The following is a 57671-nucleotide window of genomic DNA, read 5'->3' as shown; positions in this document are numbered from 1 at the left end:
CCGATAATATCAACTACCTCAACCCGCAGGATATCGAGTCTATGGAAATCCTCAAAGACCCTTCGTCTCTCGCAATCTTCGGGGTTCGTGGTGCCAATGGGGTGATTATCATTACCACCAAGAAAGCTAAAAAAGGACAAACAGTCGTAAATATCAATTCTTCCGTAGGGTTAAAAGTTATCAACGACCGTATTGCAATGACTGATGCCGAAGGCTTTAAAACTCTCTACAACGAGGATATGGCCAATAAAGGTGCTACACCGTTTGATTATACGCACTATCAAGCCAATACCGATTGGCAAGACCAAATCTTCCAGCGTGCTTGGGTGTACAACCATAATGTGAGTGTCGCCACTTCTGGTGAAAAAGGACGCTTCTATATGGGCGCTGGCTATACCGATGAAGAGGGCTCTATCAAGCACGAAAAGCTCTCCAAACTCACCCTCAACCTCAGTAGCGATTACAACGTAACCGATTATCTGCGCTTTGGCTTCCAAGCCAATGGTTCTCGCACCCTCCCTATCGATGCCAAAGGGGTAGCAAGTGCCCTAAAAGCAGCTCCTATTGTAGCCCCTTACGACACTCAATCGGGTTTGCTAAATATAATGCCTAACTTCCAGCGTGCCCAAGTGTGGAATCCTCTTATCGATGTCGAAACACGTGCCAATCACAACAAAGGTTTGAATCACCGTTTGGCGGGCAATGTATATGGTGAACTCGATTTCCTTAAAAACTTCACCTTTAAGGCTACCCTTTCTATGGATTACCGCATAGGCGAAAACCGTGAATATTCCCCTATCATCTGGGTTTATAACCCCGATACCCAAAAGAAAGAAAACCTCAACGAACGCGAAACGATTAATCAGAGTAAATCTACCACCATTGCCACCCAGCAGGATTATATCCTTACCTACAAAAAACAAGTGGCAAAACACAACCTTACCTTTATGGGAGGGCTTACCACCAATTACACCGAACACAGTTCGCTATCAGGCTCTCGCTATCAAAATATCAAAGATATAGTGTTTGGCATTCCCGAAAATACCGATAAGTGGTGGTTGTCATCAATTGGGGGTAGCAATATGAGCAATGGTTCTGGTCAGTATCGGCGTTTTACAATGTCGTATTTAGTACGTGGTTTGTACAATTACGACAACCGTTACCTCCTCAATGCTTCTTTCCGCCGCGATGGTGCCTCCGTATTTCACCGCTTAGGCAATACGTGGGATAACTTCTATTCCTTCGGGGCCGGCTGGGTGCTCAGCGAAGAAGCCTTTATGAAAAACCAAAAAGTGGTAGATTACCTCAAACTCAAAGGCTCTTGGGGCGTTTTAGGTAACCAAAACACTGGCGGACGTAACTATCCTACTTACCCTCTGCTCACCAATTCGGGCAGTGCTGTATTCGGCGACCGTATCATTACGGGCTATGCACCTGCTTATTTAGTGCAAAACTTAGGTTGGGAAAAGACCTATGCGTGGGAAGCTGGCGCTGAATTCCGATTCTTGGGCAATCGCCTCAGTGTAGAACCTGTCTACTATCACAAGAAAACCAAAGACCTTATCGTGCTACTCAGTGGCTTAGCAGGAGCAAAAAACTCTTTGGAAAACCTCGGCGAAATTGAAAATAAAGGATGGGAGATTTCAGCCTCTTGGCAAGACCAACGCAAAGAAAGTGGTTTTAGCTATGGTGTAAATGCCAATATCACCACAATTGATAACAAAGTGCTTTCACTTGGTAGAGGAGAAAAAGATGCGCTTTACGAAGGCTATCAAAACGTAGCGCGCACCTTGGAAGGCTACCCTATTGGGCACTTCTACGGCTATAAAGTGAAGGGCGTGTATCAAACTTTTGAAGATATCGACACCTCACCTACCAACAATATCGCTACCGTAAAACCTGGTGATCTCAAATTTGAAGATGTGAACGGCGATGGTGTAATCGATAGCAAAGACCGTACAATGATAGGTAACCCTACTCCCGATTTCACTTATGGATTTAGTGTAAATCTCGGCTACAAAGGCTTCGACCTCACTGCCGAATTTATGGGAGCTTATGGCAACGAAATCTACCGCGGTTGGGGCGAAGTAGGCTATGCAATTCTCAACTACCAAGCCCACCGTTTAAACCGTTGGCACGGCAAAGGCACTTCCAATTGGGAGCCTATTATAGATAACGGTCGCGCTATCAACCGTGAAAACTCCTCTTATTACATTGAAGACGGTAGCTTTTTCCGCCTCCGCAACGTGCAATTGGGCTATAGCTTGCCACAAGAAGTAGTACAACGCTTCAAAGTACAGAAATTGCGCTTCTATGCCAACGTACAAAATCTCAAAACTTGGCATAAAAACACAGGGTATACCCCCGAAATAGGTGGAGGAGCTTTGGCTTTCGGTATCGATACCGGCACCTACCCTATGCCAATGATTGTTACCTACGGGGTGAACCTTACATTTTAATTAACAATTGATAATTAACAATTATGAAAAAGAATATATATCATATCATAGCAATAGGATGGATGGCAGCGAGCCTCGCCCTCTTTACCCATTGCAATAAATTCGACCAAGAGCCACAAGGCGAATGGGTCGATGGCGACCAAGGGAATGTATCAGGCTCTTTTGAAGCCGATATATTCACCCTCTACGGAAAACTGAGAGGCTCTGATCTGGTAGCGGGTATTCCTGCTTTGGCAATCCACAGTTTCCGCAGTGAAGATGCCGAAAAAGGCTCTACTGCCAGCGATGGAGTTGATCACGCCAATATGTTCGATAATTTCAATTATGTAGCGACTAATGGTTTAATTAACGGATACTATTCCGCTAACTACGAAGTTATTCACCTCTCCAATACCGTGCTTGACAAAATCAATAAGGCTGACCAAAGTACTCTCACCGATTCCGATAAGATAAACCGCGGTGAAGCACACTTCTTCCGCGCCTTTGCCTATTTTAACTTAGTGCGCGCCTTTGGCGAAGTACCTCTTATCAATTTCCGTATCTATAAAGATGAAGATGCCAATAAACCTAAGGTAAGCGTTGATAAAATCTATGAGCTCATCGATGCCGACCTCACTGCTGCCGAAAGCGTACTCCCTCGCACATGGAGTCATATCTACATCGGTAGACTTACTTGGGGGGCTGCCCGTTCGTTGCACGCCAAAACCTATATGATGCGCTCTAATTGGCAAGCAATGTACAACGCCTCTACCGATGTGATAAATTCAGGAATTTACAACCTTAGTACACCCTACAATAAGTTGTTCCGCGAAAGTGGCGAAAACGCTCCCGAATCTATCTTAGAAGTACAGTGCACTGCCAATGCCACCTATCCTCAATCCAGCCAAGTAGGCAGTTCGTTTGCTCAAGTACAAGGCGTGCGGGGCTCTGGACAATGGGATTTAGGTTGGGGATGGAATTGCCCTACCCAGCTTTTAGCCGATGCTTTTGAACTAGGCGACCCTCGCAAAGATGAAACCTTGCTCTATTTTGCCAAAAGCGAAACCGAAGCCAATGCGATGCAACCCAATACCCCTTACGACGAAAAACCAATTGCACAAGCAGGCGTGGTAAATAAATATTACAACAAAAAAGCCTATACCGACCCTGCTTTGCGTAGGTCATACAGTCGTTTTGGTTATTGGTTCAATATTCGTCTCATTCGATATTCCGATGTACTTTTAATGGCTGCCGAAGCCGCTAACGAACTCGGCAACAGTGCCCAAGCGCTCGTCTACTTAGAGCAAGTGCGAGCAAGAGCACGAGCAGGCAATAACAGTGTTTTACCTGCCGTTACAACCACCGTTCAAAGCGATTTGCGCGACGCTATTCGTCACGAACGCCGTATAGAGCTCGCTATGGAATTCGACCGTTTCTACGATTTAGTGCGTTGGAATATTGATGTGGAAACCCTGCACAACGCGGGCAAAACAGCTTATCAAACCAAACACCGCTTATTACCTTTACCTCAAGCGCAAATCGACCGTTCCAACGGAGTACTTATCCAAAATCCTAATTATTAATTAGCTAACAGGTGTCAGGTATTAGGTGTCAGCTGTCAGGTAACATCACGTCATCTTTTACCTCTTACCTCTTATCTCTTATCTAAAAATGAAAAAATATATATTTTATATCAGTTTTATGGCAGGTCTTACAGCTTTTACTAACTGTTATCAAGATTTAGACCAAGACCCGCCTTTCGATTATCCTGAGGAGGTAATACCTCAGTACAACCCTCAAAAGCTCTTGTTTACCTTTGAGGGCAATGTGAAAAATGTGAGTACTTACAAGATTCCTACGCTCTCTAAGGGCAATGTCACCTATACAGACGGCAAAAAAGGCAAAGCCTACCAAGGGGGTGAAGGTACTTATGTTTTTATCTCCCCTCGCACAGCGCGTTTTGCAGGCGATATATCTCTGAAAGATACGATAGCTAACCTCGGTAGTTTTACAGTAGCTTTCTGGATGAACTCCCCTCAAGTAAATAAAGGTACAGGTATCTTTTCAATTCCTAATACTAAAAAGTTCTGGGGTAACCTCGATATTTTCTTAGATGGCAATAATACTGCTGGCGAAGGACGTTTTAAAATGCACCTCTTCAATGGTACTAAAGAAAATTGGGTAGAGACCAAAATCCCTGGTACTATTGGTGATTGGGTGTTTATGACCTTCCGTTACAACCACAAAACGGAAATGTTACACATTTTCAAAAATGGAGAAATTGTCTTTACGCGTGCCCTTACAGGTTGGGGACGAATTGTTTACAACGATATGGGCGATTTGGTGTTAGGTACTTATGCTTTCCAAACCGACCCTCCTCAATCGTCTACTAAAGCACAAGCTTGGGCACAGTCCTTCCCTGGCAAGTTAGACAACTTTGCCTTCTATAATCAAGCCCTTACCGATGAACAGATAAAAGCCTTGTATAATGAATAAAAAGAATGATATTTACATAAAAAATAACCCTTTTTCTCCAATCTCCTTTATGGCTTGTCCCTCTTTGGAGGTTCGGGGACTGAATACAAAACTTTTAAGGCTATGCTTATTACTTTTCTTTTTTTCGTTCCCTCTTTCTGCTCAAAATGAAGCCTTTGCTAAAAAGCGCTACATCACGGCGCAACAAGATACAATGCCTTACCGTTTCTTGCAGCCCGAGCAACTAAAAGAAGGCAAGAAATACCCTTTAGTGCTCTTCTTACACGGAGCAGGTGAAAGAGGGAACGATAATGAGAGTCAGTTGCGCAATGGGGGTACAGTGTTTACCAATCCTGCGAACCGAGATAAGTACCCTTGTTTTGTGCTCTTTCCGCAGTGCCCTGAGGGTGCCTACTGGTCACTTGAAAAACGCCCCGACCAAGGATATAAGAATACGGCTAATCCGCTGCCTAAAGAAGTGCCTATCACTAAACACTTACGCTTGGTGAAGGAACTTTTAGACGAGACTTTGGCTACATATCCTATCGACCCTAAACGAGTGTATATTATGGGCATTTCGATGGGGGCGATTGCTACTTTGGATATGGTGTATCGCTTCCCCGATACCTTTGCCAAAGCTGTCTCGATATGTGGGGCAACCAATATAGAGCGTATGCGTGAGTTCAAAGGGAAAACTCAATTCCGTTTCTATCACGGTGATATCGATGATGTGATACCGGTGACTTACTCGCGTGAAGCCTATAAAGCCCTGAAAACTAACGGCAAAAAAGCCGAATATATAGAGTTCTATGGGGCAAATCACAACGCTTGGCATCCCGCTTTCAACACCCCAGACTTCTTGCAATGGACTTTTAAAAAGAAATAATATACTTATGAACAAAAACAAATTTTTCACGATTCACTTTTCACTTTTAGCTTTCCTTCTGCTCTTCGTTTCTTGCGGTTGTAGTAAGGACAATAAAAAGGTGGTAGAAAAACCTACTCCTCAGCCGCCTACCGAAAAGAACCGTCCAATGGAATTTGCTTCCGACGATGCTTTCTTGGATTATATCCAGCGTGCGCACCTCAACTATATGTGGGAGGGAGCAGAGCCTAATTCGGGTTTAGCCCCTGAGCGCATTCATATAGATGTCCCTTCCGATGATGCTCATATCATCACTACGGGAGGTTCGGGCTTTGGCATTGCAGGGCTATTGGTAGGGGTAGAACGCGGTTTTATCCCTCGTGCACAAGCGGTAGAAAGATTTACAAAAATCGTAACTTTCTTGGAGAAAGCCGACCGTTATCACGGGGTATGGTCGCACTGGATTGACGGTCGTACGGGTAAAACCAAACCTTTCGGACAAAAAGACAATGGTGGCGACCTCGTGGAAAGTGCTTTCTTGATGCAGGGCTTGCTCTGTGTACGTCAGTATTTTAAGGATGGCAATGATGCCGAAAAAGCCTTAGCTCAGCGCATTGATAAACTGTGGCGCGAAATGGAATGGGATTGGTACTTAAACGGACAGGATGTACTCTATTGGCATTGGAGTCCCGATTATGCTTGGCAGATGAATTTCCCGCTCAAAGGTTATAACGAATGCCTGATTACCTATATTTTAGCCGCTGCTTCGCCAACCCACACCATTCCTGCTTCGGCTTATCACAACGGTTGGGCACGTGGGGGAGCTATTAAAAGCACTCAGGTAACTTATAATCTGCCATTGATTCTCAAACACAACGGCGCAGAACAATATGGAGGTCCGCTATTTTGGGCGCATTATTCGTACATAGGGTTGAACCCCAAAGGACTCAGCGATGATTATGCCAATTACTGGGATTTGAACCGCAATCACACTCTTATCAACTACAAATATTGTGTAGAAAACCCCAAAGGTTATAAAGGTTATGGAGCAAACTGCTGGGGACTTACCGCCAGCTATTCAGTGAAAGGGTATGATGCACACAGTCCTAACAAAGATTTAGGGGTGATAGCACCTACTGCCGCACTTTCCAGCTTCCCTTATACGCCCCCAGAATCTATGGCAGCCCTCAAACATTTCTATTACGATTTAGGAGATGTGATATGGGGTAAATACGGCTTTTATGATGCCTTCAGTGAGCAAGCAGTTTGGTATCCTAAACGCTATCTCGCAATCGACCAGCTCACTATTGCCCCGATGATAGAAAACCACCGCACAGGCTTCGTATGGAAACTATTTATGAGTTGCCCCGAAGTACAACAAGGACTCAAAAAACTAAACTTTAAGGTGCAATAACCACAACTTCTTACTTTCTGCCCATCGTGCTACGATCTTTGCCAAAGTTCTTAATTGCCCGTGCGGATCGTACCCTTAATTGCCTGTGCGGCTCGCACCCTTAATCGCCCGTGCGGCTCGCACTTTTGTCGCGTAAGCTAATAAATTGTATTATTTTTCTGTAAATCAGCAATTTATTCTGCTTGTGAAACTCAAGTTATATAAAATGAAATAACTATGAAGTATGTGTATTTATTAACTGTAATTGCCTTATTATCCTCTTGTAGAACAATAAAAACAAGTAATTGTAGCCCTTATAACATCATCGAGATAACTCATTGGGGGACAAATGAAACAGACAAAAAAAATTTCATTTTGTATGAATACGACACTCTTAATGTCTTTCTAAAAACAATAGATATAAATGAAATAAGGGTGTACAATAAAACAACTGACCCCAACTATTATGGTTCGATGAGAATCTTTCTGAAAACACCTTTATGCCCAGATAGGAATTATAAATTAATTATATCAAACTCTTTGCAATACAATATTCAAGAAATGGATATGATTAGTTTTTATAAAAGGGCAATGCTGGCAAAAGTTCATTATAAGGGCGTTAAATCATATAAGGTAAACCATATAAAACTTTCTCCAAAAGAAGCTCACGTTATTCATTTTAACAAAAACTTAGCTACTCCTTACAAAAAAGAATAACTTGATAAAAATAATGTTAGTTCGATATAACAAAACACTTGCCCGTACGGCTCGCACCCTTGACAAAGGCTATCAAAAAAACAAACAGCCTCTACATAAAAAACTTTTTGGATTTTAATAAATTTTCTATATCTTTGTCGCGTAAGCTAATAAATTGTATTATTTTTCTGTAAATCCGTAAATTAACGTCAGTTTTATATAACAAAACACCGTTTTACAGCTTTATATCATAATATATTCACAGAACAATTCACCGTCAGGTGAAAATTCGTGAGATAATAAAAAATAAAGACTTTTATGCATTCATAATTTCGTGAAAATTCGTGAAATTCGTGGGAGAACAAAAAACAGCGAAGCTGTTTATTTATTTGATTAGTAAATAATTAACCATATTTCCCTTACGTCAAACTCACGTTAAATTAGCAATATACCATTGCAACTCAGGCAGGTCAGCCAAGTCCGCCTTGTCCTATAACTAACGATAATCCTAAAAAGTGTCTCAATTTCGTGAAAATTCGTGAAATTCGTGGGAGTTTAAACTATTTTACTGATTGTTAAATAATTACTTACGCTGAACTCACGTTAAATATAGAAAAAGAATGAGAATGAAATATCTTATAGCAATATGCATTTTACTCTTGAGTCATCTTGTATATTCACAAAAAGATACGATTACTATAAATCAATCTGACATAGAAATTGTAAAAAAACAAGTCTATAATCATCAAGATGTCCGAGGGGGTTATGATTTGATTAAGAAATATATTTCAAAACAGACGAACCAACCACTAAATGGTTTTTATAAGGTAATTGTAGAGAAGCATTGTTTTTATACACTGTATTTTCAGCAAGGTTCAAAATCTTTGAATGAAGCCGACAATTTCAATTTTATTAGATATTACAAAAATAATAAGCTATATAAATTAGACGTTTTTCTACCGCTCTCTTTTACAAGATTGTATTACTATTCTGTAGAAAATTTTGATTGTAATTTAAAAAAGATAGATGTAAAAAAGAAATATATATACGATGATTCTTTAGTCTCTTCCATAAAAATGAAGCAGAGTAAGAAGAAAGATAAAATTAAGTGGAAGTATAAAAAACAAAAGTTTATTTTCCTTTCTAATGAATTGTGTTTGTGATTTTTGCGTAGCTAATTATGAAAAGAATATCACTTAAATTAAAGTCAGTTCAATATAACAGAACATTGATTTGCAGCTTTGTAACATAATATATTCACAGAATGATTCACCGTCAGGTGAAAATTCGTGGGAGATTAAAAATATTTTACTGATTGTTAAATAATTACTTACACCGAACTTACCTTAAGTTACATTGTAAGAGGGGCTAAAAGTCTCAAAATCGTATTTACATCTACTTTACTCGTCTTAAAAAACTCTAAGATTCTCCAAAAAAAACACCTAACAGGAAACCTTACAATAAGTTAATCAATAAATTTTTCTATCCATCAAATTTGTTAATTTGCTAATTACTTCGTATCTTTGCAAAATAAAAGCATTTTCTTATGAAAACGGAACATCAATTACATATAAAATATAATGTTTTCAATAAATTAACCGACCTACCTGAAAAAGCTCAAAACCTGATGAAACAAGCAATAACCACTCGCGAAAAGGCTTACGCCCCTTACTCTAAATTCAAAGTGGGTGCCGCTGTTTTACTTAAAAACGGACAAACTTTCGTAGGCTCCAATCAGGAAAATGCTGCCTACCCCTCAGGTCTTTGTGCCGAAAGAGTCGCTATATACCAAGCCGCTACCCAGTATCCCGATGAGGAAATCGAAATGATCGCAATCTCTGGATCTGCCCAAGACCCTACTGCCTTTCCCGTATCGCCTTGTGGAGCTTGCCGCCAGTCACTCTCCGAATACGAAACCAAACAAAAAAAACTTATCCCCGTATATTTTATGGGAGCTGAAGGCGAAATCGTTCAAACTGAATCTATTAAAGACCTCCTGCCTTTCCTTTTCGATGGTAGCCTAATGTAAACTAACAACTAAAAACTATATAACGAATGAACTCAGAAGAAATTATTACCTCTGCCAAACAAACTATTACTGAAGAAGCTCAAGCTGTTGCTAAACTAACTGATTATATCGACGACGATTTTACTAAGTCAGTACAATATATATTGCAATCCAAAGGTCGTGTAGTGATTACAGGTATAGGTAAAAGCGCTATTATTGCTAATAAAATAGTAGCTACAATGAACTCTACAGGCACCCCCGCCATCTTTATGCACGCTGCCGATGCGATCCACGGCGACTTGGGTATTATACAGCAAGATGATGTGGTAATATGTATCTCTAAAAGCGGTAACACTCCCGAAATAAAAGTGTTAGTGCCTTTGCTCAAAAGGGGTAATAATAAGCTGATAGCCATTACCTCTAATAAAAATTCTGTCTTAGCTCAACAAGCCGATAGTGTACTCTACGCTCACGTTGATAAAGAAGCTTGCCCTAATAATTTAGCCCCTACGACTAGCACCACAGCTCAATTGGTATTAGGCGATGCGTTAGCAGTTTGTCTATTGGAAATGAAACACTTTGGCAGTAGCGACTTTGCTAAATACCATCCTGGTGGTGCATTAGGAAAACGTTTATATCTAAAAGTATCCGATATCGTACCTCATAACCAAAAACCTGAGGTCTCTCCTGATACCGATATTAAAAAGGTAATTGTAGAAATATCCGAAAAAATGCTTGGAGTAACTGCCGTACTCAACAATCATCAAATAGTAGGAATAGTAACTGATGGTGATATCCGCCGAATGCTTAGTAAAACGGATAGTATCAAAGGGCTTACCGCTAAAGATATAATGAGCGCTAACCCTAAAACTATTGAGGTCGATTGTTTAGCAATTGATGCCCTACACCTAATGGAGAAAAATAAAATTACACAACTATTAGCTACTAAACAAGGTGAATATGTGGGAATTATACACCTACACAACCTTATTCAAGAAGGACTTATTTAAAATCTAAGAATATTAATTATTTAAAAATGAGAGATCTATCCAAAATGACAAACATTGAGGACTTGCGTGTCGTTTGTAAACGCAACGTCCCTAAAATGTTCTACGAGTATGTAGACACCGGCTCTTGGACTGAAGCAACCTACAAACAAAATGTTTCAGACTTCAACCCTATCAAATTCCGCCAACGTATCTTAGTGGATATGGATAACCGCACCCTCGAAAGTACACTCCTTGGCAAAAAAGTAAAATTCCCTGCAATGACGGCTCCTGTGGGCTTTATGGGAATGATGTGGGCTGACGGTGAAATTCACATGGCTAAAGCTGCCCAAAAATTCGGTATCCCTTTTACCCTATCTACTATGTCCATCTGCTCTATCGAGGATTTAGTAGAAGCTGGTGTTGAACCTTTCTGGTTTCAGCTCTATGTAATGCGCGACCGCGAGTTTATGAAAGACCTTATCCGTCGTGCTAAAGAAGCTAAATGCTCTGCCTTGATGATTACCGTCGATTTACAAGTCTTAGGTAACCGCCACCGCGATATCAAAAACGGACTTTCTACTCCTCCTAAGTTCACCATTCCTAATATGTTGAACCTTTCTACTAAAATCCCTTGGGGATTGCGCTATATCTTCGGTAATCGCCGCTGGACTTTCCGCAATATTGCTGGACACGCTAAAAACGTATCCGACCTCTCTTCGCTATCTTCTTGGACAAAAGAACAATTCGACCCTAGCCTTAGCTGGAAAGATATTGCCGAAATCAAAGAACTCTGGGGAGGCCCTATCATCTTAAAAGGAATTATGACTCCTGAAGATGCTATAGAGGCAGTAAAATACGGCGCTGATGCAATTATCGTCTCTAACCACGGTGGTCGCCAGATGGATGACACTATTTCAACTATAAAAGCCCTTCCCGATATCGTAAGTGCTGTAGGTAGCCAAACTGAAGTATGGATAGACTCTGGCTTCTATACAGGTCAAAACATGCTCAAGGCTTGGGCTTTAGGAGCTAAAGGTATTATGCTTGGTCGTGCTCCTGTATATGGGCTCGGTGCTTATGGCGAAGAAGGGGTAACCCGCGCTTTGCAGATACTCTATGACGAAATGGATACTACTATGGCTTTCGCTGGTCATCGTAACCTCCAAGATGTAGATAGCAGTATCTTAGTAGAGGGTACTTATCCTCTGCCAAGTAATCGATAATTCAAAAAAATAATGTACCTTTGCCCCCGCAATGAGTAAAAAGAAAAATATAACCATAGAAAATGTTATCGTTACCGATGCGGGGGCTAAAGGCAAAAGCATTGCTAAAGCTCCTGATGGTCGCGTTATTTTTATCAACAACGCTATCCCTGGTGATGTAGTCGATGTACAAACTACCAAAAAAAAATCGGCTTATTACGAGGGGGTCGCTACTAAATTCCACGAGTATTCTAATCGCCGTGTAACTCCCGTATGTACCCATTTTGGCTACTGTGGTGGCTGCAAATGGCAAGATATGAACTATGAAAGTCAGCTGTTCTACAAACAAAAAGAAGTCGAAAACAACTTAGTGCGTTTAGGAAAAATAACAATCCCTGAACTGATGCCTATTGTAGCTTCCGAGAATATCTATTTCTATCGAAATAAAATGGAATTCTCCTTCTCCGATATGCGCTGGCTTACCCCCGAAGAAATTCAAAATGCCAATACAATTGAACAACGCAACGGTTTAGGCTTCCATATCGCTGGCGCTTGGGATAAAATCCTCGACATCGATAAATGTTACTTACAAGAAGATCCTTCTAATGCCATACGATTGGAAATTAAGCGATTTGCTTTAGAAAATAATATACCTTTCTATAGCCCGCGTCAGCAAACAGGTGTCTTGCGTTCTATGATGATACGCATCTCTTCTACAGGCGAAATAATGTTGGTAATACAATTCTTTAGCGATAGCAAAAAAGGCTATTGGTTGTTAGACCATATCGCCCAAACGTTCCCTCAAATTACTTCTTTGCAATATTGTATCAACAGCAAAGGAAACGATGCTATCTACGACCAAGATTTAAAAGTCTATAAAGGCACCGATTGTATTTTTGAGGAAATGGAAGGTTTGCGCTTCAAAATCAATGCAAAATCTTTTTATCAAACAAACTCTAAACAAGCACACAAACTATATCAAGTAACCCGTGACTTCGCCGATTTAAAAGGAGATGAATTGGTATACGACCTCTATACTGGTACGGGTACTATCGCTCAGTTTGTAGCTAAAAAAGCTAAAAAAGTAGTAGGCGTCGAAGCTGTACCCGAAGCCATTGCCGATGCTAAAGCAAATGCTAAGGCAAACGGCATTGATAATGTGAGTTTTTATGTAGGCGATATGAAAAACATCTTTAATGATGCTTTTATCGAAGCTAATGGTACCCCCGATGTAATCATCACCGATCCTCCTCGCGATGGAATGCACAAAGACGTAGTAGCGCAAATCCTGCAAATAGCACCCTCTAAGATAGTATATGTGAGCTGTAATAGCGCTACCCAAGCCCGTGATTTAGCGCTCTTAAACGAAATGTATAAGGTGACAAAAGTACAACCCGTCGATATGTTCCCTCAAACTTATCACGTTGAAAATGTAGTACTTTTAGAAAAAAGAACTCTCTCCTAAAATCTCTAAAAGCAAATGAATATATACGATATCGAAGCTACCAAAATATTGCTCGAAAAGCAACCTAAAATAAGTATCATCCCTCACAAAAGCCCTGATGGCGATGCCATAGGTAGCTGCTTAGGGCTTTACCATTATCTCAAATTACATCATTGTGATGTAACGGTAGTTTCACCTAACGATTTTCCTGATTTTCTCAAATGGCTACCTGCTGCCGATGAAATTCTTATTTACGACAACAATCCTGAAAAAGCTACAAAGCAAATCGAAGCCTCTAAACTTATCTTTACGCTCGATTTCAACGCCCTCAAAAGAGCCGATACACTCACTCCTCTATTAGAGAACTCTAAAGCTACCTTTGTGATGATAGACCATCATCAAGCCCCCGACGACTATGCCAAAGTTACTTTCTCTAACCCTAAAGCAAGCTCTACTTGCGAAATGATTTACACCTTTATCGACGCAATGGGCAATAAAAACCAAATCGATAAAGAAATAGCAACTTGCTTGTATACAGGAATAATGACGGATACAGGTAACTTCAAATACCCCACCACCACTAGCAACACATTCAAAATTGGCGCTTTCTTAATAGAAAAAGGAGCTAACAATAGCCAAATCAATAGCAATGTGTTCGATAATAATTCTTACAACAAATTGCAATTACTTAGCACTGCTCTCAAAAATTTGGTGTATATCAAGGAGTACGATACTGCTTATATTACACTCACTTCTGAGGAATTACAAAAATGCGACCATCAAAAAGGTGATACCGAAGGTTTTGTAAACTATGGACTCACAATTAAAGATACTAAATTAGCTGTCATCTTTATCCAAGAAGGCGATTTTGTAAAAATCTCCTTGCGCTCCAAAGGCAATAACGATGTAAACTTGTTGGCTCGTAAATGTTTCAATGGCGGCGGACATATCAATGCCGCTGGTGGGCGATTCGACGGCTCTATAGACGAGGCAGTTACCTATTTCAAACAAGTATTACCCGATTTTATCCACAAAAATATGTAAAATAATACAATGAATATACTTAAAAAAATAATCATTCTAAGTGCCATTGGCATAGTTTTGGTAAGTTGTGCCGATCGGCAAGCACGCCATCCTATAACTAAAAAAACAAGTACTTTTTTAAAAGAATCAGCTATGAAAAATAAAGCTCTGTTGGCCTCCGAAGAAGCGCTAATCGATTCTATCATCAAAAAAGATACACTTCACTCTTTCGTCGACTCTCAACACGGATTTAAGTTCTACTATCTAAATCAAAATCCTGAGGCTCATTATACTGCTCAGTTTGGCGATATCGTAACTTATGATTACAGCCTCTCCGATTTGCAAGGTAACCAGCTTTATCAGGAAAAACCCGATGGTGAATACAAATATTATGTAGATAAAGAAGAAGTATTCCAAGGCTTGCGTTCTGCTTTAAAATTGTTAAAAGAAAAAGAAAGTGGCGTTTTCTATTTCCCCTCAAGTGTAGCTTATGGCTATCGCGGCGATAAAGATAAAATTTCTTTCAATCAACCTATTATAGCTAAAATCGAAGTCTTTAAGATTGAAAAAAATCAAGAAGACGTAAAACCTCGACCCGAATAAATAAACATTATTAATTAATTATTATATTATGAGACGACTCAATTTTGTAGCATTGCTCTCTGCAATGTTTGTATTTTTCAGTTGTAATTCGCAAAAAAAAGCCTACAAGGACTTAGGTGATGGCTTATTTGCTGATATCGAAACTACTCAAGGAAATATCATTGTAAAACTCAACTACAAAGAAACTCCTATAACAGTAGCTAACTTTGTTACTTTAGCCGAAGGTAAAAACTCTTTCGTAAAAGCCGAATACAAAGGAAAACCTTTCTACAACGGAACGATCTTCCACCGTGTAATCAAAGATTTTATGATCCAAGGAGGTGACCCTACAGGTACAGGTATGGGCGATCCGGGATATCGTTTTGAAGATGAATTTGTCCCTACTTTGCAACACAATAAAAAAGGAATTTTATCAATGGCCAATGCAGGGCCTGGTACAAATGGCAGTCAGTTTTTCATCACTCAAGTACCTACCCCTCATCTCAATGGTCGTCATACTGTTTTTGGTGAAACTGTTAAAGGTTTAGAAGTAATCGATGCAATAGCTAATACTAAAACTGTAGCTAACGATAAACCTGAAAAAGATATCAAAATCAATAAAATTACAATTATTGCTAATGGTAAAGACGCTAAAAACTTCAATGCTGTAAAAGTTTTTGAAAACTATTTCAAAGATATCGCTAAAAAAGAACAAGAAAAGGAAGCTAAAACCAAAGCAGCGGCTGCTAAATTCTTAGAAGAGGTAAAAACTCAAGAACCTCAAGCTAAAGCACTCCCTTCTGGAGTAAAAATATTTACTTTAGTAGAAGGTAAAGGCAAACAGCCTAACCACACTCAACAAGTAATGGTTAACTATGCTGGATATTTGGCAAATGGTACTCTCTTCGATTCTAATGTAAAAGAAATAGAAGAAACTTATGGCAAATACAATGCAATGCGTGAGCAACAAGGCGGCTACCAAGCTTTCCCTATGGAATATAGTTCTAATGCCCCTCTTATCCCTGGTTTCAAAGAAGCTCTCCTTAAAATGAAAGTAGGTGATAAAGTGCGTGTATTTATCCCTGCTGCCTTAGGTTATGGCGAAAGAGGTGCTGGTGAGGTAATCCCACCTAATAGCGACCTTATTTTCGACATCGAAATCACCGACATAGCTAAATAACCCCTAAAACCTAACCACTCACACCTAAAAAATGGTATATAAATTCAGAGTAATACTTGACGTTAAAGAAGACGTTTTTAGAGATGTTGCAATCCAAGGTGATGCTACTTTGGAAGATTTACACAATGTAATCAACCAGTCATTCGGCTTTGCTGGCAATGAGATGGCTTCCTTCTACCTTACTGACGATGATTGGAATCAAGGCGAAGAAATCACCCTTTTCGATGTATCCGAGAGTGGTGAAATACGCTTAATGGAAGAGACTACTATCGAGTCTGTCGTAAGTGAAGATGAACCTAAATTGTTGTATGTGTATGACTTTATGTCAATGTGGACATTCTTCGTTGAATTGGTAGATATTGAAGAAGAAAAATCTGGTGTATCCTACCCTGCTTTGATACACGCTCACGGTTCTATCCCTGCCGAAGCCCCCGAAAAATCCTTCATCGCCGATGATTTCGATGAGTTTGAAGACGAGTTCAACGATTTCGACCTCGATGAAGACGATTATGGTAGTTTCAGTGAAGAGGAATACTATTAATTTCGCTAACATCTATCTATGCTTAACTTATATACAACAAACATCGAAACCCTTTCTATCCATAGGGTAGGCAACTTGAGTAAAGGGGAACCTATTTTCTTTTCTGAAAAACCTTATGCGTTAAACGACGAAATTATAGGATTGCTAAAAGAGTATTTCTTCAAACCTTTTCGTGAAAAAGAAGAAAACTACTTCCATTTTGTACACGATGCCGATGTAGAATTCAATACTCTTTATCAGTTGGTAACCCCTATTTTTGAGGACGAAAGTACAATTCACGAACAATCAGGGAAAATTGCTCAACACTTGTACAACCAATCTAATCATCCTCATATCAAAAGTGGAGAAGTCTATATAGCCCTTTTGCACGATACTTATTTGGATAATGAAAAGGTAAAAGCTGTTGGTATTTTTAAATCTGAGGTAAAAAATAGCTTCCTACAGTTTGAAGAACAAGGTAACCAGTTAGAAATGATTATCCAAGAAGGTGTAAACATCCATCGCTTGGATAAAGGTTGTATCATTTTCAATGTAAATAAAGAAGATGGCTACAAAATACTTTCTATTGATAGCAATCGCTACGATACTAAATATTGGTTAGAAAACTTTCTAAACGTCGATGCTTTGGTCGACGATAACTTCTATACTAAAAAATACCTCAAGTTCAGCCAAGATTTTGCAAAAGATGTAATCTTGCCCGCCGAAGATAAAAAAGAAGAAGTACTTTTTATGAACCGCGCTATCAACTACTTCGCTAAAAATGATGATTTCGAAGAAACCTCATTTATGAATGAAGTATTTGAAAATCCTCAACTAATACCTGAGTTCAAACACTACAAAGTAGAAAAAGGCCCTAAGTATCAAATAGAAGATGTATCTACCTTTCCAATCGCTAACAAAGCTGTCTCCGATGTACGTAAAAAAATTAAAAACGTAATCGATTTAGATACAAATATCCAAATACGTATGGACTTCATCAATCCCGAATCTGCCGATAAGTTCATAGAAAAAGGTTGGGACGAGGAAAAGCAAATGTATTACTATTTAGTGTACTTCAACAAAGAACAAAAAGGTTCATAAAAATAACCTCATCAAAAATAAAATGGCATATAGTTTTTTATATGCCTTTTTTTTTATACTTTTGCGTTTTAAAAACATAAAACTATGATTGACGCACATAAATTCTCAATAGGTATATTATTACCCATTGAATCTTATCAAGGGGCTATCCCTAAAATGGAAAATCAAATACAGCTGATCCAACGCGCAGAAGCCTTAGGGTATGATACTGTATGGGTACGCGACATTCCCCTCTACAACCCCGATTTTAAAGAAGTAGGTCAAATGTTTGACCCTTGGATATATTTAGCTCATATAGCTTCTCTTACATTCTCTATCAAAATAGGAATAGCAAGTGTAATTCTACCTTTACGCCACCCTCTACATGTCGCTAAAGCTTCCGCAAGTCTCGATGTATTGTTCCCTAACCGCTTCGTAATGGGAATTGCCTCTGGCGACCGTCCCGTCGAATACCCTGCTTTCAACAAACCTTTTGAATTGCGTAGCGCACACATAACCGAACATATCGAAACTCTTAAAAAATTGTGGAGTGTAGATTTCCCTACTTACAATAATGATTATGGTACTCTAATGGACAAAGTAGGTGATGTACTCCCTAAACCTATCCATAAAAATATCCCAATCTATGCCACTGGTCACATCGGTGGTATAAACCTCAATTGGATAGCTAAACACACCGATGGCTGGATCTACTATCCCCGTGATTTCTCTTTCCAAAAAAAAATCGTAGAAGATTGGCACGAAGCTCTCAAAAATGAAGGCGAACCTGCTAAACCTTATATACAACCCGTATATATCGACCTTATGGAAAATCCTAATTTTGAACCTCAAACTATGGACTTAGGCTTCCGCCTCGGGCGTAATTACCTCATCGATATGTTCCAAGAACTCAAAAAAATAGGAATAAATCATATTATGCTGGTACTCAAATATTGCAGCCGCCCAGCTGGTGAGGTACTCGAAGAAATCGGAAAAGAAGTATTGCCTCAACTCAAATAAAAACGATGAAAAGACTCTTTTTTATACTGTGTTTCTATGGATTCTTCACTGAAGGATATACCAATGATGGTGCTTTCTATATGGCAGGTAACCAACTCGTCCCCATCAACGAAACTGATATTTCAGTAAAAAAAGAAATTTTGTATATCAAAAAAACTGAAGAATTTGCAGAAGTATCAGTGTATTACGAGTTTTTCAATCCTAAAGAAACAAAAGAAATCGTAGTAGGGTTTGAGGCAGGAAGCCCCAGTGGTGTTGTAGATGGAGCTCCTATCAATGGGCATCATCCTTATATGTTTGATTTTACGGTATCGCTTAACGGTAACTTTTTATCTTATCAAGTAGCTTATGTAGCGGATTCTCTTTATGCTAAAAATGGGAAGGTAGAGAGTATAGACTTGAAGACTTTTAAAGGAGAAACCAGTGGTAATGATATTGATTTTATGTATGTTTATCATTTCAAGGCAAAATTTAAAAAAGGGAAAAACATTGTAAAACATACTTATAGATATAAACTATCAAGAGGAGTATGTTATTATTACGACTTTAATTACGTACTTACGGCTGCCAATCGCTGGGCTAACAAGCAAATCGACGATTTTACCCTGATCTTGGATATGGGTGATTTCCAAACAGCTTCTATCCGTAAAACTTTCTTTAAAAACACTAATGAATGGACTTTCAACGGAATAGGAAAAATAACTGAAAATCCTGATTATACTAATTTTTATATCCAGCAAGGTATTTTAGTATTCAAAAAGAAAAACTTTGTACCTAAGGGAGAGCTTTCCGTAGAAGAAGAAAGTTCCTACTGTCGAGAAGCAGGAGGTAATCAAAAGTTTATTTTTTCATTAGGAAAAAACCGAGAATTAGGCGACCCTACCGAGAAAACTCCTGAAGAAAAACGCATTATCAGGAATCTGCCATTTGCACGACGTGGGTATATATTTAAGGATAAAACTTTGCAAGATGTTTTCAAAACAGAAGATTGGTATCAACCCAACCCTTCCTATGTACCCGAAGTTGAAGCCCTTACTGAAGAGGAAAAACAACTCATTAAAACATTTAAATAACACCTTTTATTATGACCATCACTCAATATCAATATGTCTTAGCAGTAGCCAAATACAAAAATTTTACTACCGCCGCCGAGCATAGTTTTGTTACTCAACCTACCTTGAGTATGCAAGTGCAGAAATTAGAGGAGGAATTGGGAGTTACTATTTTCGACAGAAGTAAAAAACCTCTACAGGTTACTGAAATAGGTGAACAAATTATCAAACAAGCCCAAATAATCGTAAACGAAGCTGGGCGAATGAACGATATCGTCGCTCAACAAAAAGGCTATATAGGCGGCGAATTCCGTGTCGGAATTATCCCTACCGTCTCCCCTACCCTATTGCCTATGTTCCTTACTAATTTTATTAACAAATATCCTAAAGTTTGCCTGAAAATCGAGGAACAAACAACCGAAAATATCTTAAAAAAGATTGAAGATGGTAGTTACGACGCCGGTATTTTAGCTACTCCTCTACACAATTCGTTAATCGTAGAACGTCCCTTATATTATGAACCTTTTGTCGCTTACATCCCTGTAAACCACCGCCTCCAAAACTCTAAAACTATCTACTCTGAAGATTTAGATATCAACGATATTTTAATGCTTGAGGATGGTCATTGCTTTAAGGATAGTGTACTCAATATCTGCAACCAAGATGTAATCGATTCTAAAGAACACTTCCAACTAAAAAGTGGTAGTTTTGAAACTTTAGTGCGATTAGCTAACGAAGGCTTAGGAATGACCCTGTTACCCTATCTACACTCTTTGGAACTGAAAGAGGAAGAAAAGAAACGCATTCACTATTTTGCCGAACCCTACCCCGCTCGCGAAATTAGCTTAGTTTATCACAAAAATGAACTAAAATTACAAATCATAAAAGCTTTACACGATACTATAGCTGGGGTAATTCGCGGAGCTATTGTTTTCCAAAATGTAAAAATTATTAGCCCAACAAGAGAAAGGCACACAATTTGATAAAGACAGAAGTTAAAAATTAAAAAAAATAGAAAAAACCATTTTATGATGAAAAATATTTCAGCAGCATTATTTTTATTATTTATCTCATTCGCTTCTTGCAGCTTTACAAGCAAGAAGTTTGACAATCCTAATAAGGATAAGGACACTGTGCTATTAGAAATTATTGAGCACGTGCTCGAAAATGCTCATTTTAGTCCCGTGAAAATGGACGACTCTTTCTCTAAAAAAGTCTTCGATAGCTATCTGAAAAATATCGACGGACAAAAACGCTATTTTCTCCAATCCGATATCAATGAGTTCAAAAAATATGAAAACCGTTTAGATGATGATTTAAAAAAAGGTGACATCTCTTTCTTCAACCTTTCTTATAATCGTCTCAAACAGCGTATGAAAGAAGCTGAAGGAATTACTAAAGCTATCTTCGCTAAACCTATTGACCTCAATAGCAATGAAACTATCAATACCGACTACGATAAATTGCCTTTTGTTAAAAGTAAAGCCGATTTACAAACTCGTTGGAAACAAGTGATTATTTTCACTACTCTTTCTACTTACATTACTAAACAAAAAGAAGAAGTAACTAAGAAAGAAAAAGATGCTAAATATCAGCCTAAAAGCAATCAAATACTCAAAAAAGAATCTATAGAGTCTACTCAAAAAACATTGGCTGATATGTATAGTATGTACAACGATATTACACGTGAAGAGTGGTTCGCTATGTTCGTAAATGCTATAACCGAAACTTTTGACCCTCACTCTAACTATATGGCACCCGACATCAAAGAAGGTTTCGACCGTGATATGTCTGGCAAATTCGAAGGTATTGGCGCTCAATTACAAAAGAAAACTGATGGTATAGCTATTACTAATGTGATTTTGGGAGGACCTGTTTGGAAAGGTAAACTCTTGGAAGTAGGCGACCAAATCCTAAAAGTAGGTCAAGGCGCTGCCGAACCTGTTGATGTCGTAGGAATGCGCTTAGATGATGCCGTTAAACTTATCAAAGGTCCAAAAGGTACCGAAGTGCGCCTCACTGTAAAACGTGTAGATGGAACTATCGAAGTAGTACCTATCATCCGAGATGTAGTAGAAATCGAAGAAACTTACGCCAAATCAGCTGTGATTACTGCCAATGGCAAACGTTACGGCCTCATCAATCTACCTAAATTCTATATTGATTTCGAAGATGTAAACCGTCGCAATGCCGCTACCGATGTAGCCCTCGAAATTGAAAAACTTAAAAAAGAAAATATTGATGGCTTAATTGTCGACTTGCGTTCCAATGGCGGTGGATCCCTAAAAACTGTAGTCGATATAGGAGGTCTATTTATCCCTAAAGGCCCCATCGTACAAGTTAAATCATCACGTGGTAGTCGTGACGTTCTCTCCGACAACGACCCTAAAACTCAATGGGATGGCTCTTTAGTAATCCTTACCAATGAACTTTCCGCTTCAGCTTCCGAAATCCTAGCAGCTGCTATGCAGGATTATAAACGTGCTATTATCATAGGCGGTAAACAAACCTTCGGTAAAGGTACCGTGCAAAGCTTCGTAGACCTAAATGAGTTCCTTCGTCAAAACAATTACGGCGACCTTGGAGCTTTGAAAATCACTATCCAAAAATTCTACCGTATCAACGGAGGCTCTACCCAACTCAAAGGAGTTGAAAGTGATATTGTTGTACCCGATAAATACAAATATATCGATATAGGTGAACGTGATATGCCTAACGCTATGCCTTGGGATAAAATAGAACCTGCTAAATACACTCCTTGGGCAAACAATGCCAATTTTAATATGGCTATTGAAAACAGTAAAAAACGTATTAGAGAAAACGAATATTTAAAACTGATAGATGAAAATGCTCAATGGGTAAAACAACAACAAAAAGATTATGTTTTCCCACTCAACTATGAAGCCTACAAAAAAGTAATCGACAAAAACGAAGAGCAAGCCAAAAAGTTTAAAGCTATCAGCGACTATAAATCTAACTTAAAATTCTCTTCTGTAGCTTCCGATGAAGCTAAAATTAAAAACAGCGAAGAGTTAAAACTTCGTCGTGATCGTTGGCACGAAAGTCTTGAAAAAGACGTCTATATAGATGAAGCTGTAAAAGTGTTAGAAGATTTGAACAAATAAAACAATAACTAACAGATTATAAAAACATTGGTAAAGCTAATACCTTTACCAATGTTTTTTATTTTTGGGTATATGAGAAAATTGTTATACCTTTGCACTACAATCTTACTCTTTAGTCAAATTAAAATGCATTTTAAAATCTTCATTGTTATATATCTATTCTGCGTTGCGTACACACAGGCACAGCAACCAGATAACCTTTCTCAACAAGAAATTCACAAAGAGTTAGAAGCTATCAAACAATTCCGCCAGAAAGATTCCGTACGCATTGCAATGCTATTAAACGAAATACAACTACTCATAAATAACGACAAACATACATCTTCAATTACTAATTCCTCCACTACTAATGAAAAAGAAATGGAAAAACTACGCAATAAAATGCGTGGACGACCTATTGTTTTTGAAAAAGATACCTTATACTATCTCTATACTTCCTATGGACCTTATGATATTGATACTCGCGTAAAATATATAGAAAATAAACTCAAAGAATTATATAACGACCCCTCTTTCGCCGCCGATTCTATCAAAATAAAACCTAATGGCGACTACCTATCAGTAATGTATAACGAAAAAATCATCACTCGTGTTACAATGGTAGATGCGCTCTGGGAAAATAGCTCCCAAACTGAATTAGCTCAAAGATATGCTAATGTAATCAAAAATACAATTGTAAAATATAAAGAACAAAATAGCCTAAAAAGCATCCTAATCCGCTTGGCTGAATTGTTATTAGTACTCTTCATCGCCTTTGTACTTGTATGGGCGATCAACCGATTGTTTAATTTCTTAAAAAAAATAACGCTCAACTCCGAACACCGCTCCCTCACAGGTATCCGCATTAGAAATTACGAATTTATCAAAAAACGAGGAGTTGTAAAAGCTTTAGTGAAATTACTTGCTATATTGCGTATCATATTCTTGCTTTTCTTGCTAATAACTATTATACCTCTGATTTTCGATATCTTCCCTTCTACTCAATACTTGTCTAAAATCATAGTACAATGGATTTCTGAACCTATAAAAAACGTCGGTATAGCAATTATTGGATATTTGCCTCATTTATTCTATATTGTCATTATTGTAGTCATTACACGCTACGTATTGAAAATATTGCGCTTTTTTGCTTTAGAAATAGAAAGAGGTATCTTAAAAATAAAAGGCTTTCACCCCGAATGGGCTCATACTACTTATGTGCTGGCACGTATGATGTTATGGGTATTAGCTTTGGTAATAATGTTCCCACACCTCCCTGGTTCCGATAGTGATGCCTTTAAAGGAATTTCTGTCTTCTTAGGGGTATTGATTTCTTTAGGCTCTTCTTCTGCCATTTCCAATGCCATTGCAGGCATTGTAATTAGTTATATGCGTCCATTTCAAGTAGGTGATTGGATTAAATCTGGAGAAATTATAGGAGCTGTGATAGAAAAAAACGCCTTAGTAACAAGATTGAAAACTATTAATAACGAAGATATTACCATCCCTAATTCGGCTATCTTGAGCGGTGCAACTATGAATTTCTCTTCTATAGGCAAAGAAATAGGCTTAGCGCTAAATGTACAAGTAAAAGTACGCTATGATTATTCTGATAATTTAGTGGAAGAACTCCTTATAGAAGCTGCTCTGAAAACCAATGGTATTTCTCCTAAACCACATCCTTACATTTTTCAAATTTCTCTTAATGAACTAAATGCTATTTATGAGCTCAATGCTTATACTTTCCACCCCGAAAATATGTATTTTATAAAATCTGATCTAACTAAAAATATACAAAGTACTTTTTAGGCAAGCTAATGTGGAGATATTCTCAACACAATACGTAGAAATTAAAACTCCCTTTTCAAATACTAAAAAACAAAATTCATAATGAAGCAACGACTGATATTTATTGATGTAATACGCGCTTATGCCATTTGTATGATGTTACAAGGGCACTTTATCACTGCCTTACTCGCTGAACAATATTGCGACGAAAATAATCCTTACTATCATATTTGGCATTATTTTACAGGTATTACAGCCCCTGTATTCCTTACTATTTCTGGATTTATTTTTACCTATTTACTCATTCGTGAAGGCGAACGCAGTGGTGTAGGACTTAAGAACCCACGCGTGAAAAAAGGAGTAAAACGTGGATTAATGCTTATAGCAGTAGCGTGTATTTTGCGGAAAAGCATCTATTTCGTAGATATCTTGCATTGTATAGGGTTAGCCCTCATCATAATGGTAGGACTCTACTTATTAGCTCGAAATCACGTGAGGCATTTCCTTCCTACAATGCTCATCAGCATTACTTTACTACTTTTCACCTTCAACGAGACCTATAACCAATATGAATACTCTTGGTTACCCCAAGTGGTAGCTAATTATTTCACTCCAAAATACGGTACTTTCTTTACTATTTTTCCTTGGTTAGGTTTTGTAACCTTAGGAGGCTTTATGGGATCGTTATTTTACTATTACAGAAACGCTAAACATTTATATACAGTATATACACTACTACTTATTGGCATCGGAGCTATTTTTCACTTTCAATATCACACTTTCCATTTCCTATATAGCATTACTGGTTGGAATCACTTTGAAAGTTTAGCACGAAATGGTTTTCTTTTCTTGAGAATGGGTGATACTCTCTGGACATTTGCAGTATTTGTAATCTTGCGAAATATACTTACTGCGCAATTCTTGCAACGTATCGGGCAAAATACTCTTTCCATTTACATCATTCATAGTATTGCGCTCTATCACTTTATTCCATATTTCAACTTAGACCATTATTTTCATAAGAGCTTCAACCCTACCCAAGCAGTAATAGGTGCTATTCTCTTTGTGATAACTGTGCTCTTTGTATCGTTCTACTATCACAAATTTAGTAAATACATAAAAGAAAAATATCCTAAAAACAACTGATAGAAAAATTAAAAGCTTTCTTACATAAATAACTTAAAACTAAATACAAATGAAAAAACTTTACATTTTATTATTCACAACATTCTTGTTAGCTTGCAATAGCAAAGAACAAGCTCAAGAACATCCCGTTGCCCCTCCTAATAGCAATATTATAGTGCCAAAAGCACTACAAAATTATTACAAAGGAATTCTTTTTACTAAAAATGGAAAAGCTTTATACGATGATTTAGCAGTACTTACCATCAGCAAACATACTAATTTCTTAAGTTATTATGATCGTCATAAGTACCTCTACAAAGCCGACGCTAGCCTTAAAAATCCTGAATATGTAGTATTGGTCTACACCGGCGAAGAGCGCTATTGGAAAGAATATAAGAGTGGTAATAATAATTATAAACCTCAAACTTTCAACACCGAACATATTTTTCCTCAATCAAAATATAGTAATGGAGATGCCAAAGGCGATTTACATCATCTAAAAGCCTGTGATAGTAAACTTAATAGCAGTAGAGGAAATATACCTTTTACCAATGGCTCCGGAAGAGCTGGACGTATCAATAGCGCTTGGTATCCTGGCGATGAGTGGAAAGGTGATGTCGCTCGAATGATTATGTATATCAATTTGCGCTATAATGATAAAATCGACAATAAAATTGTAATAGGAGGAATCGAAACACTTTTAAAATGGAATGACGACGATCCTGTTTCCGACCTCGAACGCCAACGCAACAATGTAATTGAACAAGCCCAAGGCAACCGCAATCCGTTTATCGATTTTCCTCAATTAGCACGCGCTGCTTACAAAAATTACTAAGAGTAATACTATGGAAAATGAACCTCTATACACACTAAAAAAATATTGGGGATACGATAATTTTCGCAACTCTCAAGAAGCCGTGATCAAATCGGTTTTAGAAGGTAATGATACCTTAGCCTTATTGCCTACAGGTGGAGGAAAATCTATTACTTTTCAAGTACCCGCTATGATGCGCAAAGGTATATGTATAGTGGTCTCTCCATTGATAGCTCTGATGACCGACCAAGTTGAAGCGCTTAAAAACAGAGAAATACGTGCATTATCATTAGCCGGAGGTCTGCCCTACCCCGAATTAGAACGCCTGCTAAACAACGCACTTTATGGGCAATACAAATTCTTATACCTTTCTCCTGAACGTCTGCAACAGGAAGTCGTGCGTAATTACCTCAAAGTAATGTCTATTAATCTAATAGTGATAGATGAAGCTCATTGCGTATCGCTCTGGGGCAAGGACTTCCGCCCTGCTTATTTACAGTGTAAATGGCTCAAAGAACAATTCCCTAATATACCTTTATTAGCTCTCACAGCTTCTGCTACCCTTCAAGTACAACAAGATATTTTACATCAATTAGGCATCGAGAAAGCAAATGTAATCAGTACTTCTTTAGCTCGCCCTAATATAGCTTACAAAGTATATAAAGTAAAAAGCAAATTTCATCACCTTTTACAACTGCTAAGAACAACCGAAGGTACAGCTATTATATATTTGCGAAGTAGAAATGGTTGTGTACAATTGGCGCGTTTATTAGAAAACCACAATATTTCAGCTACTTATTTTCACGGCGGGATCCCCGCTGAAGAAAAAAATAACAAACTGAGTATGTGGTTGCTAAACGACGTACGTGTAATGGTAGCTACAAACGCCTTTGGTATGGGAATCGACAAACCCGATGTCCGCTGGGTGATTCATTGGGATATCCCTCAAACCTTAGAAGATTATTTCCAAGAAGCAGGTAGAGCAGGTAGAGATGGTAACCCCGCCGAGGCCATCGTTTTCTACAATGAGGTAGATATAAAAAATGCCGAAAAACTTCTAAATGAATATCTTATAGACATTCCTTATCTAAAAATCGTTTACAGTAAACTCAATAGCTACTTCCAAATAGCCATAGGAGAAGGTACCGAAAATACCTATAGCTTCCTATTCCCCGATTTTTGTAAACGCTACAACTTATTGCCTTTAAAAACTTATAACGCTTTACAAGTATTAGATAGATTTTCTATCATTTCCTTCAACCACCATTTCTACAACAAAGTTACTTTCCAAATGAAAGCTACCCCCGAACAATTAGTGAAGTATATAACTACTCATCGGTATATCAAAAACATTACTATTTATCTTATGAGGTGCTACGAACTGATATTTCACTTCCCAATAGAGTTAGAAATGGCTAAATTGATGGAACGTACCGAAAAATCTCACAAAGAAATTATGGGGTATTTAGAAACTCTGCACAACGATGGAATAGGCGTTTTAAAATGTGAAACTGCCGATATACAAATCATTTTCAACGTGCCTCGCGACGATGATCGCACAATCAATAGCATTGGCAAACACATCAAAGAGTATAACCACTCCAAACGATTATTGCAAAACAAAGTATATCAATACTTGGAAGATGAAAATACTTGCCGAAGTATATTCTTATTAGAGTATTTTGGCGAGAAAAATGGGAAACCTTGTGGTATATGTTCTAATTGTGTTATTCAAATGCACTCCCCTAAAACCAATAAACAAAAAATAAAGGCTGATATCCTTCAATTATTATCTTCTAAACCTTTTAATTGCAACGATTTAATAAATACACTACCCTACTCTGATCAGCAGATTAACACTGTCTTAGACGAACTTTTTGCAATGAAAAAAATAACGTTCAACATTTTTAATGAATTGTGCTTAAAATAAATATTTTTAATAAGATTTTGTTTTATCATATTTATTTACTAATTTTGCCGTGTTTTATCCATATTATTTGGTTTTAATACAAAAGAAGATTTTTACTATGAACGATAACTTTTCACCAAGAGTTAAAAGAATATTTACATATAGCAAAGAAGAAGCAGTACGTTTAGGGCAATCTACTGTGGGCACTGAGCATTTCATATTAGCAATACTTCAAGAAAATGAAGGTAGTGCTATCAATTTGTTACACAACTTAAATATCGATATGGAAAGACTTAGGCAAAACATCCATACCCTTACTTCAGCGCGCGGTCTCAATCCTCCTAATTTCAACGCTGTTCACTTTACCGTGCAAGCCGAGAGAGCAATGCAAGCTACATATTTAGAAGCTAAAAGAATGCAATCTGATGTGATAAACACCGCTCATTTACTATTGAGTATTTTGCGCAACGAAAACGACCCTACTACAAAAGTTTTCAATAAATTAGGCCTAAACTACGAAACAGCACGCGACAGCTTTCAACCTATAGAGGACAATAACTCAAAACTTGTTACCCCCACAATGCCTACTAATGAGGTTGATGAATACGATAGAGACTATCGCTTGCCCCACGAAAGTAGAAACAATAGAAATCTACAAGGGCAAGGACAGTACAATCAACGAAAAAATACAGTATTAGATAATTTCGGTAGAGACCTAACCACACTTGCTGAACAAGGACAATTAGACCCTGTCGTAGGGCGAGATAAAGAAATAGAACGCGTATCTCAAATATTGAGCCGCCGCAAAAAAAACAACCCTATCCTCATCGGTGAACCTGGTGTAGGAAAAAGTGCTATTGCTGAAGGTTTAGCTTTGCGCATCGTACAAAGAAAAGTGGCACGCATATTGTATAACAAACGTGTTGTAACTCTCGATTTAGCCTCTTTAGTAGCTGGTACAAAATACCGAGGTCAGTTTGAAGAACGCCTCAAAGCAATAATGAATGAACTCGAAAAAAATAGAGATATCATTCTTTTTATAGACGAAATCCACACCTTAGTGGGCGCTGGAGGAGCTTCAGGAAGTTTAGATGCCTCTAATATGTTCAAACCTGCCTTGGCAAGAGGCGAAATACAATGTATTGGAGCTACTACCTTAGACGAATACCGACAGTCTATCGAAAAAGATGGCGCTTTAGAACGCCGATTCCAAAAAGTACTAGTAGAACCTACCAGTGTAGACGAAACCATTCAGATTCTTCAAAATATCAAAGCTAAATACGAAGAACACCACAATGTAATTTATACCGAAGATGCTATCGAAGCTTGCGTAAAGCTCACCAATCGCTATCTCACCGATCGCTATTTACCTGATAAAGCTCTTGATGCCTTAGACGAAGCCGGAGCGCGAATACATATTATGCAGGTAAAAGTACCTCAATATATTTTAGACGTAGAAGAACGATTAGAACAAGCTACACAAGCCAAAAATAGAGCCGTTTCTCGTCAACAGTTTGAAGAAGCCGCACGTCTTCGCGATAACGAAAAACACATCGAAAAATCATTAATAGATCTCAACAAACGATGGGACGAAGATTCTAAACTACACCGCGACACTGTAACTGCCGAACATATCGCCGATGTCGTTTCTATGATGAGTGGCATCCCCGTGAATAGAATCGCTCAAACTGAAATTAACAAACTCTCTGGCTTATCTGACGCTATGAAATCTAAAATCATAGGACAAGACGATGCTATAGAAAAAGTTGTAAAATCTATTAAACGCAATCGCACTGGTCTCAAAGATCCTAATAAACCTATAGGCTCCTTTATTTTCTTAGGACAAACAGGTGTTGGAAAAACTCAACTTGCCAAAGTTCTCTCCAAAGAACTTTTTGACTCTGAAGATGCTATGGTGCGTATTGATATGAGTGAGTATATGGAAAAATTCTCTATCTCTCGACTCATAGGAGCACCTCCAGGATATATCGGATATGAAGAAGGTGGACAACTTACCGAAAAAATACGCCGCAAACCTTACTCTGTAGTACTCTTAGACGAAATCGAGAAAGCTCACCCCGATGTTTTCAATATGCTCTTGCAAGTGTTAGACGATGGCTTCCTAACCGATAGCTTAGGACGAAAAATCGACTTTAGAAATACCATCATCATTATGACATCTAACATAGGCGCCCGCCAAGTAAAAGAATTCGGACAAGGTGTCGGTTTTGGTACTTCTGCACGATTGGCTCAATCTGAGGCTAATGAAAAATCAATCGTTGAAAATGCCTTGAAAAAAGTATTTGCACCCGAGTTCCTCAATCGTATCGACGATGTCATCACTTTCAACCCACTTAGTAAAGAAGACATCTTCAAAATCATTGATATTGAACTCTCTAAACTTTATTCTCGTATCAACGATTTAGGTTACCACGTAGAACTGAGTGAAAAAGCTAAAAACTTTATAGCCGATAAAGGTTACGACAAACAGTATGGAGCACGCCCTCTAAAACGCGCTATACAAAAATATATTGAAGACCCCTTGGCTGAAGAAATCGTATCTAACCAAATACACGCAGGTGACAGCATCATATTCGATTTAGATGAAAAAGGTGAAAACCTCCTTATTACTGAAAAGAACACTAATTTAATAACTTTATAACCCCTTATTTATGTACATTTTAAGACTTTTAGGACTATTTACACTACTATTTTGCTTTTCTTCTTTTACAGAAAGCATACAAAAAAATGAAAAAAGCACTACTGTGAAAGTAAGTACTGAGAATACTCTGATAGCAAGTAAAAAACCTAAAAAGAAAACTTATAGTCCTCCTAAAAAAGGAAAAACTAAGGTAGTAGCCTCTACCGCTAAAGGTAAAAAAACACCTCCTAAACATAGGGTAGCAAGCCATAGTGCTAAAAAGAAAGCCGTAGCAAAAAACAGAAGAGCAGTAGCCGCTAAAAGAAAAACTTCTGTAAGAGGACGTGCTGTAGCTTCGAGAAGTAAGAGGTATACTCCTAAAAAAATAAGCCAACAATACGCTGAAAATATAGCTATTGCTGAAGAAAATTTAGATGATGATTTAGATGAAGACGAACTCCTTGAAGAAGAAGAAATCATAGATAATACTGATATCGCTCTTCCTGCTCTATCAAAAAGTAAAGTTGATACTAAACAACAAAAAATATTGCTCGACACTGCTTTTTCATACTTAGGAACTCCTTATCGTCATGGAGGGGTCACTCGCAAAGGAATGGACTGTTCTGGCTTTGTAAGTACTACTTTCAAATCTATAGCTGTACCACTCTCTCGTTCTTCACAAGAAATGGCTACCCAAGGACGCAAAATACGCTTAGAAAATGTACAAGTAGGTGATTTATTATTCTTCAAAACTACTCGCCGAAATAGAATTTCTCACGTTGGTATGGTAGTAGATGTAGATGGTGATGTGAAGTTCATTCATTCTTCCTCTAAAAGAGGGGTCGTAATATCTTCATTAAGTGATGCTTATTACAAAAAAGCCTTTCGTATGGCAAAACGTGTGATGTGAGATTCGTAAATATTCCCATATTAACTATATTATTTGGACTCATAGGAGGGATTGCTATTACCGATATAATAGTTCCCTCTTTTTTGTTTGTTATAAGCAGTAGTCTGTGTTTGTTAGCTACCCTAACAATACATTACCTATTAGCTACCAAGCAATATGCTTTTCGTCGCGGAATTCTATTCCACATAGGTCTCACTTCTGTAGCTGTAGGTATGCTAATAACGTATTTTCACACTCCTACTTATAACCCTAAACATTACACACAAAAACTAAATACCAATGAATATTACACCTTAGAAACCGAAGTAATAGAGCTTATTTCACAAACCAATTATGGCACTACCTTTAAAGCTCACCTCTTAACAGCTAATCACAACAATACTGAAGGAAAAATCTTGTGTTTTTTCCCTTCTAAAACAATTACTGATGATGTAAAAGCATTAGTTCCAACCGATAGATTAATTTTTGTAGGAAAATATACACTTATACCACCTCCTAAAAATCCATATCAGTTTAATTATAAACGATATATGGAACGAAAAGGAATATTGGGTCGGGCGGAAGTAATAACATTTTCTATTGTAAAAAATAATACAGTAGGTTTTATGGGAAATATTGAAAAAATGCGTTCTCATCTAACTGCTGTAATCAATCAAAATTTCAATCGCGAGTCTGCTGCCCTCTTAAATACATTACTCTTAGGAAAACGTAGTGATTTAGATGAAAATATCTATCAACAATATATAGATGCTGGTGCAGTACATATTTTAGCTATTTCGGGCTTGCACGTCGGAATTATCACGGCTATACTTCTATTACTACTACAAAAAATGCCTAATTTGGGATTTTATCGCCCATTGCGATACTTCATCTTGTTATCAGGATTGTGGACTTTTGCTTTAATGGCTGGGGCTTCTCCTTCTGTATTGAGAGCAACTATAATGTTTAGTTTTGTAGGGTTGGGGACCCTTATACGCCGAAAACAAGGGAGATTCGATGCTTTAATGCTCTCAATGTTATTTTTGTTGCTTATCAATCCTTATTATTTATATGATGTAGGCTTCCAGTTGAGTTATGCAGCTGTATTTTCTATAATGAAATTCTACCCTGTAATGCGCAAATGGTGGCAACCTGAAAATAAATACATCCGATGGATTTGGTCTTTATTTTTAGTAGGATTATCTGCTCAAATAGTTGTTTTGCCCATCAGTTTGTACTATTTTCATCAATTTCCTATTTTGTTCTTTGTTGCTAACTTGGTAGTAGTACCTTTGTTACAACCTATACTTATAGGAGGTATCATTGCTCTATGTTTAGGAAGTTTAGGTATTTTGCCTTACCCTATAATTTTTATCTTAGAAAAATTAATAACTCTGATGAATATTTTAGTAGCTTTTATCGCACATCAAGAAATGTTTATCATACGCAATATACCTTTCACAACTCCCCTACTTCTTTCTTCTTTAGTAATAGTACTGATACTCATCATCTTTGTACATTATAGGAAATATAAAGTATTGGTAGCTCTTCTCGTTTCTGTACTTTTGTTTCAGGGAGTACTTTTCTATCACAAATACCAATTGGAAACTACCGAAGAAATGTTAGTATTTAGCAAGTATAAAGATAAGATAATCACTATTAGGCAAGGTAATAAGCTGAGTATCTATCAGATCGATACAACTTCTATCAACCCAATGATAAACAACTACATTAAAAACAAAGGTATTAGTGATATCACACTTTACAAAATGCCCTATATATTGCGCTTCAAACAAAAAAACTACTTGCTAATGGATAGTTTAGGGGTATACCCAAAATCCAAGCAAGTAGTTATTGATAGTGTTATCTTCTTACAAAAACCTAAAATCAATTTAGATAGAATGAAGCGTGATTTATCGCTTAGGTAGTAAGGAAAGAATAATATACAATAAAATGATTATAGGGATAGCAATCATTTTTAAACTTACAAGTAGAATAACACAAAGTGCTAAAAATATATACTTCAATGCATTATTCTTAAATGAATAATCACTGAACTTCAATGCAAAGAGGGCTATTTCAGCATTCAGCAAATATGCACTCAACAATGTAATTCCCAATAAAACCCAACTATTATGCAATAAACTATCAAATAGTTCTGTTGATTGGTATTGCATTATAAGCGGTAGAGAAAGGATAAACATTGTATTAGCTGGAGTAGGAAGCCCTATAAAACCAGAAGTTTGTCGCGTATCTATATTAAAATTCGCCAATCGATAAGCTGATGCTAAAGTGATAAGAAAACCTATATAAGGTAAGTAGGCTACCCAAGTTGTTGGATTTTCTACTACGTAACTACTTTGGTTAAACAACTGAAACATCGCAACACCTGGTACAACTCCTGAGGTAACCATATCAGCTAAAGAATCTAACTGCAATCCCATTTCTGATTTCACGTGTAGCAAACGGGCAAAAAAACCGTCAAAAAAATCAAGGAAAATACCTATCGCTACAAAGAGAGCTGCCCAATCAAGTGCCTCTCTCACGGCAAAAACAATCGCTACAGTTCCGCAAAAGAGGTTTCCTAAAGTAATTAAATTAGGGATATGCTTTTTCATTTTACTTACAATCGGCATCTAAATAATCTGGAAGATATGATTGGTCTTTCTTCTCATCGCAATCAGGATAAGTAACCACTCCATAGTTATCACGTACGATTTCATCTTTAGAAGGTTTGCCATCGTGATCGTGATCAGCGTGACGAGCAGCAATAAGTCTTACTGTAAAAATTAAAGGTGAATAAGCTGGTATTTTTGCCTGACTGTTATTAAAGTAACCTAAACCTGATGGAATGAAGAACACTCCTACCCCTCCATCGGTAGGAGCGGTAAGTGTACCATCAGAATTTTGTGTGAGTTTAGTCACTGAAGGCTTTAACTGAGCTACTCCTTCTCTAAATCCTCTGATAGTACCTGAAGGACGATTGGTAACAATATTTCCCAGTAAATCCATCCAATTAGATGCTGATTGAGTAGTAGTCTCATCAAATACTGTCAAGTTGAGTAACTGACCTTTATAGTTTACATATACCGAGTCGGCAATAGAAGTGGTATGGGTACTAGTACCTTCTTGTAATACCATATAGTACAAAGTATGACGAATGCGATTGTTATTGGCATCAAATACATCCAATTCCATTTTCTTCAAATTACTATTGTTAAAAATGGATTGTGAAACATTAGTTGTACTTGTAAAAGTAACAGCATCCGAAATAGCTGCCGTAGCTGAATATGTGTAAGTATGTGTTTTTAAGAATGTTTCAATAGCTTGATTGTTTTCATTCCTCACTTCTGTAACATCTCTTGGTGGTGTTACATTAGAACTATCGTTTTTCTTACAACCTGTAGTTAATAGTAAAGCTATTACACTGATGCTAAATAGAATTTTGTTTATCATATAAAATATTGTCTTATTTTTGGGGCGCAAGATACAAATTATTTCTTACTTTTGCACCTCATTGTTATTTTTAAAATTATAAAAGAATGCGAATTGATAAATATTTATGGTGTGTACGTTACTTCAAAACACGTAATATTGCTACTGAAGCTTGTAAAAAAGGTCACATCAAAGTAAATGGCGAAACAGTAAAACCTTCACGTGAGATTTATAAAAACGACCTAATAGTAGTGCGTAAAAACCAAATCAACTACCAATTAGAGGTTTTAGACATCCCTGAAAGCCGTGTGGGGGCTAAGTTAGTAGATCTTTATCGTCAAGATAACACACCTCCTGAAGCTTTTGAGCAAGCCGAAATACAAAAACTCGCTCAGGACTATTACCGCGAAAAAGGAGAAGGTCGCCCTACTAAAAAAGATCGCCGTGCTATTGATAATCTCTTAAATGATTTTCAAGAAAATGACGATTGAAATTCACTTTGTCAAAGTCCTAAAACTTTGACAAAGTGAAAAATATAATACTACAACAATGTAGGGTATTTTGCAGGATTAACTTCGTGCATTATACTGTATATCTTCTCAATGATGCTATCGGCATTAGGTTTAGAAAAATAATCACCATCAGTTGCATAAGCAGGACGGTGGTTACCTGCCGCCAAGGTTTGTGGTGCACTATCTAAATACTGATAAGCATTTTGTTCTTCCAAAATTTTCTGTAAAATATATGCCGAAGTAGCCCCAGGCATATCTTCATCAACTACTAATAGTCTATTGGTTTTCTGTATGCTCTTCACTATATCGTGACGTACATCAAATGGCGCTAATGATTGTACATCAATAATTTCAATATCAATACCCAAGGCAGCCAATTCATCAGCAACCTCACACACGATACGCAAAGTAGACCCGTAAGATACTACAGTAATATCTTTTCCTTCACGAAGTGTTTCTACTACCCCTATAGGAGTCTTAAACTCAGTGAGATTACTAGGCAAAGCTTCTTTCAAGCGATAACCATTGAGGCATTCCACCACTACAGCTGGTTGATTACCCTCCAAGAGTGTATTGTAGAAGCCCGCTGCTTTCACCATATTACGTGGGGTGAGAATGTACATCCCTCTTAAAGAAGCTAACAATACACCCATAGGTGAACCCGCGTGCCAAATACCTTGTAAACGATGCCCTCTCGTTCTGATAATAAGAGGTGCCATTTGCTTACCAAAAGTGCGATAGTGCAGACTGGCTAAATCATCACTTAGTGTTTGTAATCCATAAAGAATATAGTCTAAATACTGAATTTCAGCAATCGGACGCAAACCTCGCATTGCCATACCTATACCTTGTCCCACTATAGCTGTTTCACGAATACTCGTATCAGCTACTTTTACAGCTCCGTGTTTCTTTTGCAAACCTTCTAACCCTTGATTTACATCGCCTATATTACCCACATCTTCACCAAATATCAAAAGATTAGGATATTTAGTAAGCAAAGCGTCGAAATTCTCTCTCAACACAATACGCCCATCTACAAGTTCTTTTGATGCGTCATAAGTAGGAAGCACCTCTGCTATGTGAATAGGATTTTGTTCATTCTCTGTGTGGAGAAATCGACTATATTTAGGCTCATTTTCCTTTATATACTTCTTTATCCATTCTTGTAAAGGAAATATTTTGTTTTCACCCTCTGGTAATAACAATCTCAAGGCTTTTCTCGCACTACTCAACACATCTTTGCGATTAGGTAAAGCTACTTCCAAAAGAGATTTTGATAAACTCTTTACTTTTTCTTTTATAGTATCATCGTTCGTATTGGTTAACAATGAGGAGAGAAGAGCGACAAGTTCTTTTCTTTCTTTTTCAATAGGCTTAATATAAGATTCCCAAGCTCTTTTTTTTCCTTCATTCACACGTTTCTTAGCTTGTTGTTCTATAGCTACCAATTCTTCTTCAGTAGCATATTTTTCAGCTAAAATCCATTCGCGCATTTTGGTAATACAGTCAAATTCTTTTTCCCACTGAAGTCGTTCAGCACTTTTGTAACGCTCGTGTGAGCCTGAAGTTGAGTGCCCTTGAGGTTGAGTAAGTTCTTTCACGTGTACTAATACAGGTATATGTTCCTCACGGGCTATTTTAGCTGCCTTTTGGTAAATGTCATACAAAGTAGGATAATCCCAACCATTAGCAACAAATAGTTCAAACCCTTTGTGTTTTTTATCGCGCACAAAACCTTTTAACGCTTCTGAAATACTTTGTTTAATAGTGTGATATTCTTTAGGAACTGAAATACCATACTCATCATCCCAAACCGACATTACTAAGGGTACTTGCATTACTCCTGCCGCATTAAGGATTTCAAAAAAGTGCCCTTCGCTGGTACTCGCATTACCAATAGTCCCCCAAGCTATTTCGTTTCCGTGGTTTGAGAATCCTTTACTTTCTGCATTAGGTAAGTTGCGATAAACTTTAGAGGCTTGTGCTAAACCTAACAATCGAGGCATCTGACCAGCAGTACACGATATATCACTACTGCTATTTTTTTGTTTTAATAAATCTTTCCAATGTCCTTCGTTATCTAAACTATGGGTAGCAAAGTGCCCCCCCATTTGGCGTCCAGCACTGGTAGGGTCTGCCTCTATGTCAGCGTGTGCATATATCCCTGCAAAGAAATTCTCAACAGTATGCACGCCGAGAGCCATCATAAGTGTTTGATCGCGATAATAACCGCTCCTAAAATCACCATCTTGAAAAGCTCTTGCCAAAGCTACTTGAGGCACTTCTTTCCCTTCTCCAAAAATACCAAATTTGGCTTTACCTGTAAGCACTTCTTTTCTTCCCATCAAGCTGCATTCTCTACTGAGAACAGCGATGCCATAGTCTTCTAAAATATTTTCTTTTTTCATCGGTTTATCCTCTTTTAATAGTTTTTTTAAAAAATTAATATAGAGTGGTTTTTTTGTTTGAATAAAAATATTGCGCAAATGTAATACTTTTTTAAAAGTAAACAAAAGAAAAGTATTTTAATTTTCAATTTTAGTGATAGTTATATATACTAATGTGTTACTCTACAAAAAGAAAAATTACAAAGAAATCATTATCTAACTACATAAAAGACACTGATACAAAGGCTCTTATATAAAAATAATATAATGAACTCAATTGTCAATTGTTAATTTTCGATTATTTCATATCTTTGCCAAATGAAATATACAATTCTTCTTTCCGTTTTTGTAATACTGTTGGTGAGTTGCCAACTGCAAAAAACTATTACTATACAAAAGAGTGATACTACTAAAAGTAGTACTACTATTCTTATACCTATTGATAGCACTGTTGTTACAGAAACTACCCCCTCTAACCTCAAACCTAAACTCTCGAAAAACGATAGCTTGTTAAAAATCTTGCAAGAAAAATACGGTGAGGACTACGAAAGTTACCAAAGAGCTGTACGAAAATTAGTTTTGCACCAAATGAAATATAGTATTCTAAAAAATACCTGTTTAGAAGAGTTTTACTTACAAGGATTCGCTAAGACTACTAAGAACAGTATCAAAGTGCATTTGCCTTTCAACCTTCACACTTTTGATTGTGGAGCTCCTGATTGTTATACTACCGAAGTGAGTTTTCGTCTAACAAATGGAAAAACTATTATATTCCCCGATTCACTCCCTTTTCACGAAGAACAATCGGGGTGTATGGAAAATTATCAATTCAGTGATGTTTATGAGCTTATAGAGGCAACACACAAACACATAATTTACCATTGCCCTACAAAACGACGTACTTTGGTACTCTATTTTCCTAAAATCAAGGGCTGTTGGAGCGGTGACGCTTATTATTTTGTAGGAGTAAGCCGAAAGAGATTTAATGGCAAAAACATTTATACAGTACGCGAGAATTACAATGATAATAAGCGTGAAAGTGAATGGAATAAAGTACCCTATATGATTACTAACTTCAACCGATTAGAGTACGAGTTTATGCTAAAAGAATAAATATTTTTTCACTTTTTTCATAAAAAAATTTGGAGGTTTCAAAAAAAGTAGTACCTTTGCACCCGATTTAAAAACATAAGGGTTCTTAGCTCAGCTGGTTCAGAGCATCTGCCTTACAAGCAGAGGGTCACTGGTTCGAATCCAGTAGGACCCACTTAGGTTTAAAATTTTTATCATTGTTATTTTGGGGTTCTTAGCTCAGCTGGTTCAGAGCATCTGCCTTACAAGCAGAGGGTCACTGGTTCGAATCCAGTAGGACCCACCAAATTTAAGATTTTATTGTTGTTACTATAATCTAAAAAAAACAAGGATTCTTAGCTCAGCTGGTTCAGAGCATCTGCCTTACAAGCAGAGGGTCACTGGTTCGAATCCAGTAGAGTCCACTAAAAGCTACTCAATACCCTGAGTAGCTTTTTTTATTAGCAATATATTAAATACAGAATTGATTATCAAATATTTACATTTTTAATAATTGTTAATTAATCATTAATAATTGTATATTGATAATTATTTCTTACTTTTGCGATATTTTTAAACAGAAAACGAAAAAATAATATGTTAGGATTACAAACTTCTGTAGATGTTGCTACAACTGCAACCAACACTCTTCCAGCTCAAGAAAAAACACTTTCTATAATGGATATGATTGTAGATGGTGGCACTGCTAATATTGTGATTATTGGCATTCTATTCGTAATGCTCGCTGTAGCACTTTTCCTCTATTTTGAACGCCTATTTGCTATCAAGGCAGCTTCTAAAGTGGATAAAACTTTTATGTATAAAATACGTGATTGTATCTCTGCTGGACGTTTGGATGCAGCCAAAATGCTTTGTGTGCAATCGAATACTCCTGTAGCACGCCTTATTGAAAAAGGGGTTTCTCGTATAGGTAAACCTCTTGAAGATATTAATAAAGCTATTGAAAATGCAGGCACTTTAGAGGTCTACAATCTTGAAAAGAATACGGCTATTCTCGCTACTATTGCAGGAGCAGGACCTATGATTGGATTCTTGGGCACTGTTGTTGGTATGATTATGTCATTCCACGAAATGGCATCTGCTGGTGGTCAAGCCGAAATGGGCGCTTTAGCAGGAGGTATTTATACCGCAATGGCTACTACTGTAGCTGGTCTTATCGTAGGGATTATCGCTTATGTAGGTTACAATCACTTAGTGGTAAAAACTGATAAAGTGGTACACCTAATGGAAGCTAATGCCGTCGAATTCTTAGACTTGTTGAACGAACCTCTATAGGTTTCAAAAACTACTTGTACAATTATGAAATTAAAAGGTAGAAATAAAGTAAGTCCTGAGTTCAGTATGTCGTCTATGACGGATATTGTGTTCTTACTGTTAGTATTCTTTATGATTACTGCTAATAGCCCTAATGCGCTCGATTTGCTATTGCCTAAAGCTAAAGGAAAAAGCACCAACACACAAAATGTTTCAGTGAGTATTGATAAAGATTTGAATTTTTTCATCGACAAAAAACCTATATCTGTAGATAATCTCGATGCAGAACTCAAATCAGCACTAAAAGGAGTAGAAAATCCTACTATTATTTTACGCGTAGAAGAAAGTGTACCTATTGAAAATGCGGTAACTGTGATGGATGTAGCTAACCAAAATCAATTTAAGGTAATTTTGGCTGTACGTCCTAAATAGCAAAGTATATGAACTTATTCAATACAGAACATAAACGTAAAGCTTTAGCACTCACTACAGTTGTGATGTGTTTGGTGATCTTTATCCTATTTTTCGCAGGAATGAAGTACCTAGATCCTCCACCCGAAAATGGAGTAGAGGTCATCTATGGGGTAGATATAACTGGAATGGGAGAACGTACTCCTCCCCCAAGTGCTGCCAAACAAGAAGAAACCCAAACACCACAAACACAACCAGAACAGAGTACTTCACAAGAAGTAAAGGAAAACCTTTTGGCTCAAGATAACAACGAAGAAGTTTCTGTACCCGAAGTCCCTAAAAAACAAGAAAAGAAAAAAGAAACACCTAAAAAAGAGCCTACTAAAGAAACTCCTAAACCCGCTCCTAAGCCTTCACGTGAGACTTCTGATGCACTTTCTAACATTTTAGGCGCTGCCAATGCAGGTGGTAGTGGTACCTCAGGACAAGGAGATGGCAACCAACCTGGTTATCAGGGGCAAATAGATGGTAGTCAATATGCTAATTCTTACTATGGTTCTGGTGGTGGCAGCAGTTCTGGTAAAGGCTGGGGTCTCAATGGGCGCTCCATTGCTTCACAAGGTAAAGTTCCTCAAAATTGTAATGAAGAAGGACGTGTAGTTGTACAGATAGAAGTAGATCGTAGCGGTAGAGTTGTAAAAGCTACTGCAGGTGTAAAAGGAACTACTAATTCTGCCCCTTGTTTATTAGATGCCGCTCGAAAAACAGCAGCTATGCACCGTTGGAATGCCGATGATAATGCCCCTGCACGTCAAATTGGCTTTATTGTTATAAACTTTAAACTTGGAGAATAAAAAATCAATTATAAATTATAAATAACAAGATGAGATAATGGTTATACTATAACTGATTATCTCATTTTTGATTGTACAACAACTAAAAATTATCTTTAACATTGAATTATCAAGAAACACTTTCGTGGATGTTCAACCGCTTACCAATGTTTCAAACACAAGGTAAAACCGCTTTGAACAACAAATTAGATAATATCCTCACCTTTACTTCGGTGTTAGGAAACCCTCAAACAAAATTCAAAAGTTTGCATATTGCAGGCACTAACGGAAAGGGGTCTTCCAGCAGTATGCTCGCATCTATCCTACAAGAGGCAGGATATAAGGTAGGATTATACACCTCTCCACACCTCAAAGACTTCCGCGAACGTATTAAAATTAATGGAAAAGAAATCCCCGAAAACTATGTAATAAACTTTATAAGCGAAAACAAATCTTTCTTGGAAGAACATTCACTGTCATTTTTTGAAATGACTGTAGGAATGGCTTTCTGTTATTTTGCTGAAGAAAAAGTAGATATTGCTGTAATAGAGGTAGGCTTAGGTGGGCGTTTTGACTCCACTAATATTATCACTCCCGAAGTTTCTCTTATTACCAATATCTCTAAAGACCATACTGATATTTTAGGAGATACTTTACCTAAAATAGCTTTTGAAAAAGCTGGTATTATCAAACAAAATGTGCCTGTAGTAATCAGTGAATATCAAGAGGAAACTGCTCCCGTCTTCACAGCAAAAGCTAAAGAAATGAATGCTCCTATTATTTTTGCCAATCACATAAAAACTTCTCTTACAACCGATCTTCAAGGTGCCTACCAAGAGAAAAATATCAAAGGAGTAATAGCCGTTACCGAATTGCTTATCCACCAGGGGTGGGATATTACTCCGGAGAATATTGCACAAGGACTTTTACACGTGGTGCACAATACAAATCTGAAAGGTCGTTGGCAAACCCTTGGCTCCTACCCTACTATCGTATGTGATACAGGACATAATGTGGGCGGACTTACTTATGTGATGGAACAACTCAAAAAGCAAACCTATACACATCTTCATATTGTAGTAGGTTTTGTAAAAGAAAAAGATGTAAATGGTGTTTTAGAGCTTTTCCCAAAAGAAGCTACCTATTATTTTTGCAGTCCTGCTATTGCAAGAGGACTTAATGTAGATACATTAAAGGAAATTGCCATTGCAAAAGGACTCCAAGGGGAGAGATATTCTTCAGTAGCAGAAGCCTTAAATGCCGCTAAGGCACAAGCGCTTCCCACTGACTTTATATTTGTTGGTGGAAGCACGTTCGTAGTTGCGGAAGTGTTGTAAAATAACAAAAAGTGAATACTGAAAAACAAATGAAGGTTGTTTTAAAACCCTAATATCATTTTGGCGATAAAAAAGTAAATCAAGATACCTAAAACATCGTTGCTGGTAGTGATAAACGGACCCGTAGCAACCGCTGGGTCAATACCGCGCTTGTGGAGAAGTATCGGGATAAAAGTACCTATCACAGCAGCATTTACAATCACTGTAATGAGTGCTATGGCTACTGTAATACTTACCAAATACTCAGCTTGAAAAGCAAAATGGCTTACTAATATCACTATTCCTGCAATAGTTCCTCCGTTGATGAGTCCTAATAGAAATTCTTTGAACAACCGCTTGATAAGTTCGCCGTCGATAGAATTATTTGCCAACCCTTGTACTATTATCGCCGATGATTGTACTCCCACATTTCCTGCAGTAGCTTGAATAAGCGGAATAAAAATCAATAATATAGGGTAAATCATCATCGTATCCTGAAAACCATTGATAATACTCGCTGCTCCTAATCCTCCAAACATTCCAATAAGTAACCAAGGTAAACGCGCTTTAGTGAGTTTCCATATATTATCATCTGCCTCTACATCATTGGTGATACCCGCTGCTAATTGATAATCTTTTTCAGCTTCTTCTTTAATCACATCCACTATGTCATCAATAGTGATGCGTCCTACAAGGCGTTTCATCTCATCAACTACGGGAATTGCCTCTAAGTCATACTTACTCATTATGTGAGCTACTTCTTCAGCAGTATCAGTAACATATACGTAGTCTACTTTGGGAATATAAATGTCTTTTACTTCTGATCGTGTGGAAGTAGTAAGCAAATCTTTAAGTGAAAGTCGTCCTTTAAGCACATCATTATCATCTACTACATAAATAGAATGTACACGAGTAACGTGAGCCGCTTGTTCACGCATTTCTTTTACGCATTTTAACACATTCCAATTCTCATTTACCTTTACAAGTTCTTTAGCCATTAGTCCCCCCGCAGTATCTTCGTCATAACGAAGTAATTCTACGATGTCTTTAGCGTGTTCTACGTCCGTGATATGCGAAATAACTTCTGTTTTTCTATCTTCGGGTAGTTCAGAGATGATATCTACCGCATCATCGGTGTCTAACTCGATGATTTCATCGGCAATTTCTTTTGCAGAAAGGTTTTTTAAGATATTTTCACGGTAATCATCGTCTAATTCGGTGAGTACATCCGATGTTTTTTGAGCATCAATGAGACGAATAATATATACTCCCTCTTCAATATCTAATTCGTGAATGATTTCGGCTATATCGGCATAGTGTAAATCATTTAAAAGGGTTGTAAGTTCTTTATTTTGTTTTTCCTCAATCAGTTGCTGAATCTTTTCAATGAGCTCATCTGTTATTTTAAAAGTTGTCATATTATCTCCTAAATTCTATTTTTGCAAAATTATAAAATAATTGTGAATACCGAATAAAGAATCTCAAAATATTTTATATTTTTAAGTACTTAATTCGCCTTTTAAGTATTGAAAAAGTAGTTAAAATAGTTATTCAATACGTTCATTTTAGGATAATAAGTTCAGATTATCAAATAAATAAGTTCCATAGATAAAAAATTTCTATTTATTTATTTGGTGGTTTCAACAAAAAGTGATACTTTTGCGCACTGAAAAATAAAAATCGGGATGTGGCGCAGTTGGTAGCGTACACGTATGGGGTGCGTGTGGTCGCTGGTTCGAGTCCAGTCATCCCGACTTTTTTCTTTTTATACAATAGCTATTTTTATAAAGAAATGAACAAAGTTTATCTTCTTTTTTTATTTTCCCTATTCACCTTCATTTCTCAGGCACAAGCTCTTAAAAACAATTTTGTTATAGGAGCACAACTTCCTTTTTTATATAATAACGACCGAGAAAAACCTGATAACAACTCCTCTTCATCAGTTTCTTTATCTTTTCGCCCACGTGTAAATGTATATATCCAAGCTGATAGATATGATGCTGAAAAGTACGGACGATTGTCTAAATTTAGTACTCGTATAGATTATACTTTCCTACAAACTCAACAAAATGATGATTACGACCGTTATAATCATATTCATCAAGTATCTTTTCTGTATATTCTAGGAGGAATGCACAAAACTAATGGTCTACAAGTAGGTATAGGGCCTAATATTAACTTTGGAGATGCACAGGGAGTGAATGCTCGCTTGTTTTTAGGTGGTTATGGCGAGTGGAAAAGATTTATAGGTAGTGTAGATATCAACTTTTATATTCCTAATGCTAAAAGAAAAGAAGGTATCCCAAGTGATAATTATAAATATGGACACATAGCCATAGGAGTAGGATACCGTTTATAAACTAACAATAATTTTGTAGAAAATATATGAAACTTTCAAACTTTAATTTTGATCTTCCTAAAGAGTTATTAGCTGAATATCCCAGCGAAAACCGTGATGAAGCTCGCCTAATGGTGGTACATCGCAAAACAGGAGAAATTGAACACAAATTGTTCAAAGATGTAATTGATTATTTTGACGATGGTGACGTGTTTGTGCTCAACAACACCAAAGTATTCCCAGCTCGTTTATATGGTAATAAAGAAAAAACTAAAGCAAAAATAGAAGTATTTTTATTGCGTGAATTGAGCGCCGAACAACGTTTATGGGATGTACTCGTCGATCCTGCTCGCAAAATACGTATAGGCAACAAACTCTACTTTGGCAAAAATGCTGAATTAGTAGCCGAGGTAATTGACAATACCACATCTCGCGGTCGTACACTTCGTTTCTTGTATGATGGTACTTATGAAGAGTTCCGTCAGCATCTCACTGAACTTGGACAAACTCCACTACCTAAATACATCTCTCGTCCCGTAGAACCTGAAGACGAGGAACGTTATCAAACTATTTACGCTAAATACGAAGGTGCCGTTGCTGCCCCTACTGCTGGTTTGCACTTCTCTAAACACTTGATGAAACGTTTGGAAATAAAAGGTATTACCTTCGCCGAAGTAACATTACACGTTGGTTTAGGAACTTTCAACCCTGTGGAGGTAGAAGACCTTTCTAAACACAAAATGGATAGCGAAGAGATTCACATTCCTGAAAGTCAAACAAAAATCATCAACACCGCTAAGGAAAATAAAAAACGTGTTTGTGCTGTAGGAACTACTGTAATGCGTGTTTTAGAGAGTTCTGTATCTTCTGACGGCTTTGTAAATCCGTTTGATGGATGGACAAATAAATTTATTTTCCCTCCTTACGATTTTAGTGTTGCCAATGCAATGATCACTAATTTCCACACTCCTAAATCAACTTTACTGATGATGGTATCAGCTTTTGCTGGTCACGATCTCATTATGCGTGCCTATAAAGAAGCTGTAGAACAAAAATACAAGTTTTATTCTTATGGTGATGCAATGCTAATCTTATAAAAATCAATAACTAAAAATAATCATTAATGAAAAAATTTTTTATCACTATGGCGTTAGGAATGAGCACCCTAACATTTTTTGCGCAAGAAACACCTAAAGAACTTTACACTGCTCATAACAAAGGTAAATTTTTCTTCTTCTGGGGTGGTAATCGCGGCTGGTACTCTAATTCTGATATTACTTTCACTGGTAATGGCTACGATTTTACCATCAAAGATGTTGAAGCGGTAGACCGTCCTAAAGGTTGGCATATCGACTATATCAATCCTTTGCGAATGACTATCCCTCAAACCAATTTTCACATAGGATATTACATTTCTGACCATTACACTGTTTCTGTAGGAGTAGACCATATGAAATATGTAATGAAAAACGGTCAAACTGTGAAAATGAACGGATATATCAATGGTTCTGGCACTTCACACGATGGCGTATATAACAATGTCAATAAATTGCTCAGCGAGGATTTCCTCACCTTTGAACATACTGACGGACTCAACTATGTAGTAGTGGAAGGGGCTCGTATCGATGATATTTCTCGTTTGTTTGGCATCCGTAACACTGATATATTACAAGTGAGCTTAACAGAAGGACTTGGTTTTGGCGCTTTATATCCAAAATCTAATACAAAACTCCTCAATAAAGAACGTTACGACGAATTTCACATTGCAGGGGTAGGAGTAAATGCTAAAGCTGGATTACACCTCACTTTCTTAAAGTATTTTCGTGTAGTTGGTGAACTTAAAGGTGGTTATATCAATATGTACGACGTACGCACTACTTATGATATAGCCGATAAAGCTAAACACGATTTCTTCTTCTTTGAAACTGTATTAGGTATTGGCGGTGTCTTTAGATTCTAAAATTTCACATAACATAGATAATAAAAACTGGCGTAGTTTTGAACTATACCAGTTTTTTTATTATTTTTGCGCCAATTTTACTAATCACTATATTAGCTAATTACATTATGGCAGACGATAAAAAGATTATTTTTTCGATGAATAAGGTAAGCAAAACCTATTCATCTACTAATAAACAAGTTCTAAAAGACATTTACTTGAGTTTCTTTTATGGAGCTAAAATAGGTATTTTAGGTCTTAATGGCTCTGGTAAGTCTTCTTTACTAAAAATTATAGCAGGAATTGATAAAAACTATCAGGGCGAAGTGGTTTTCGCTCCTAACTACACTGTAGGGTATTTGGAACAAGAACCACACCTTGATGATGAGAAAACCGTGATAGAAGTAGTACGCGAAGGCGTAGCCGAAACAGTTAAACTACTCGATGAGTTTAACCATATCAACGACCTTTTCGGCTTGGAAGAAAACTATTCTGACCCCGATAAGATGCAAAAACTGATGGATAAACAAGCCGAGCTACAAGATAAAATAGATGCCTTGAACGCTTGGGAACTCGATAACCAGCTGGAAGTAGCTATGGAAGCCCTCCGCACCCCTGAGCCCGATACACCTATCAAAGTGCTTTCGGGAGGAGAACGCCGTAGGGTAGCACTCTGTCGTCTGCTCTTGCAACAACCCGATGTCTTGTTACTCGATGAACCTACGAACCACCTCGATGCCGAATCGGTATTGTGGTTAGAACAACACTTGCAACAGTACGCCGGTACCGTGATAGCCGTAACCCACGACCGTTATTTCTTGGATAATGTAGCAGGCTGGATATTGGAGCTTGACCGTGGAGAAGGAATTCCGTGGAAAGGTAATTATTCGTCTTGGCTCGACCAGAAAGCCAAACGCCTTGCCCAAGAACAGAAAACCGAAAGCAAACGCCAAAAGGTGTTGGAGCGCGAGCTTGAATGGGTACGACAAGGCGCTAAAGGGCGACAAGCCAAACAAAAGGCACGTTTGCAAAACTACGACCGATTGCTCAATGAAGACCAAAAGCAGTTAGAAGAAAAACTTGAAATATACATCCCTAACGGACCTCGTTTGGGAACCAACGTGATAGAAGCACGACACGTAGCCAAAGCCTTTGGTGATAAATTATTATATGACGACCTTAATTTTGTATTGCCACAAGCAGGTATTGTAGGCGTAATAGGACCTAATGGAGCAGGTAAATCTACTATTTTCCGTATGATTATGGGGGAAGAAAAACCCGATAACGGTGAGTTTTTGGTAGGAGAAACCGTAAAAATAGCTTACGTAGACCAAACTCATAAACAGATAGACCCCGAAAAATCTATTTGGGAGAACTTCTCTGGCGGGCAAGACCTGATAATGATGGGTGGCAGACAGGTGAACTCTCGCGCTTACCTAAGTCGTTTTAACTTTGGCGGTAGTGAGCAAAACAAGAAAGTAGCGACCCTCTCAGGAGGTGAACGCAATCGCTTGCACCTTGCAATGACATTAAAAGAAGAAGGCAACGTATTGCTATTGGACGAGCCTACCAACGATTTAGATGTAAATACACTCCGTGCTTTAGAAGAAGGTTTAGAAAACTTTGCAGGTTGTGCGGTAGCGATCTCACACGACCGTTGGTTCTTAGACCGTATCTGCACTCATATTTTAGCTTTTGAAGGTGACTCACAAGTCTATTTCTTTGAAGGTAGCTTCTCAGAATATGAAGAGAACAAGAAAAAACGCCTTGGCAAAGAGGTAACGCCTACAAGGATTAAATACAAGAAATTGGTACGATGAAAGAAAATGATAACAATATTATCATCGGAGTAATAGCCATCGTAATGGTTCTTTTAGTCTTAATATTCTTCCTTTAAAATGCCAAAAAAGAAATACTATGTAGTGTGGGAAGGACACAAAACGGGTATCTTTAGCTCGTGGGATAAGTGCAAAAAAGCTGTTGAAGGCTATCCGTATGCTAAATTTAAGAGTTTTGAGAGTCAAGCAATGGCTGAAAAAGCCTTCAATGAGAGCTTTGAGCAATACAAAGGCAAAAGAGTAGCCTCCTCTCCTACCCTATCCCCCTTAGAATTAGAGCGTATTGGCTCCCCCATATTGCCTTCTATAGCTGTTGATGCTGCTTGCAGCGGTAACCCTGGAATTATGGAATACCGAGGAGTAGATACCGAAACTCAAGCTGAAATATTTAGAATTGCACCAATAAAAGACGGCACGAACAACATAGGGGAGTTTTTGGCTATCGTACACGCTTTAGCCTTTATGAAGCAACGCAACCTCAGCTTACCGGTCTATTCTGATAGCAAAATAGCGATGAGCTGGGTGCGCCAAAAGGTATGCAAAACTAAAGTGCCACGCACCTCTCATAACGAAAAAATATTTGAACTGATAGCCCGTGCTGAACAATGGCTACACAACAATACTTATCCTAACCCTATTTTGAAATGGGAAACCCAAGCGTGGGGCGAAAATCCTGCCGATTTTGGACGTAAAGACAAATAAAATGACAGACCTTACCCTGAAAATACAACCTACTGCTAACCCCGACATCATCAAACTCGAAGCCAACAGACCTTTGGTAAAAGGGAGTTATGAGTTTAAAAACGTAGATGAAGCTAAAAACGCTCCTTTAGCTAAGGAGCTATTTTATTTGCCCTTTGTAAAAACTGTTTATATTTCGAGTAATTTCATAGCTTTGAAACGCTTTCCCATTGTTGAATGGAAAGAAGTTCAGGAAGAGGTTGCTCAGCAAGTATTAGTGTATTTGCAATCGGGTAAAGATATATTATTAGGCGAAGCTGGAAAACCTATGGGGGAAGCTATTACTGTATATACTGAAACAACCCCCAACCCCACCGTGATGAAGTTCGTCGCCAACAAGCGTTTGGTACCTACTGTAATAGAGTATAAATCAATAGAAGAAGCCGCAGAAGCGCCTATGGCAGCAACTCTCTTAACGCATTTTCCATTTATTGAAGAAGTTTTTTTTGATGATAATTATATATCACTCACTAAAAAAGGTATGGAAGAATGGGAAATGATAGCTGCCGACTTGCGCGATTATATCCGTAAATACCTAAGTGAAGGTCGCCCTATCATCAACCCTGCCGAGATAAAAAGGCGACAAGAAGAAGCTCAAGCGCGCTTGCTTTCTATGGTTACTACCGATGAAATATCGCAACAAATCGTAGCTATCATAGAACAATATGTAAAACCCGCTGTGGCATCCGATGGAGGTAACATACAATTTATTTCTTACAACCGCGACACCCATCACGTAGAAGTACTCTTACAAGGGGCTTGCAGTGGCTGTCCGTCATCTACTCAAACCTTAAAAAAAGGCATTGAAGTTATTTTGAAAGACAAGTTAAACAATCCGCTTATCAACGTTGAAGCACTACTTTAATATTTTATAATTTACTGTGAAATCATTCCTACAACAATTTACTGAAAACAGCACCTATCAATCCCTATTAAAACACCTACAAACAAAAGAAAATGCAGAGGTTAAGGGATTGGCAGGGGCTTCTTTGTCAATAGTAATAGCTAACTTGTTTAATACAGTCCATAGACCTCTATTAGTACTGCTACCCGATAAAGAAGAAAGTGCCTACATAGTCAATGATTTAGAAACCTTAGTAGGAGAACAGCAGGTACTTTTCTTTCCCGATAGCTATCGTCGCCCCTATCAAATTGAAGACACCGATAATGCCAATGTGTTATTGCGTGCAGAAGTCCTCAACCAATTGAGTCATAGTACAAAACCATTGCTCATAGTCTCCTACCCCGAAGCTCTTTTTGAGAAGGTCATCACACGAAAACAATTAGAAAAAAATACGCTAAAAATTCAAAAAGGAGACTCACTCACTATTGATTTCCTCAATGAGGTGCTTTTCAGCTACCACTTCAACCGCACCGATTTTGTTACCGAACCTGGTGAGTTCTCAGTACGTGGTGGGATTGTAGATGTATTCTCTTTTTCAAATAATGAACCTTATCGTATTGAATTCTTTGGAAACGAAGTTGATAGCATCCGTACATTCGATGTAGAAAGTCAGCTATCTACTGCTCAACTATCTAAAATTACAATTATCCCTAATGTAGAAAACAAAGAAAGTGATGAGATTCGACAGTCATTCTTGGAGTATATCAGTGAGCAGACGCTATTCATTGGTAAGGATATGGGATTTTTTGATACTAAGATTGAAAAACTCTTTGCTAAAGCTACCGATATTTATCAAAAGCTCCCCAATGAAGTAAAACGCACCCCCCCAGAGGAACTCTATTGTCAAGTAGTGGATTTATTGAAACAAATACAGAGATTCCAACAAGTAAACATCAATGCTACAACTCCCACTTGTAAAAACGAAAAGGAGTTTTCTTTTCATACCACCCCTCAACCTTCTTTTAACAAACAGTTTGAACTCCTTATTAGTTACTTCAACAACAAACACGAGGAAGGATTTCAAAACTATATCCTCTGTGGGAGTGAACAACAAGCCAAGCGATTTCAAGATATTTTTGAAGAAATGGAGCAAAAAGTACCTTACCAAACGGTACAATTATCACTACACGCTGGCTTTGTAGATACTGAATTAAAATGCAATGTATTCACCGATCATCAAATCTTTGAGCGCTATTATAAATTTCAGCTAAAGAATGGTTATGCCAAAAAACAAGCCATTACACTTAAAGAACTGATGCAATTAGAGGTAGGCGATTATGTTACACATATAGACCACGGTATTGGGAAGTTCGCTGGCTTACAAAAGATTGAAGTAGAAGGCAAACAACAAGAAGCTATCAAACTGATTTATGGAGACCGTGATGTATTATTCGTTAGCATTCACGCACTACATAAGATTACTAAATATAACGGAAAAGACGGCAAACCTCCTAAGATTTATAAATTAGGTTCAGGAGCGTGGAAAGCCCTCAAACAGAAAACCAAAGCTCGTGTAAAAGAAATCGCGTTCAACCTCATTCAGTTATATGCCAAACGAAAGGAAGCCCAAGGATTTGCCTTTGCTCACGACAGTTATATGCAAAACGAGTTGGAAGCCTCATTCTTGTATGAGGATACTCCCGACCAAAGTAAGGCTACTGCCGAAGTAAAAGCTGATATGGAAAGCTCTAAACCTATGGATAGATTGGTGTGTGGTGATGTAGGTTTCGGGAAAACCGAAGTAGCCATTCGCGCTGCCTTCAAAGCTGTCGATAATGGCAAGCAAGTAGCTGTACTTGTGCCTACTACAGTACTGGCTTTTCAACACTTTCAAACATTTAGCCAGCGTATGAAAGACTTTCCTGTGCGCATCGATTATCTCAACCGATTCCGCACAGCCAAGGAAAAGAAAATCATCTTAGAAGAACTAGCTAAAGGTCAGTTAGATATTATCATCGGCACACATCAAATAGTAGGCGAAAAGGTTACTTATAAAGATTTAGGATTACTGATTGTTGATGAAGAGCAAAAGTTTGGCGTAGGTGTAAAAGATAAGCTCAAAACCCTTAAAGAAAACCTCGATGTACTTACGCTCACTGCTACACCTATCCCACGCACACTACAATTCAGTTTGATGGCTGCCCGCGACCTTTCGGTTATCAATACCCCTCCTCCTAACCGCTACCCTATTGATTCGCAAGTAGTACCTTTCAATGAAGAGGTAATACGCGATGGCATCCGTTATGAAATTCAGCGTGGCGGACAAGTATTCTTTATGCACAATAGGGTTGAAAATATTCAAGAGGTGGCTGGAATGATTCAGCGATTGCTCCCCGATGCGCGTATCGCCATTGGTCACGGACAAATGGACGGAAAGAAATTAGAAGAGACTATGCTTGCCTTTATGGAAGGTAGGTATGATGTATTGGTTGCTACCACCATTATTGAAAGTGGTTTAGATGTTCCTAATGCCAACACTATTTTTATCAACAATGCACATAATTTTGGCTTATCCGATTTACACCAAATGCGCGGTCGCGTAGGTAGAAGTAATAAAAAGGCTTTTTGCTACTTCATCACGCCTCCTCTGATAGCGATGAGCGACGATGCCCGCAAGCGTATTGAAGCGATAGCTCAGTTCTCCGATTTAGGAAGCGGACTCAATATCGCTATGAAAGATTTAGAGATTAGAGGGGCTGGCGACCTCTTGGGGGGAGAGCAAAGTGGTTTTATCAATGAAATAGGCTTTGACACCTATCAAAATATACTACAAGAAGCCATAACAGAACTCAAAGAAAATGAGTTCTCTGAACTGTACCACACCGCCGAAGAAGACAAAACTTACCTCACCGATACTCAAATAGATACTGACTTTGAACTGCTCTTCCCTGATACTTATGTCAATAGAGTAGCCGAACGACTCAATCTTTATAACGAACTGAGTAATCTGCCTAATGAGGAAGCCTTACAAGTTTATGAACGCAACCTCATCGACCGTTTTGGCAAGTTACCCCCTCAAGCTATCGACTTGCTCAATAGCGTACGTGTAAAATGGTTGGCTACCCGTATGGGAATTGAGAAACTCGTAATGAAAAACGGAAGGATGACTGGCTATTTCATTGCCGACCAAAATAGTCCGTTCTATCAAAGTGCGCGCTTCCAAAAGCTATTGCTCTTTGTACAACGCTACCCCGATAAGTGTCGTATGCAAGAGAAAGAAACCCGCAACGGCTTGCGTTTATTGCTTATTTTTGAAAACATCAACAGTGTATACCAAGCTCTAAAAGTTATGCAAATGATAGAAGCATAATATAATTATTGAACTTAATCTATGATTTCACATTAAAATAATTTATCCAATAAACACTCTCTTTTGAGGCTTGTCCCCCTTCGGGGGAACGGGGGCTATTATTGATTCACTGATAATCATTTGCTTTTTTGGCATATTATAGGAGCGATTTGCCAATCGCCCTCTAAAAATAAGTTTATTATTTTTGTTTGTCTATAATATTAAACACTATGGAAACACATTAGTGTTTATCAAAGAAATGTTAAAATTTAAAATTGAACTCTAATTGCATATCATTGAGTGCTTTTTGTCTTTTGATAGGAGTTAAAAGCTCCATAATGGGGTCATCAACAAAAGAGGAATTCCCAACTATACGCATTAGTTCTATTATAGACATAGTGATAATAGCTATATGAATCTGGATTTTAACAGCATTTTCAGATGTTCCCCAAAAGTTTTTTACCTTAAGATGTTGTTTTATCCACTTAAAAAATAGTTCTATTTGCCATCTATTCTTATATAAAAGAGCAATTTCACTAGCTTTAAGGTGAAAATTGTTAGTATAATAAACAAAAGACCTTTTAAGTTCTGGGGCAAAGTAAACAATTCGCCTAAGTTCTGAGGGATAATTCCCTTTATTTCTATTTCCTGTAAACCTAATAGTTTGGTCTAATAGAACATTATCATTATTTTCAAGAAAGTCTTCTCCTGAAATGATTTCATAAGCAGGTATGCCTTTCTCACGAATGATGAAAAAAGCATCATATTGGCTTATTTTATAAAGCCTATTCAAATCAAAATAGCCACGATCAAACACATAACAAGCTAAAGGCTCATAGTCTATAGCGTCCATTTCTTTAATATCATGGACATTAGCATTTGTAATTCTATAAAAAGTAGGAATTTTAGTAACTAAATCAATTTGTGTATGGATTTTTATTCCAGATTTAGTGCTTCTAAAATTAGCCCATTGAAATACGGACATGCATAAGTCAATAGTAGTAGAATCTATAGCATAAAATTTTCCGTGTAAGCAAAATTCACTAAAGGATTGCTTTTCTTGGGCTATACTTATCATATAGAAAGCATATTGTTCGAATATTCTTATATCTCTGATCTTATTTGCAATAGATAAGGTCTTTTAAATCTATCGGATTTTTTCCAATACCTAAATGATAAATTCTTTTGAAATTAGCATTAACAGTACTTACAAGTTCTCTAATACTAATACAGCCCATAAGTTGTCCAAGAATTAAAAGTAGCATATGATTCCAATGTGAAAATACCCAATTTTTAGTTCTATCATCATACTTGGCAACTAATCTATTAAAGTATTTTTGAGGTAGAAATGATGTTACTTGAGAGAAAATGTACTTTTTTGAATTCATTGTATTATATCTTTGAATACAAAAAAAGTATTTTTTCAAATCTCGGACAAAGATTTTTATTTATAATTAATTGAATACAAATTGTTTAAACATAAATTTTAACACATTTTGATAAACACAAGTGATGGAAACATTTAAAAATTGGGTAGGTAAAAACCCTATTACATTTGGCGGTATTGTAGCTCTTTTGCTCGCTGCTTTTGGTATTTGCCTCATCATAGGCGCTCTAAAAAATTGGGATTGGCTATACGAACCCGATAAACATTACCAAAATAATTGGACTATGGGGCAAATAAGCCGTTATTTAGGTCGTGATATGGCGCGTGTTATTGGTTTTATTACAGGTGTTTTCTTTATAATTATAGGAATTTACTCCTCCTATATAGCTTTTACCTATAAAGCATAAACAATATGAATGTAAAAAACGAATCTATTTTCCTCGATTTTACAACTTTATCTATGGGTGAGTTAGAAAGTTTAATGAAGTTGAGAATTTTCAATCAAAATATAGGGGGTATGCTTATAGAAAATCAAGACGACTTTTCCTCCAAAATAGAAATATTAGAAAAATTGGTATCAGATTATTATTCTGATAAGAATTTAGATGAAATAAAGGCTATATTCTTTAAAACAATAGTTTCAGAACATTGCTTTTTGTCTATTATAGCTACAGACTTATACGAAGAGAAAATCCTAATACTTATTTCAAAAAAAAGAATAAAAGACAGCATTAATATTTCTCTTGATAGTTATGATAGAGTTCAAATACCTTTTTCTCTAAAAACAAGTGACCTATCCTATTTTTATAAATGGTAACCCACCTCTCTACCTCCTAACCATCCTACTTCCCTATTATCTCAAACTTGTATATTTATAATGAAAAATAAAGTGAAATTATCACGAATATTATGAAAGAAGAATTGTTTATATGGTTTTATTCAAACCCCAATACGTTACCTAAAGGAGTTCCTGCTACTGTAATGACAACTATTACAGAGGAATTTTACCCTAAAAACCCTACTAAAATCAAACGAGGAGAATGGATTAAATACTCTCCTATGTATTTCTCCTTTCCTCCAGAAGAGAAATACAAATTGCCTGAAGAATTGATTTTGGTGGTAAAACGCCAGAAAGAAGTGTTGTTTGATTTCTTAGGATATTATGAAGGGATAAGAGTTTTCTCTGATAGATTATTAAATCTTCTGATAGAGAATGGCTTAAATCCTCAATTTGAAAAAGCAACCTTGAATGTTGTAAATACTAAAGGGGGCAATATTGCTAAACAGCCCTATTATTTATTGCGTTTCTGTAGGGCTGATAACGAATTATTTGCCTTTAATGACAACTTAAAAATAGTTGCGAGAGATTGGGAGGACACTTTTCTTTATCCTGATTTGCACTTAAAAGAGCCTACTGATAGGAATATTTTTGTCTTAGGAAATGTATTACCTGATGATTATTTTTGCTATCAAAATGCCTTAGTTATTAAAAAATCATTAAAAGAGGAAATAGAAAAGCTCTGCTATGCTCCTGAGATATATTCAGTAAGTGAGTTCCCAGAAGTGTATAATACTTGTTTAAAGTAGTGATAAACTATTATTAAAAGGATTTTCTAAACCTGATAGAGCTTGGTATAAATAGTATTTACTCTGAGAACTTCATCAGATACAACAGCTTACTAATTAGTGAAATACAAAATAACTAAAGAGGCTGTCCGAAAAGTTTAGTTTAAACTTTTAAGGACAGCCTCTTTTTTT

49 protein-coding genes and 4 tRNA genes (1 of these 53 running past the window's edge) are annotated in these 57671 nt (G+C 37.4%); 47 read left to right on the top strand and 6 right to left on the bottom strand.

Going from position 1 to position 57671, the window contains the following annotated elements; translation table 11 throughout:
• From JMN12_RS02035 to JMN12_RS01905, 27 genes are all read left to right on the top strand, one after another.
• On the top strand, positions 1-2459 hold the 3' portion of the coding sequence (locus tag JMN12_RS02035; protein WP_203136594.1) for a SusC/RagA family TonB-linked outer membrane protein. 553 nt of this gene lie to the left of the window's left edge; 2459 of the gene's 3012 nt are visible here — the last part of the coding sequence; its start codon lies off the left edge, out of view; the stop codon is at positions 2457-2459.
• 23 nt (positions 2460-2482) lie between these two features.
• Complete coding sequence (locus JMN12_RS02030) at positions 2483-4021, top strand: RagB/SusD family nutrient uptake outer membrane protein (RefSeq protein ID WP_203136593.1); 1539 nt, start codon at positions 2483-2485, stop codon at positions 4019-4021.
• Positions 4022-4109: 88 nt separating this feature from the next.
• Positions 4110-4934 (top strand): LamG domain-containing protein, encoded by an 825-nt coding sequence (locus JMN12_RS02025; RefSeq protein ID WP_203136592.1) that lies wholly within the window; start codon positions 4110-4112, stop codon positions 4932-4934.
• Entirely contained in the window at positions 4927-5799 is an 873-nt protein-coding gene (locus tag JMN12_RS02020) for an alpha/beta hydrolase-fold protein (RefSeq protein ID WP_238423786.1), read from the top strand. The genes JMN12_RS02025 and JMN12_RS02020 overlap by 8 nt, the downstream gene beginning before the upstream one ends.
• Before the next feature lie 7 nt (positions 5800-5806).
• Positions 5807-7192 (top strand): glucoamylase family protein, encoded by a 1386-nt coding sequence (locus JMN12_RS02015; RefSeq protein WP_203136591.1) that lies wholly within the window; start codon positions 5807-5809, stop codon positions 7190-7192.
• 216 nt (positions 7193-7408) lie between these two features.
• A complete protein-coding gene (locus JMN12_RS02010) occupies positions 7409-7888 on the top strand; it encodes a hypothetical protein (protein ID WP_203136590.1) in 480 nt (159 codons plus the stop codon).
• 605 nt (positions 7889-8493) lie between these two features.
• Complete coding sequence (locus tag JMN12_RS02005; RefSeq protein WP_203136589.1) at positions 8494-9030, top strand: hypothetical protein; 537 nt, start codon at positions 8494-8496, stop codon at positions 9028-9030.
• A gap of 383 nt (positions 9031-9413) precedes the next feature.
• On the top strand, positions 9414-9896 hold the full coding sequence (gene cdd / locus JMN12_RS02000) for a cytidine deaminase (protein WP_009413145.1): 483 nt from the start codon (positions 9414-9416) through the stop codon (positions 9894-9896).
• Between the two features lie 26 nt (positions 9897-9922).
• Positions 9923-10885: an SIS domain-containing protein gene (locus JMN12_RS01995; protein ID WP_088594207.1), complete on the top strand. Its 963-nt coding sequence runs from the start codon at positions 9923-9925 to the stop codon at positions 10883-10885.
• A gap of 26 nt (positions 10886-10911) precedes the next feature.
• Positions 10912-12087 carry an alpha-hydroxy acid oxidase gene (locus JMN12_RS01990; RefSeq protein ID WP_198466010.1) on the top strand — a complete coding sequence of 392 codons (1176 nt, stop codon included), beginning with the start codon at positions 10912-10914 and terminating at the stop codon, positions 12085-12087.
• Positions 12088-12118: 31 nt separating this feature from the next.
• Positions 12119-13531, top strand: coding sequence for a 23S rRNA (uracil(1939)-C(5))-methyltransferase RlmD (gene rlmD, locus JMN12_RS01985; protein WP_009413148.1), 1413 nt, complete (start codon positions 12119-12121; stop codon positions 13529-13531).
• A gap of 15 nt (positions 13532-13546) precedes the next feature.
• On the top strand, positions 13547-14554 hold the full coding sequence (locus JMN12_RS01980; RefSeq protein ID WP_009413149.1) for a DHH family phosphoesterase: 1008 nt from the start codon (positions 13547-13549) through the stop codon (positions 14552-14554).
• Positions 14555-14563: 9 nt separating this feature from the next.
• Positions 14564-15136 carry a gliding motility-associated peptidyl-prolyl isomerase GldI gene (gene gldI, locus JMN12_RS01975; RefSeq protein ID WP_009413150.1) on the top strand — a complete coding sequence of 191 codons (573 nt, stop codon included), beginning with the start codon at positions 14564-14566 and terminating at the stop codon, positions 15134-15136.
• Positions 15137-15164: 28 nt separating this feature from the next.
• Complete coding sequence (locus JMN12_RS01970; protein ID WP_203136588.1) at positions 15165-16295, top strand: peptidylprolyl isomerase; 1131 nt, start codon at positions 15165-15167, stop codon at positions 16293-16295.
• Between the two features lie 31 nt (positions 16296-16326).
• Positions 16327-16836 carry an IS1096 element passenger TnpR family protein gene (locus JMN12_RS01965; protein ID WP_203136577.1) on the top strand — a complete coding sequence of 170 codons (510 nt, stop codon included), beginning with the start codon at positions 16327-16329 and terminating at the stop codon, positions 16834-16836.
• Between the two features lie 18 nt (positions 16837-16854).
• Positions 16855-17916: a nucleoid-associated protein gene (locus JMN12_RS01960; RefSeq protein WP_009413153.1), complete on the top strand. Its 1062-nt coding sequence runs from the start codon at positions 16855-16857 to the stop codon at positions 17914-17916.
• An 84-nt stretch (positions 17917-18000) separates the two neighbouring features.
• A complete protein-coding gene (locus JMN12_RS01955) occupies positions 18001-18915 on the top strand; it encodes an LLM class oxidoreductase (protein WP_198472768.1) in 915 nt (304 codons plus the stop codon).
• A gap of 5 nt (positions 18916-18920) precedes the next feature.
• Positions 18921-19988, top strand: a complete 1068-nt coding sequence (locus tag JMN12_RS01950; protein WP_203136575.1) for a YARHG domain-containing protein — start codon at positions 18921-18923, stop codon at positions 19986-19988.
• An 11-nt stretch (positions 19989-19999) separates the two neighbouring features.
• Positions 20000-20950 (top strand): hydrogen peroxide-inducible genes activator, encoded by a 951-nt coding sequence (locus JMN12_RS01945; protein ID WP_088594201.1) that lies wholly within the window; start codon positions 20000-20002, stop codon positions 20948-20950.
• A gap of 48 nt (positions 20951-20998) precedes the next feature.
• Positions 20999-23092 (top strand): carboxy terminal-processing peptidase, encoded by a 2094-nt coding sequence (locus JMN12_RS01940; protein ID WP_034555530.1) that lies wholly within the window; start codon positions 20999-21001, stop codon positions 23090-23092.
• A gap of 126 nt (positions 23093-23218) precedes the next feature.
• Complete coding sequence (locus JMN12_RS01935; protein WP_238423785.1) at positions 23219-24880, top strand: mechanosensitive ion channel family protein; 1662 nt, start codon at positions 23219-23221, stop codon at positions 24878-24880.
• Positions 24881-24961: 81 nt separating this feature from the next.
• Positions 24962-26005, top strand: coding sequence for a heparan-alpha-glucosaminide N-acetyltransferase domain-containing protein (locus tag JMN12_RS01930; protein WP_203136573.1), 1044 nt, complete (start codon positions 24962-24964; stop codon positions 26003-26005).
• Between the two features lie 49 nt (positions 26006-26054).
• On the top strand, positions 26055-26819 hold the full coding sequence (locus JMN12_RS01925) for an endonuclease I family protein (protein WP_203136571.1): 765 nt from the start codon (positions 26055-26057) through the stop codon (positions 26817-26819).
• Positions 26820-26829: 10 nt separating this feature from the next.
• Positions 26830-28728 carry an ATP-dependent DNA helicase RecQ gene (locus tag JMN12_RS01920; RefSeq protein WP_203136562.1) on the top strand — a complete coding sequence of 633 codons (1899 nt, stop codon included), beginning with the start codon at positions 26830-26832 and terminating at the stop codon, positions 28726-28728.
• A gap of 97 nt (positions 28729-28825) precedes the next feature.
• Positions 28826-31369, top strand: a complete 2544-nt coding sequence (locus JMN12_RS01915) for an ATP-dependent Clp protease ATP-binding subunit (RefSeq protein WP_203136560.1) — start codon at positions 28826-28828, stop codon at positions 31367-31369.
• Between the two features lie 10 nt (positions 31370-31379).
• Entirely contained in the window at positions 31380-32258 is an 879-nt protein-coding gene (locus tag JMN12_RS01910) for a C40 family peptidase (RefSeq protein ID WP_203136558.1), read from the top strand.
• Positions 32255-34165 (top strand): ComEC/Rec2 family competence protein, encoded by a 1911-nt coding sequence (locus JMN12_RS01905; protein ID WP_203136556.1) that lies wholly within the window; start codon positions 32255-32257, stop codon positions 34163-34165. The genes JMN12_RS01910 and JMN12_RS01905 overlap by 4 nt, the downstream gene beginning before the upstream one ends.
• Here the strand turns inward: JMN12_RS01905 and JMN12_RS01900 are convergent.
• Both JMN12_RS01900 and JMN12_RS01895 read right to left on the bottom strand, forming a co-directional pair.
• Entirely contained in the window at positions 34151-34855 is a 705-nt protein-coding gene (locus JMN12_RS01900; protein ID WP_203136553.1) for a CDP-alcohol phosphatidyltransferase family protein, read from the bottom strand. The two genes, JMN12_RS01905 and JMN12_RS01900, sit on opposite strands and share 15 nt — an antisense overlap.
• A gap of 1 nt (position 34856) precedes the next feature.
• A complete protein-coding gene (locus tag JMN12_RS01895; RefSeq protein ID WP_203081465.1) occupies positions 34857-35693 on the bottom strand; it encodes an FKBP-type peptidyl-prolyl cis-trans isomerase in 837 nt (278 codons plus the stop codon).
• Between the two features lie 86 nt (positions 35694-35779).
• Between JMN12_RS01895 and JMN12_RS01890 the strand changes: the two genes are divergently transcribed.
• Complete coding sequence (locus JMN12_RS01890; RefSeq protein WP_203081464.1) at positions 35780-36163, top strand: RNA-binding S4 domain-containing protein; 384 nt, start codon at positions 35780-35782, stop codon at positions 36161-36163.
• A 50-nt stretch (positions 36164-36213) separates the two neighbouring features.
• On the opposite strand, the gene JMN12_RS01885 is transcribed toward JMN12_RS01890, so the two are convergent.
• Complete coding sequence (locus tag JMN12_RS01885) at positions 36214-38592, bottom strand: thiamine pyrophosphate-dependent enzyme (protein WP_203136548.1); 2379 nt, start codon at positions 38590-38592, stop codon at positions 36214-36216.
• A gap of 297 nt (positions 38593-38889) precedes the next feature.
• On the opposite strand from JMN12_RS01885, the gene JMN12_RS01880 reads away from it, so the two are divergent.
• The 8 genes from JMN12_RS01880 (at position 38890) to JMN12_RS01845 (ending at position 43498) form a co-directional block, all read left to right on the top strand.
• Positions 38890-39684, top strand: a complete 795-nt coding sequence (locus JMN12_RS01880; RefSeq protein ID WP_203136546.1) for a hypothetical protein — start codon at positions 38890-38892, stop codon at positions 39682-39684.
• Positions 39685-39763: 79 nt separating this feature from the next.
• Positions 39764-39838 (top strand) — tRNA-Val (locus JMN12_RS01875).
• Positions 39839-39871: 33 nt separating this feature from the next.
• Positions 39872-39949: transfer RNA gene (locus tag JMN12_RS01870), tRNA-Val, on the top strand.
• Between the two features lie 43 nt (positions 39950-39992).
• A tRNA-Val gene (locus tag JMN12_RS01865) sits at positions 39993-40067 on the top strand.
• Between the two features lie 172 nt (positions 40068-40239).
• Entirely contained in the window at positions 40240-40938 is a 699-nt protein-coding gene (locus tag JMN12_RS01860; protein ID WP_009413169.1) for a MotA/TolQ/ExbB proton channel family protein, read from the top strand.
• A gap of 24 nt (positions 40939-40962) precedes the next feature.
• Entirely contained in the window at positions 40963-41349 is a 387-nt protein-coding gene (locus JMN12_RS01855; RefSeq protein ID WP_002678130.1) for an ExbD/TolR family protein, read from the top strand.
• 8 nt (positions 41350-41357) lie between these two features.
• A complete protein-coding gene (locus JMN12_RS01850) occupies positions 41358-42182 on the top strand; it encodes an energy transducer TonB (protein WP_203136537.1) in 825 nt (274 codons plus the stop codon).
• Positions 42183-42283: 101 nt separating this feature from the next.
• Positions 42284-43498, top strand: coding sequence for a bifunctional folylpolyglutamate synthase/dihydrofolate synthase (locus JMN12_RS01845; protein WP_203136535.1), 1215 nt, complete (start codon positions 42284-42286; stop codon positions 43496-43498).
• A gap of 41 nt (positions 43499-43539) precedes the next feature.
• Here the strand turns inward: JMN12_RS01845 and mgtE are convergent, their stop codons facing one another.
• Positions 43540-44895, bottom strand: a complete 1356-nt coding sequence (mgtE, locus tag JMN12_RS01840; RefSeq protein WP_088594186.1) for a magnesium transporter — start codon at positions 44893-44895, stop codon at positions 43540-43542.
• Positions 44896-45158: 263 nt separating this feature from the next.
• On the opposite strand from mgtE, the gene JMN12_RS01835 reads away from it, so the two are divergent.
• From JMN12_RS01835 to mfd, 8 genes are all read left to right on the top strand, one after another.
• Positions 45159-45231, top strand: a tRNA-Pro gene (locus JMN12_RS01835).
• Positions 45232-45269: 38 nt separating this feature from the next.
• Positions 45270-45836, top strand: coding sequence for a hypothetical protein (locus JMN12_RS01830; RefSeq protein WP_088594185.1), 567 nt, complete (start codon positions 45270-45272; stop codon positions 45834-45836).
• 26 nt (positions 45837-45862) lie between these two features.
• Positions 45863-46912: a tRNA preQ1(34) S-adenosylmethionine ribosyltransferase-isomerase QueA gene (gene queA, locus JMN12_RS01825; RefSeq protein WP_009413173.1), complete on the top strand. Its 1050-nt coding sequence runs from the start codon at positions 45863-45865 to the stop codon at positions 46910-46912.
• A gap of 26 nt (positions 46913-46938) precedes the next feature.
• Positions 46939-47775 (top strand): hypothetical protein, encoded by an 837-nt coding sequence (locus JMN12_RS01820; RefSeq protein WP_203136533.1) that lies wholly within the window; start codon positions 46939-46941, stop codon positions 47773-47775.
• A 107-nt stretch (positions 47776-47882) separates the two neighbouring features.
• On the top strand, positions 47883-49574 hold the full coding sequence (gene ettA, locus JMN12_RS01815) for an energy-dependent translational throttle protein EttA (RefSeq protein ID WP_203136531.1): 1692 nt from the start codon (positions 47883-47885) through the stop codon (positions 49572-49574).
• Between the two features lie 78 nt (positions 49575-49652).
• A complete protein-coding gene (locus JMN12_RS01810; RefSeq protein WP_088594183.1) occupies positions 49653-50294 on the top strand; it encodes a viroplasmin family protein in 642 nt (213 codons plus the stop codon).
• 1 nt (position 50295) lies between these two features.
• Entirely contained in the window at positions 50296-51198 is a 903-nt protein-coding gene (locus JMN12_RS01805) for a NifU family protein (RefSeq protein ID WP_203136519.1), read from the top strand.
• A 16-nt stretch (positions 51199-51214) separates the two neighbouring features.
• Positions 51215-54547, top strand: coding sequence for a transcription-repair coupling factor (mfd, locus tag JMN12_RS01800; RefSeq protein WP_203136516.1), 3333 nt, complete (start codon positions 51215-51217; stop codon positions 54545-54547).
• 241 nt (positions 54548-54788) lie between these two features.
• Here mfd and JMN12_RS01795 read toward each other — a convergent pair whose 3' ends face one another.
• Together JMN12_RS01795 and JMN12_RS01790 are read right to left on the bottom strand one after the other, a co-directional pair.
• Complete coding sequence (locus JMN12_RS01795; RefSeq protein WP_238423784.1) at positions 54789-55604, bottom strand: IS4 family transposase; 816 nt, start codon at positions 55602-55604, stop codon at positions 54789-54791.
• A gap of 40 nt (positions 55605-55644) precedes the next feature.
• The gene (locus tag JMN12_RS01790; protein WP_203136514.1) at positions 55645-55914 is read right to left on the bottom strand and encodes a DUF4372 domain-containing protein; all 270 of its coding nucleotides are present in this window, start codon (positions 55912-55914) and stop codon (positions 55645-55647) included.
• 124 nt (positions 55915-56038) lie between these two features.
• Between JMN12_RS01790 and JMN12_RS01785 the strand changes: the two genes are divergently transcribed.
• From JMN12_RS01785 to JMN12_RS01775, 3 genes are all read left to right on the top strand, one after another.
• Positions 56039-56320, top strand: a complete 282-nt coding sequence (locus tag JMN12_RS01785; RefSeq protein WP_009413179.1) for an Imm17 family immunity protein — start codon at positions 56039-56041, stop codon at positions 56318-56320.
• Positions 56321-56325: 5 nt separating this feature from the next.
• Positions 56326-56730, top strand: coding sequence for a hypothetical protein (locus tag JMN12_RS01780; protein ID WP_227002859.1), 405 nt, complete (start codon positions 56326-56328; stop codon positions 56728-56730).
• 92 nt (positions 56731-56822) lie between these two features.
• Positions 56823-57500, top strand: a complete 678-nt coding sequence (locus JMN12_RS01775) for an Imm43 family immunity protein (RefSeq protein ID WP_088594180.1) — start codon at positions 56823-56825, stop codon at positions 57498-57500.
• Positions 57501-57671 lie beyond the last annotated feature (171 nt).

This window comes from Capnocytophaga genosp. AHN8471 (genome assembly GCF_016806945.1).
In the GTDB taxonomy this organism is placed as follows: Bacteria; Bacteroidota; Bacteroidia; order Flavobacteriales; family Flavobacteriaceae; genus Capnocytophaga; species Capnocytophaga periodontitidis.
This window is presented reverse-complemented; position numbering and strand designations above follow the sequence as displayed.

Excerpts from the sequence above, each read along its gene's own strand:
- JMN12_RS02030 (WP_203136593.1), top strand. The coding sequence starts at position 2,483 with ATGAAAAAGAATATATATCATATCATAGCAATAGGATGGATGGCAGCG.
- JMN12_RS02025 (WP_203136592.1), top strand. The coding sequence starts at position 4,110 with ATGAAAAAATATATATTTTATATCAGTTTTATGGCAGGTCTTACAGCT.
- JMN12_RS02020 (WP_238423786.1), top strand. The coding sequence starts at position 4,927 with ATGAATAAAAAGAATGATATTTACATAAAAAATAACCCTTTTTCTCCA.
- JMN12_RS02015 (WP_203136591.1), top strand. The coding sequence starts at position 5,807 with ATGAACAAAAACAAATTTTTCACGATTCACTTTTCACTTTTAGCTTTC.
- JMN12_RS02010 (WP_203136590.1), top strand. The coding sequence starts at position 7,409 with ATGAAGTATGTGTATTTATTAACTGTAATTGCCTTATTATCCTCTTGT.
- JMN12_RS02005 (WP_203136589.1), top strand. The coding sequence starts at position 8,494 with ATGAAATATCTTATAGCAATATGCATTTTACTCTTGAGTCATCTTGTA.
- cdd (WP_009413145.1), top strand. The coding sequence starts at position 9,414 with ATGAAAACGGAACATCAATTACATATAAAATATAATGTTTTCAATAAA.
- JMN12_RS01995 (WP_088594207.1), top strand. The coding sequence starts at position 9,923 with ATGAACTCAGAAGAAATTATTACCTCTGCCAAACAAACTATTACTGAA.
- JMN12_RS01990 (WP_198466010.1), top strand. The coding sequence starts at position 10,912 with ATGAGAGATCTATCCAAAATGACAAACATTGAGGACTTGCGTGTCGTT.
- rlmD (WP_009413148.1), top strand. The coding sequence starts at position 12,119 with ATGAGTAAAAAGAAAAATATAACCATAGAAAATGTTATCGTTACCGAT.
- JMN12_RS01980 (WP_009413149.1), top strand. The coding sequence starts at position 13,547 with ATGAATATATACGATATCGAAGCTACCAAAATATTGCTCGAAAAGCAA.
- gldI (WP_009413150.1), top strand. The coding sequence starts at position 14,564 with ATGAATATACTTAAAAAAATAATCATTCTAAGTGCCATTGGCATAGTT.
- JMN12_RS01970 (WP_203136588.1), top strand. The coding sequence starts at position 15,165 with ATGAGACGACTCAATTTTGTAGCATTGCTCTCTGCAATGTTTGTATTT.
- JMN12_RS01965 (WP_203136577.1), top strand. The coding sequence starts at position 16,327 with ATGGTATATAAATTCAGAGTAATACTTGACGTTAAAGAAGACGTTTTT.
- JMN12_RS01960 (WP_009413153.1), top strand. The coding sequence starts at position 16,855 with ATGCTTAACTTATATACAACAAACATCGAAACCCTTTCTATCCATAGG.
- JMN12_RS01955 (WP_198472768.1), top strand. The coding sequence starts at position 18,001 with ATGATTGACGCACATAAATTCTCAATAGGTATATTATTACCCATTGAA.
- JMN12_RS01950 (WP_203136575.1), top strand. The coding sequence starts at position 18,921 with ATGAAAAGACTCTTTTTTATACTGTGTTTCTATGGATTCTTCACTGAA.
- JMN12_RS01945 (WP_088594201.1), top strand. The coding sequence starts at position 20,000 with ATGACCATCACTCAATATCAATATGTCTTAGCAGTAGCCAAATACAAA.
- JMN12_RS01940 (WP_034555530.1), top strand. The coding sequence starts at position 20,999 with ATGAAAAATATTTCAGCAGCATTATTTTTATTATTTATCTCATTCGCT.
- JMN12_RS01935 (WP_238423785.1), top strand. The coding sequence starts at position 23,219 with ATGCATTTTAAAATCTTCATTGTTATATATCTATTCTGCGTTGCGTAC.
- JMN12_RS01930 (WP_203136573.1), top strand. The coding sequence starts at position 24,962 with ATGAAGCAACGACTGATATTTATTGATGTAATACGCGCTTATGCCATT.
- JMN12_RS01925 (WP_203136571.1), top strand. The coding sequence starts at position 26,055 with ATGAAAAAACTTTACATTTTATTATTCACAACATTCTTGTTAGCTTGC.
- JMN12_RS01920 (WP_203136562.1), top strand. The coding sequence starts at position 26,830 with ATGGAAAATGAACCTCTATACACACTAAAAAAATATTGGGGATACGAT.
- JMN12_RS01915 (WP_203136560.1), top strand. The coding sequence starts at position 28,826 with ATGAACGATAACTTTTCACCAAGAGTTAAAAGAATATTTACATATAGC.
- JMN12_RS01910 (WP_203136558.1), top strand. The coding sequence starts at position 31,380 with ATGTACATTTTAAGACTTTTAGGACTATTTACACTACTATTTTGCTTT.
- JMN12_RS01900 (WP_203136553.1), bottom strand. The coding sequence starts at position 34,855 with ATGAAAAAGCATATCCCTAATTTAATTACTTTAGGAAACCTCTTTTGC.
- JMN12_RS01895 (WP_203081465.1), bottom strand. The coding sequence starts at position 35,693 with ATGATAAACAAAATTCTATTTAGCATCAGTGTAATAGCTTTACTATTA.
- JMN12_RS01890 (WP_203081464.1), top strand. The coding sequence starts at position 35,780 with ATGCGAATTGATAAATATTTATGGTGTGTACGTTACTTCAAAACACGT.
- JMN12_RS01885 (WP_203136548.1), bottom strand. The coding sequence starts at position 38,592 with ATGAAAAAAGAAAATATTTTAGAAGACTATGGCATCGCTGTTCTCAGT.
- JMN12_RS01880 (WP_203136546.1), top strand. The coding sequence starts at position 38,890 with ATGAAATATACAATTCTTCTTTCCGTTTTTGTAATACTGTTGGTGAGT.
- JMN12_RS01860 (WP_009413169.1), top strand. The coding sequence starts at position 40,240 with ATGTTAGGATTACAAACTTCTGTAGATGTTGCTACAACTGCAACCAAC.
- JMN12_RS01855 (WP_002678130.1), top strand. The coding sequence starts at position 40,963 with ATGAAATTAAAAGGTAGAAATAAAGTAAGTCCTGAGTTCAGTATGTCG.
- JMN12_RS01850 (WP_203136537.1), top strand. The coding sequence starts at position 41,358 with ATGAACTTATTCAATACAGAACATAAACGTAAAGCTTTAGCACTCACT.
- mgtE (WP_088594186.1), bottom strand. The coding sequence starts at position 44,895 with ATGACAACTTTTAAAATAACAGATGAGCTCATTGAAAAGATTCAGCAA.
- JMN12_RS01830 (WP_088594185.1), top strand. The coding sequence starts at position 45,270 with ATGAACAAAGTTTATCTTCTTTTTTTATTTTCCCTATTCACCTTCATT.
- queA (WP_009413173.1), top strand. The coding sequence starts at position 45,863 with ATGAAACTTTCAAACTTTAATTTTGATCTTCCTAAAGAGTTATTAGCT.
- JMN12_RS01820 (WP_203136533.1), top strand. The coding sequence starts at position 46,939 with ATGAAAAAATTTTTTATCACTATGGCGTTAGGAATGAGCACCCTAACA.
- ettA (WP_203136531.1), top strand. The coding sequence starts at position 47,883 with ATGGCAGACGATAAAAAGATTATTTTTTCGATGAATAAGGTAAGCAAA.
- JMN12_RS01810 (WP_088594183.1), top strand. The coding sequence starts at position 49,653 with ATGCCAAAAAAGAAATACTATGTAGTGTGGGAAGGACACAAAACGGGT.
- JMN12_RS01805 (WP_203136519.1), top strand. The coding sequence starts at position 50,296 with ATGACAGACCTTACCCTGAAAATACAACCTACTGCTAACCCCGACATC.
- JMN12_RS01795 (WP_238423784.1), bottom strand. The coding sequence starts at position 55,604 with ATGATAAGTATAGCCCAAGAAAAGCAATCCTTTAGTGAATTTTGCTTA.
- JMN12_RS01790 (WP_203136514.1), bottom strand. The coding sequence starts at position 55,914 with ATGAATTCAAAAAAGTACATTTTCTCTCAAGTAACATCATTTCTACCT.
- JMN12_RS01785 (WP_009413179.1), top strand. The coding sequence starts at position 56,039 with ATGGAAACATTTAAAAATTGGGTAGGTAAAAACCCTATTACATTTGGC.
- JMN12_RS01780 (WP_227002859.1), top strand. The coding sequence starts at position 56,326 with ATGAATGTAAAAAACGAATCTATTTTCCTCGATTTTACAACTTTATCT.
- JMN12_RS01775 (WP_088594180.1), top strand. The coding sequence starts at position 56,823 with ATGAAAGAAGAATTGTTTATATGGTTTTATTCAAACCCCAATACGTTA.